At 68.5% G+C, this 55,551-nt stretch carries 56 protein-coding genes and 2 pseudogenes (1 of these 58 only partly in view); 36 read left to right on the forward strand and 22 right to left on the reverse strand.

Translation table 11 applies throughout. The features are described from left to right. Window positions 1–10 precede the first annotated feature (10 nt). The 5 genes from SPR02S_RS05110 to trhA all read right to left on the reverse strand — a co-directional run bounded on the left by SPR02S_RS05110 (window position 11) and on the right by trhA (window position 3,643). Window positions 11–289 (reverse strand): type II toxin-antitoxin system RelE family toxin, encoded by a 279-nt coding sequence (locus SPR02S_RS05110; RefSeq protein ID WP_019055855.1) that lies wholly within the window; start codon window positions 287–289, stop codon window positions 11–13. Window positions 290–295: 6 nt separating this feature from the next. After that, window positions 296–577 carry a type II toxin-antitoxin system Phd/YefM family antitoxin gene (locus SPR02S_RS05115; RefSeq protein ID WP_245607498.1) on the reverse strand — a complete coding sequence of 94 codons (282 nt, stop codon included), beginning with the start codon at window positions 575–577 and terminating at the stop codon, window positions 296–298. 30 nt (window positions 578–607) lie between these two features. Next, a complete protein-coding gene (locus SPR02S_RS05120; RefSeq protein ID WP_019055857.1) occupies window positions 608–1,240 on the reverse strand; it encodes a TetR/AcrR family transcriptional regulator in 633 nt (210 codons plus the stop codon). Continuing rightward, window positions 1,237–2,817, reverse strand: a complete 1,581-nt coding sequence (locus SPR02S_RS05125) for a DHA2 family efflux MFS transporter permease subunit (protein WP_043258082.1) — start codon at window positions 2,815–2,817, stop codon at window positions 1,237–1,239. Before SPR02S_RS05125 ends, SPR02S_RS05120 begins: the two co-directional genes overlap by 4 nt. A 112-nt stretch (window positions 2,818–2,929) precedes the next feature. Next, complete coding sequence (gene trhA / locus SPR02S_RS05130; RefSeq protein WP_019055859.1) at window positions 2,930–3,643, reverse strand: PAQR family membrane homeostasis protein TrhA; 714 nt, start codon at window positions 3,641–3,643, stop codon at window positions 2,930–2,932. Window positions 3,644–3,972: 329 nt separating this feature from the next. On the opposite strand from trhA, the gene SPR02S_RS05135 reads away from it, so the two are divergent. The 7 genes from SPR02S_RS05135 (at window position 3,973) to SPR02S_RS05165 (ending at window position 11,509) form a co-directional block, all read left to right on the forward strand. Beyond that, window positions 3,973–5,796 carry a phosphoenolpyruvate carboxykinase (GTP) gene (locus SPR02S_RS05135; protein ID WP_019055860.1) on the forward strand — a complete coding sequence of 608 codons (1,824 nt, stop codon included), beginning with the start codon at window positions 3,973–3,975 and terminating at the stop codon, window positions 5,794–5,796. 483 nt (window positions 5,797–6,279) lie between these two features. Beyond that, window positions 6,280–7,263 carry a serine/threonine-protein kinase gene (locus tag SPR02S_RS05140; RefSeq protein ID WP_026150234.1) on the forward strand — a complete coding sequence of 328 codons (984 nt, stop codon included), beginning with the start codon at window positions 6,280–6,282 and terminating at the stop codon, window positions 7,261–7,263. Further along, on the forward strand, window positions 7,250–7,711 hold the full coding sequence (locus tag SPR02S_RS05145; RefSeq protein ID WP_019055861.1) for a hypothetical protein: 462 nt from the start codon (window positions 7,250–7,252) through the stop codon (window positions 7,709–7,711). Before SPR02S_RS05140 ends, SPR02S_RS05145 begins: the two co-directional genes overlap by 14 nt. Window positions 7,712–7,791: 80 nt before the next feature. Next, window positions 7,792–8,712 carry a hypothetical protein gene (locus SPR02S_RS05150; RefSeq protein WP_245607499.1) on the forward strand — a complete coding sequence of 307 codons (921 nt, stop codon included), beginning with the start codon at window positions 7,792–7,794 and terminating at the stop codon, window positions 8,710–8,712. Window positions 8,713–8,795: 83 nt separating this feature from the next. Continuing rightward, the gene (locus SPR02S_RS05155; RefSeq protein WP_019055863.1) at window positions 8,796–9,557 is read left to right on the forward strand and encodes a vWA domain-containing protein; all 762 of its coding nucleotides are present in this window, start codon (window positions 8,796–8,798) and stop codon (window positions 9,555–9,557) included. A 3-nt stretch (window positions 9,558–9,560) separates the two neighbouring features. Further along, window positions 9,561–10,352: a PP2C family serine/threonine-protein phosphatase gene (locus SPR02S_RS05160; protein WP_019055864.1), complete on the forward strand. Its 792-nt coding sequence runs from the start codon at window positions 9,561–9,563 to the stop codon at window positions 10,350–10,352. Next, window positions 10,349–11,509 (forward strand): hypothetical protein, encoded by a 1,161-nt coding sequence (locus SPR02S_RS05165; protein ID WP_026150235.1) that lies wholly within the window; start codon window positions 10,349–10,351, stop codon window positions 11,507–11,509. Before SPR02S_RS05160 ends, SPR02S_RS05165 begins: the two co-directional genes overlap by 4 nt. On the opposite strand, the gene SPR02S_RS05170 is transcribed toward SPR02S_RS05165, so the two are convergent. From SPR02S_RS05170 to SPR02S_RS05200, 7 genes are all read right to left on the reverse strand, one after another. Continuing rightward, complete coding sequence (locus tag SPR02S_RS05170) at window positions 11,497–12,108, reverse strand: hypothetical protein (RefSeq protein ID WP_026150236.1); 612 nt, start codon at window positions 12,106–12,108, stop codon at window positions 11,497–11,499. The genes SPR02S_RS05165 and SPR02S_RS05170 overlap by 13 nt on opposite strands. Then, entirely contained in the window at window positions 12,095–13,636 is a 1,542-nt protein-coding gene (locus SPR02S_RS05175; protein ID WP_019055866.1) for a vWA domain-containing protein, read from the reverse strand. The genes SPR02S_RS05170 and SPR02S_RS05175 overlap by 14 nt, the downstream gene beginning before the upstream one ends. After that, a complete protein-coding gene (locus SPR02S_RS05180) occupies window positions 13,633–14,850 on the reverse strand; it encodes a toxic anion resistance protein (RefSeq protein WP_019055867.1) in 1,218 nt (405 codons plus the stop codon). Before SPR02S_RS05180 ends, SPR02S_RS05175 begins: the two co-directional genes overlap by 4 nt. 18 nt (window positions 14,851–14,868) lie before the next feature. After that, complete coding sequence (locus tag SPR02S_RS05185; protein ID WP_026150237.1) at window positions 14,869–15,948, reverse strand: substrate-binding domain-containing protein; 1,080 nt, start codon at window positions 15,946–15,948, stop codon at window positions 14,869–14,871. Window positions 15,949–16,220: 272 nt separating this feature from the next. After that, window positions 16,221–16,622 carry an SCO4983 family protein gene (locus SPR02S_RS05190; protein ID WP_019055869.1) on the reverse strand — a complete coding sequence of 134 codons (402 nt, stop codon included), beginning with the start codon at window positions 16,620–16,622 and terminating at the stop codon, window positions 16,221–16,223. Between the two features lie 132 nt (window positions 16,623–16,754). After that, the gene (locus SPR02S_RS05195) at window positions 16,755–17,966 is read right to left on the reverse strand and encodes a pyridoxal phosphate-dependent aminotransferase (protein ID WP_019055870.1); all 1,212 of its coding nucleotides are present in this window, start codon (window positions 17,964–17,966) and stop codon (window positions 16,755–16,757) included. A gap of 74 nt (window positions 17,967–18,040) precedes the next feature. Then, window positions 18,041–18,568, reverse strand: a complete 528-nt coding sequence (locus SPR02S_RS05200) for a WapI family immunity protein (RefSeq protein ID WP_052346919.1) — start codon at window positions 18,566–18,568, stop codon at window positions 18,041–18,043. A gap of 307 nt (window positions 18,569–18,875) precedes the next feature. Between SPR02S_RS05200 and SPR02S_RS05210 the strand changes: the two genes are divergently transcribed. Next, window positions 18,876–19,712, forward strand: coding sequence for a trypsin-like serine peptidase (locus SPR02S_RS05210; protein ID WP_019055873.1), 837 nt, complete (start codon window positions 18,876–18,878; stop codon window positions 19,710–19,712). A 26-nt stretch (window positions 19,713–19,738) separates the two neighbouring features. Here SPR02S_RS05210 and SPR02S_RS05215 read toward each other — a convergent pair whose 3' ends face one another. Together SPR02S_RS05215 and SPR02S_RS05220 are read right to left on the reverse strand one after the other, a co-directional pair. Next, window positions 19,739–21,346: an N-acyl-D-amino-acid deacylase family protein gene (locus tag SPR02S_RS05215; RefSeq protein ID WP_019055874.1), complete on the reverse strand. Its 1,608-nt coding sequence runs from the start codon at window positions 21,344–21,346 to the stop codon at window positions 19,739–19,741. A 43-nt stretch (window positions 21,347–21,389) separates the two neighbouring features. Beyond that, window positions 21,390–22,673 (reverse strand): amino acid deaminase, encoded by a 1,284-nt coding sequence (locus tag SPR02S_RS05220; RefSeq protein WP_019055875.1) that lies wholly within the window; start codon window positions 22,671–22,673, stop codon window positions 21,390–21,392. A 138-nt stretch (window positions 22,674–22,811) separates the two neighbouring features. Between SPR02S_RS05220 and SPR02S_RS05225 the strand changes: the two genes are divergently transcribed. The 5 genes from SPR02S_RS05225 to SPR02S_RS05245 all read left to right on the forward strand — a co-directional run bounded on the left by SPR02S_RS05225 (window position 22,812) and on the right by SPR02S_RS05245 (window position 27,441). Beyond that, window positions 22,812–23,858: a sugar kinase gene (locus tag SPR02S_RS05225; protein WP_019055876.1), complete on the forward strand. Its 1,047-nt coding sequence runs from the start codon at window positions 22,812–22,814 to the stop codon at window positions 23,856–23,858. Further along, window positions 23,855–24,625, forward strand: a complete 771-nt coding sequence (locus tag SPR02S_RS05230; protein WP_026150238.1) for an IclR family transcriptional regulator — start codon at window positions 23,855–23,857, stop codon at window positions 24,623–24,625. Before SPR02S_RS05225 ends, SPR02S_RS05230 begins: the two co-directional genes overlap by 4 nt. 24 nt (window positions 24,626–24,649) lie before the next feature. After that, complete coding sequence (locus SPR02S_RS05235; protein WP_019055878.1) at window positions 24,650–25,054, forward strand: RidA family protein; 405 nt, start codon at window positions 24,650–24,652, stop codon at window positions 25,052–25,054. Window positions 25,055–25,218: 164 nt separating this feature from the next. Further along, window positions 25,219–26,694 (forward strand): GntP family permease, encoded by a 1,476-nt coding sequence (locus SPR02S_RS05240; protein ID WP_019055879.1) that lies wholly within the window; start codon window positions 25,219–25,221, stop codon window positions 26,692–26,694. Window positions 26,695–26,769: 75 nt separating this feature from the next. Then, entirely contained in the window at window positions 26,770–27,441 is a 672-nt protein-coding gene (locus SPR02S_RS05245; protein ID WP_026150239.1) for a hypothetical protein, read from the forward strand. 64 nt (window positions 27,442–27,505) lie between these two features. Here SPR02S_RS05245 and SPR02S_RS05250 read toward each other — a convergent pair whose 3' ends face one another. The 3 genes from SPR02S_RS05250 to SPR02S_RS05260 form a co-directional block, all read right to left on the reverse strand. Further along, window positions 27,506–28,867 (reverse strand): M14 family metallopeptidase, encoded by a 1,362-nt coding sequence (locus tag SPR02S_RS05250; RefSeq protein WP_019055881.1) that lies wholly within the window; start codon window positions 28,865–28,867, stop codon window positions 27,506–27,508. Window positions 28,868–29,044: 177 nt separating this feature from the next. Continuing rightward, window positions 29,045–30,310, reverse strand: coding sequence for a hypothetical protein (locus SPR02S_RS05255; protein ID WP_019055882.1), 1,266 nt, complete (start codon window positions 30,308–30,310; stop codon window positions 29,045–29,047). A 70-nt stretch (window positions 30,311–30,380) separates the two neighbouring features. Further along, window positions 30,381–30,899 carry a SigE family RNA polymerase sigma factor gene (locus SPR02S_RS05260; RefSeq protein WP_019055883.1) on the reverse strand — a complete coding sequence of 173 codons (519 nt, stop codon included), beginning with the start codon at window positions 30,897–30,899 and terminating at the stop codon, window positions 30,381–30,383. Between the two features lie 296 nt (window positions 30,900–31,195). On the opposite strand from SPR02S_RS05260, the gene SPR02S_RS65645 reads away from it, so the two are divergent. Beyond that, window positions 31,196–31,318, forward strand: a complete 123-nt coding sequence (locus SPR02S_RS65645) for a hypothetical protein (RefSeq protein WP_020684159.1) — start codon at window positions 31,196–31,198, stop codon at window positions 31,316–31,318. A gap of 130 nt (window positions 31,319–31,448) precedes the next feature. After that, the gene (locus SPR02S_RS65955) at window positions 31,449–31,577 is read left to right on the forward strand and encodes a hypothetical protein (protein WP_019055885.1); all 129 of its coding nucleotides are present in this window, start codon (window positions 31,449–31,451) and stop codon (window positions 31,575–31,577) included. Window positions 31,578–31,595: 18 nt separating this feature from the next. On the opposite strand, the gene SPR02S_RS05275 is transcribed toward SPR02S_RS65955, so the two are convergent. Together SPR02S_RS05275 and SPR02S_RS05280 are read right to left on the reverse strand one after the other, a co-directional pair. Further along, on the reverse strand, window positions 31,596–31,787 hold the full coding sequence (locus SPR02S_RS05275; protein WP_019055886.1) for a hypothetical protein: 192 nt from the start codon (window positions 31,785–31,787) through the stop codon (window positions 31,596–31,598). A gap of 11 nt (window positions 31,788–31,798) precedes the next feature. Next, the gene (locus SPR02S_RS05280) at window positions 31,799–32,650 is read right to left on the reverse strand and encodes a helix-turn-helix domain-containing protein (RefSeq protein ID WP_019055887.1); all 852 of its coding nucleotides are present in this window, start codon (window positions 32,648–32,650) and stop codon (window positions 31,799–31,801) included. A gap of 278 nt (window positions 32,651–32,928) precedes the next feature. Here SPR02S_RS05280 and SPR02S_RS55145 point away from each other — a divergent pair. From SPR02S_RS55145 to SPR02S_RS05305, 6 genes and pseudogenes are all read left to right on the forward strand, one after another. Continuing rightward, window positions 32,929–33,420, forward strand: a pseudogene (locus SPR02S_RS55145) (ATP-binding protein); the annotation flags it as partial. A gap of 142 nt (window positions 33,421–33,562) precedes the next feature. After that, the gene (locus tag SPR02S_RS05290) at window positions 33,563–34,093 is read left to right on the forward strand and encodes a hypothetical protein (RefSeq protein WP_020684160.1); all 531 of its coding nucleotides are present in this window, start codon (window positions 33,563–33,565) and stop codon (window positions 34,091–34,093) included. Then, window positions 34,090–34,797, forward strand: coding sequence for a hypothetical protein (locus tag SPR02S_RS65650; RefSeq protein WP_019055890.1), 708 nt, complete (start codon window positions 34,090–34,092; stop codon window positions 34,795–34,797). The genes SPR02S_RS05290 and SPR02S_RS65650 overlap by 4 nt, the downstream gene beginning before the upstream one ends. Then, window positions 34,797–36,209: pseudogene (locus tag SPR02S_RS66085) on the forward strand (putative T7SS-secreted protein); the annotation flags it as partial. The gene SPR02S_RS65650 and the pseudogene SPR02S_RS66085, both read left to right, overlap by 1 nt. 344 nt (window positions 36,210–36,553) lie before the next feature. Next, window positions 36,554–39,544: a putative adhesin gene (locus SPR02S_RS66090; protein ID WP_373283276.1), complete on the forward strand. Its 2,991-nt coding sequence runs from the start codon at window positions 36,554–36,556 to the stop codon at window positions 39,542–39,544. 10 nt (window positions 39,545–39,554) lie between these two features. Beyond that, window positions 39,555–39,974 (forward strand): DUF7919 family protein, encoded by a 420-nt coding sequence (locus tag SPR02S_RS05305; RefSeq protein ID WP_019055891.1) that lies wholly within the window; start codon window positions 39,555–39,557, stop codon window positions 39,972–39,974. A 47-nt stretch (window positions 39,975–40,021) separates the two neighbouring features. On the opposite strand, the gene SPR02S_RS05310 is transcribed toward SPR02S_RS05305, so the two are convergent. Further along, entirely contained in the window at window positions 40,022–41,710 is a 1,689-nt protein-coding gene (locus tag SPR02S_RS05310) for a chitinase (protein WP_174447522.1), read from the reverse strand. Window positions 41,711–42,118: 408 nt separating this feature from the next. On the opposite strand from SPR02S_RS05310, the gene SPR02S_RS05315 reads away from it, so the two are divergent. The 14 genes from SPR02S_RS05315 (at window position 42,119) to SPR02S_RS05380 (ending at window position 53,934) form a co-directional block, all read left to right on the forward strand. Then, on the forward strand, window positions 42,119–42,928 hold the full coding sequence (locus SPR02S_RS05315; protein ID WP_304951741.1) for a hypothetical protein: 810 nt from the start codon (window positions 42,119–42,121) through the stop codon (window positions 42,926–42,928). 122 nt (window positions 42,929–43,050) lie between these two features. Then, entirely contained in the window at window positions 43,051–43,764 is a 714-nt protein-coding gene (cpaB, locus tag SPR02S_RS05320; protein WP_019055894.1) for a Flp pilus assembly protein CpaB, read from the forward strand. A 9-nt stretch (window positions 43,765–43,773) separates the two neighbouring features. Continuing rightward, window positions 43,774–45,024, forward strand: a complete 1,251-nt coding sequence (locus tag SPR02S_RS05325) for a CpaE/TadZ family protein (RefSeq protein ID WP_019055895.1) — start codon at window positions 43,774–43,776, stop codon at window positions 45,022–45,024. Between the two features lie 151 nt (window positions 45,025–45,175). Beyond that, window positions 45,176–45,502: a pilus assembly protein gene (locus SPR02S_RS55155; RefSeq protein ID WP_245607500.1), complete on the forward strand. Its 327-nt coding sequence runs from the start codon at window positions 45,176–45,178 to the stop codon at window positions 45,500–45,502. Window position 45,503: 1 nt separating this feature from the next. Continuing rightward, a complete protein-coding gene (locus tag SPR02S_RS05335; RefSeq protein WP_019055897.1) occupies window positions 45,504–45,875 on the forward strand; it encodes a TadE/TadG family type IV pilus assembly protein in 372 nt (123 codons plus the stop codon). Window positions 45,876–45,900: 25 nt separating this feature from the next. Continuing rightward, window positions 45,901–47,241, forward strand: coding sequence for a TadA family conjugal transfer-associated ATPase (locus tag SPR02S_RS05340; RefSeq protein WP_019055898.1), 1,341 nt, complete (start codon window positions 45,901–45,903; stop codon window positions 47,239–47,241). Between the two features lie 11 nt (window positions 47,242–47,252). Continuing rightward, on the forward strand, window positions 47,253–48,194 hold the full coding sequence (locus SPR02S_RS05345; RefSeq protein WP_019055899.1) for a type II secretion system F family protein: 942 nt from the start codon (window positions 47,253–47,255) through the stop codon (window positions 48,192–48,194). A gap of 16 nt (window positions 48,195–48,210) precedes the next feature. Continuing rightward, entirely contained in the window at window positions 48,211–49,101 is an 891-nt protein-coding gene (locus SPR02S_RS05350; protein WP_019055900.1) for a DUF5936 domain-containing protein, read from the forward strand. Between the two features lie 24 nt (window positions 49,102–49,125). Then, window positions 49,126–50,664, forward strand: coding sequence for a DUF8745 domain-containing protein (locus SPR02S_RS05355; protein ID WP_026150242.1), 1,539 nt, complete (start codon window positions 49,126–49,128; stop codon window positions 50,662–50,664). A gap of 79 nt (window positions 50,665–50,743) precedes the next feature. Next, window positions 50,744–51,619 (forward strand): response regulator transcription factor, encoded by an 876-nt coding sequence (locus SPR02S_RS05360; RefSeq protein WP_019055902.1) that lies wholly within the window; start codon window positions 50,744–50,746, stop codon window positions 51,617–51,619. Between the two features lie 211 nt (window positions 51,620–51,830). Beyond that, a complete protein-coding gene (locus tag SPR02S_RS05365) occupies window positions 51,831–52,067 on the forward strand; it encodes a hypothetical protein (RefSeq protein WP_019055903.1) in 237 nt (78 codons plus the stop codon). Continuing rightward, window positions 52,067–52,678 (forward strand): pilus assembly protein TadG-related protein, encoded by a 612-nt coding sequence (locus tag SPR02S_RS05370; RefSeq protein ID WP_019055904.1) that lies wholly within the window; start codon window positions 52,067–52,069, stop codon window positions 52,676–52,678. The genes SPR02S_RS05365 and SPR02S_RS05370 overlap by 1 nt, the downstream gene beginning before the upstream one ends. Window positions 52,679–52,712: 34 nt before the next feature. Next, on the forward strand, window positions 52,713–53,291 hold the full coding sequence (locus SPR02S_RS05375) for a hypothetical protein (protein ID WP_019055905.1): 579 nt from the start codon (window positions 52,713–52,715) through the stop codon (window positions 53,289–53,291). A 55-nt stretch (window positions 53,292–53,346) separates the two neighbouring features. Further along, window positions 53,347–53,934 carry an OmpA family protein gene (locus tag SPR02S_RS05380; protein ID WP_373283279.1) on the forward strand — a complete coding sequence of 196 codons (588 nt, stop codon included), beginning with the start codon at window positions 53,347–53,349 and terminating at the stop codon, window positions 53,932–53,934. Window positions 53,935–53,941: 7 nt separating this feature from the next. Here SPR02S_RS05380 and SPR02S_RS05385 read toward each other — a convergent pair whose 3' ends face one another. Beyond that, a complete protein-coding gene (locus tag SPR02S_RS05385) occupies window positions 53,942–54,139 on the reverse strand; it encodes a hypothetical protein (protein WP_019055907.1) in 198 nt (65 codons plus the stop codon). Window positions 54,140–54,148: 9 nt separating this feature from the next. Beyond that, window positions 54,149–55,000 (reverse strand): helix-turn-helix domain-containing protein, encoded by an 852-nt coding sequence (locus SPR02S_RS05390; protein WP_026150243.1) that lies wholly within the window; start codon window positions 54,998–55,000, stop codon window positions 54,149–54,151. Window positions 55,001–55,268: 268 nt separating this feature from the next. On the opposite strand from SPR02S_RS05390, the gene SPR02S_RS05395 reads away from it, so the two are divergent. Continuing rightward, on the forward strand, window positions 55,269–55,551 hold the 5' portion of the coding sequence (locus SPR02S_RS05395) for an ATP-binding protein (protein WP_019055909.1). 206 nt of this gene lie beyond the right edge of the window; the window shows 283 of its 489 coding nt (coding positions 1–283); it begins with the start codon at window positions 55,269–55,271; the stop codon falls past the right edge of the window.

A 55,551-nucleotide genomic window follows, 5' to 3' on the forward strand; every position in this document is an offset into this window, starting at 1 on the left:
TACGCCTGGCTCAGAGGATTCGATAGACGTCGCGGCGATGACCGGCGGACAGCACCCACACGACCAGTTGGCGGTCCTCGACTGTGTACACGACGCGAAAGTCTCCTATGCGCAGGCGCCAGCGGGCGTTGTGCCCCTGGAGAGCCTTGATGTCGAGGGCCGAGGTGTCGTTCGCGTCGAGGGCCCTCTGCAACTCCGTGAGCCGGTGGAGGATGCGCAGGGCGTCGGGCCGGGGAATCTTGAGCAGGTCCCGTTGGGCGGGCGGCGTGAATCGGGTGACGTATCCCATCGGAAATCAGGCGTGGTGGGAGCGGAGCAGTGCGGCCATCTCCTCAAGGGAGACAGAGCCGTCGCGCCCCTCGGCCTCGGCTTCGTCCGCCAGGCGGTTCAGCCAGGAATCCTCGGCCTGCTCTTCGAGTTCGCGCAGGCGCCGGTACTCGTCGATGTCGATGACCACCGCCTCTTGCTTGCCGCGTCGCGTGATGATCGTTGGCGTCTCATCGCGGTGGGCGCGGTCGATGACGTCCGCCAAGTGCTTGCGGACGTCGGCCATGGGTTCAATCACCGGCTCGCTCATGTCACGAATGTATCAGATGTACATCTCGCTTCACTCGGAAAGCCCGTGCTCCAGTACGTCCATCGCCCGCTCCACCAGGTCCGAGAACTCCCCCTGGTGGCCGCTCTCCGCCCAGTACAGGCTCGCCTCCATCAGGCCGCCGATGAGGGACATGGCGTAGACCCGTACCTCCAGGCTCTCCGGGTCCCGGCCGGTGCGTTCGGCGATGGCCTGGCAGAGCATGTTGCCGGTGACCGACATGCTCTCCATCATCCGTGAGCGCACCGCCGGGACCTGGACCATGAGGTGGGAGCGGAGGCGGGACGTCTCCTCGTCCTCCTTGAGGCCGAACTGGATGGCCTTGCGCATCACATACCTGAGCGTGACCATCCATGGTTCGTCGGCGGGCCGGGCCCGCAGCTCATCCAGGATGATCGGGTCGAACTCGTCCGTGATGACGATGTCTTCCTTGGTGGGGAAGTAGCGGAAGACCGTCGACGGCGACACCTCGGCGCGCTCGGCGATCTGCTCGATCGTGGTCGCGTCGTACCCCTGTTCCTTGACCAGTGCGTACGTCGCGGTGCGGATCGCCTCGCGGGTCTTGATCTTCTTGCGTTCGCGGAGGCCCAGTTGGGGGCGGTCGGCGGGGCTGAAGGGGGAGGGTGTTGCCGTCATGGTGTTCATTGTCCGGCATCCGCCAGAGCGATGGCCCCGGCGGTGGCCGGGTCTTCCTCGGCCTCCTCCTGCTTGGTGGGCGCGGCCGGTGTGTTCGGCAGGAACGCCGCCGACAGCAGGGCGGTGACGAGGGCCGCGACGCCGCACACCAGCAGGACCAGGCCCATGCCGTGGACGTAGGCGCTGTTCGCGGAGGAGATGAGGCCCGTCGAGCCCGCCTTCTGCGCGACCATGTGTGCCGCTACGACGGACTCCCCGGCCGTGTCGGCCGCCTTCGCGGGCAGGCCGGTGACGTCGAGGCGGTCGCGGAAGGTGCTCGCGAGCAGGCTGCCCAGCAGGGCGATGCCGATCGCGGCGCCGACCTGGCGCATGGTCATCAGGAGCCCGGCGCCGCTGCCGGCCCGGTCGCGGGGCAGCGCACCCAGCGCGCCGTCCATCGCGGGGACGATCGAGAAGCCGAAGCCGAACCCGGTGATGGACAGCCACAGCGCGGTGAAGCCGTAGCCGGAGTCCACCGTCGTACGGCTGCCGAGCAGCGCGGCGAAGGCCAGCACCACCAGGCCCGCGCAGACCACGGCACGGGAGCCGAACTTGTTGACGAGCGGCTGTGCGGCCCGGGCCGCGATGATCAGGCCGCCCATCATGGGCAGCAGCCGGACACCGGTGCCGAGCGCGTCGTTGCCGAGCACCGCCTGAAGGTACTGCGGCAGCACGAACAGCAGGCCGGACAGGACGAACATCACCAGGGTCGCCGCGATCGAGCTGAACAGGAAGCCGCGGTGGCTGAGCAGGGTCATGTCGAGCATGGGGCGTTCCATGCGCCGCTCGCGCAGCACCAGCGCGGTCAGCAGAAGCGCGGATCCGATGAGCATGCCCACGATCAGCGGGTCGCCCCAACCGCGGCTGGGCGCCTCGATGATCGCGTAGATGAGGGCGCCGAGGCCGGCCGCCGTGAACGCCGTAGAAAGGGTGTCGACCCTGGGGGAGGCGGGGTCCTTGGTCTCGGGCAGCAGGAAGACACAGGCCGCTATGCCGATCGCGGCCATCGGGATGTTGACCAGGAAGACCGAGCCCCACCAGAAGTGGTTGAGCAGCCAGCCGCCGATGATCGGGCCGAGCGGCAGCCCGAGCGAGGAGGCCGCGGAGATGACGCCCACGGCTTTGGTGCGCTCGTCGGGGCCGAAGAGGGAGGGCAGCACGGACAGGGCGAGCGGGGTGACCAGGGCCGCGCCGACGCCCATCACCGTGCGGGCCGCGATGACCCAGTTCACGTCACCGGCCAGGGAGCCCGCCACGGAACCGGCGAGGAATATGCCGAGCCCCGCGATCAGCATGCGGCGCCGTCCGAAGCGGTCGCCGAGCAGGCCCGCCGGGAGCATCAGGGCCGCGAAGACGATGACGTACGAGTCCGCCATCCACTGCTGCTGACCGGTGGTCGCGCCCAGCTCACCGGCCATCGTGGGCAGGGCCACGTTGAGGATCGTCGTGTCGAAGCCGAGCGTGAGCATGCTCGCGACCAGGGCCCCGAGGGCCCACCAGCGGCGCGGGTCGCGTCGCACGTCGTTGGATTGAGTGACAGTAGCCATGAAATGAGAGTAGCTCTCAAAAGATGGTTGCTGTCAACCGAGATCTAATGTCAGAAACGAAAAATGGCCACGGCTCGAAAGCCGTGGCCATGAGGAGAAGGTGTCTCAGGTGCTATCCGTGCTGGTACGCCACCAGTGAGATCCCCACGTAGTGCACCAGGAACGCCGCCACCGTGAGGGAGTGGAAGACCTCGTGGAAACCGAACCAGCGCGGTGACGGATTTGGCCGCTTGATGCCGTAGATCACACCGCCCGCGCTGTAGAGCAGTCCGCCGACGACCACCAGGACCAGGACGGCGATGCCGCCCGCGCGCATGAAGTCGGGCAGGAAGAAGACGGCCGCCCAGCCCATCGCGATGTAGCAGGGGGTGTAGAGCCAGCGCGGTGCGCCGACCCAGAAGACACGGAAGGCGATGCCGGCCGCGGCCGCGGCCCAGATGCTCCACAGCAGCCATTCGCCCTTGGCGCCCGGCAGCAACAGCATCGTCAGGGGCGTGTACGTGCCCGCGATGATCAGGAAGATGTTGGCGTGGTCGAGTCTGCGCAGGACGCCGTCCATGCGCGGGCTCCAGTCGCCCCGGTGGTACAGCGCGCTGACTCCGAAGAGCAGGCAGGCCGTCAGGGCGAAGATCCCGCAGGCGATGCGGGCCCGGGGAGTCTCGGCGAGAGCGGTGAGCACCAGGCCCGAGATGAGGACGGCCGGGAACATGCCGAGGTGCAGCCAGCCGCGCAGCTTCGGTTTCACATGGTCGGGAATCGAGAGCGCGGAGGGACCGTGGCCGTCTGTCGGCGTGTCCGTGGGCGCGTCGGGGACGGACGCAGTCATGCGCTCAATCGTACCTACGGAACCGTAAGTTACGTGTCAGTGCGGCGAGATGAGGGGTCAGAAGTGGCCACTCTCTCATGCGTTGCCGACGCCCGGGTACCCGGGGTGAAGCGGTGGTGACGCACGGAAAACATGTCGGCGAGTTCCAGATGAGTGGCGATCCTCACGTCGCTCGTATGTGAGGCCCTCTGGACATATGGGCGGACCCGTCGGATGATCAAATGAGTGCGGTCGGCACCGGATGAGCGCCAAGATCGACCATCGTGAAGCATCCGGGTCGCGGCCCCCACGGGGCAACAAGGACAAAATCCCTCACCATAGGAGCAATCGTGGCGCGCGACATCGCGGCTCCCCCCGTCATTCCAACCGAGCACAAAGAACTGGTCTCGTGGGTGAACGAGATCGCAGAACTGACCCAGCCGGACAGCGTGGTCTGGTGTGACGGATCAGAAGCGGAGTACGAGCGGCTCAGCGAGGAGCTCGTCCAAAAGGGCACCTTCAAGAAGCTCGACCCGATCAAGCGCCCGAACTCGTACTACGCCGCCTCCGACCCGACCGATGTCGCCCGGGTCGAGGACAGGACGTTCATCTGCTCCGAGCAGGAGCAGGACGCGGGACCGACCAACCACTGGAAGGCTCCTGCTGAGATGCGGGACATCTTCGCGGGAGAAAAGGGCATCTTCCGCGGCTCCATGAAGGGCCGGACGATGTACGTCGTCCCGTTCTGCATGGGCCCCCTCGGTTCGGACCTCTCCGCGATCGGCGTCGAGATCACCGACTCCGCCTATGTCGCCGTCTCCATGCGCACCATGACCCGCATGGGACAGCCCGTCCTCGACGAACTCGGTACCGACGGATTCTTCGTGCGTGCTGTGCACACGCTCGGAGCGCCGCTGGCCGAGGGCGAGGCGGACGTGCCGTGGCCGTGCAACTCCACCAAGTACATCTCGCACTTCCCCGAGAGCCGCGAGATCTGGTCCTACGGCTCCGGCTACGGCGGCAACGCGCTGCTCGGCAAGAAGTGCTACGCCCTGCGCATCGCCTCCGTGATGGCGCGGGACGAGGGCTGGCTCGCCGAGCACATGCTCATCCTGAAGCTGACCCCGCCGCAGGGAGAGTCCAAGTACGTGGCGGCGGCCTTCCCTTCGGCCTGCGGCAAGACCAACCTCGCCATGCTGGAGCCCACCATCTCCGGCTGGACCGTCGAGACCATCGGTGACGACATCGCCTGGATGCGGTTCGGGGAGGACGGCCGGCTCTACGCGATCAACCCCGAGGCCGGTTTCTTCGGCGTCGCGCCCGGCACCGGGGAGCACACCAACGCCAACGCGATGAAGACGCTGTGGGGCAACTCCGTCTTCACCAACGTGGCGTTGACCGACGACAACGACATCTGGTGGGAGGGCATGACGGAGGAGACTCCGGCCCACCTCACGGACTGGAAGGGCAACTCCTGGACGCCTGAGTCGGATTCGCCCGCCGCGCACCCCAACGCCCGCTTCACCGTGCCCGCTTCGCAGTGCCCGATCATCGCGCCCGAGTGGGAGGACCCCAAGGGCGTGCCGATCTCGGCGATCCTGTTCGGCGGCCGGCGCGCCTCGGCCGTACCGCTGGTGACGGAGTCCTTCGACTGGAACCACGGTGTCTTCCTCGGCGCCAACGTGGCCTCCGAGAAGACCGCCGCCGCCGAGGGCAAGGTCGGCGAGCTGCGCCGCGACCCCTTCGCCATGCTGCCGTTCTGCGGCTACAACATGGGTGACTACATGGGCCATTGGGTCGATGTGGCCAAGGGCCGGGACCAGGCGACGCTCCCGAAGATCTACTACGTGAACTGGTTCCGCAAGAACGACGCGGGCAAGTTCGTGTGGCCTGGCTTCGGCGAGAACAGCCGGGTCCTGAAGTGGATCGTGGAACGCCTCGACGGCAAGGCCGAGGGTGTCGAGACCCCGATCGGCGTGCTGCCGGCCAAGGGCGCTCTCGACACCAAGGGGCTCCAACTCTCCGAGTCCGACCTGGACTTCCTGCTCACCGTCGACAAGGACGTGTGGCGCGAGGAGGCAGCCCTGGTCCCCGACCACCTCAACACCTTCGGCGACCACACGCCGAAGGAGCTGTGGGACGAGTACCGCGCGCTGGTGGAGCGCCTCGGCTAGAACCACCGAGAACTCCGCGGCCGGCCGCCGATTGTGCCCTGACCAGCAATGTCGTCACAGGCCGGCCGCGGTGGCAGTACAACGGGCAGGTCCCCGCACAACGGCGTGCGGGGACCTGCCCGTTGCTCTAGGCCCTGTCGTCACATTCCCGTCTGCCTCGCGACGCCATGCACGCTCCCCCACTGCCTTAAGGGCGTGGGAGGTGCTCCCACTCGCCGCACCGGGCGCAGACCCAAGTACGTCCAGTACGAGGGTCTACGCCCGGCACTCCCCCAGCCTCCGGCCGGGGGACCCCCAGAGCACGCACCTGACGCCGCGAGGCCGCCCTCCGGGCGACGACGGGAATGTGACGACAGGACCTAGCACCACCGGCGCGCCACGGCGTGGTCATGCTTCCCATTTCACGCATCTCCCCCGCCCGAGAAGGGATTTCGGGGGACACTCGGGACAACCTGTAACGAACCCCGAAGTGAGGTGAGCGGGGTGCGCACACCGGTCAGCGATCCCCTGAGCGTGGGGCCGTACCGGATCACCGGGCGGCTCGGCTCCGGCGGGATGGGCTGGGTGTATCTCGGCCGTTCACCGGCCGGCCGTGAGGTGGCGGTGAAGGTCGTACGGCCCGAACTGGCCGCGGAGTCCGAGTTCCGCGAGCGCTTCGCCCGCGAGGTCGCCGCCGCCCGGCTGGTCAGCGGCGCCTATACGGCGGCCGTGGTCGACGCCGACACCGAGGCCGAACTCCCTTGGCTGGCAACGATGTACGTGCCCGGGCCCTCCCTCGCCGAGGCCGTCGGATCGGACGGCCCGCTGCCCGAGGCGCAGGTGCGCAGGCTCGGCGCGTTCCTGGTCGAGGCATTGCAGGCGATCCACGCGGCCAACCTGGTCCACCGCGACCTCAAACCGGCCAACGTGCTGCTCGCCTCCGACGGCCCCCGCGTCATCGACTTCGGCATCTCCCGTGTGGAGGGCGCCCCGAGCCTCACCCAGGCCGGGATCGTGGTCGGCACCCCGCCCTTCATGTCCCCGGAGCAGATGACGGCAGGTCAGATCGGCCCGCCCAGCGATGTGTTCTCCCTCGGCGGTGTCCTGGTGTACGCGCTGACCGGCCGCCCGCCGTTCGGCGCGGGGGAGGCGGTGAGCCTGCGGGTCGTGCACCGCCCACCCGAACTCGACGGCGTACCAGCGGGTCTACGGCCGCTGCTCGCGCGCTGTCTGGCGAAGCGACCCGAGGACCGGCCCCAACTGGATCTGCTGCTCGGTGAGTTGCTCGCGCAGCCGCGTGCCGGGGTGTGGCCGCCGCCCGCCGTGGCCCGCACGATCGAGGTCCGCCGCAGTGAACTGGCGGCCCGGCGTGGGGGCGGCACCAGCCTGCCGGTGCCGTCCTGTCTGCTGCTGCACGCGCAGGCGCTGCTGGACGCGGGCCTCACCGACGACATGGTCACGCGGGCGGTGGTCCGTGGCGACGCCTGAGGCCTCCCTCCCGCCCGGCCGGGACTACGACATCGGCTCGTCCTGGCGGCAGTTGACGCACACCTGGGGCGCCCGCCGGAATTACCACGTCGAGAGCGAGGTCGATTCCCTCTCCCTGCAATTCGATCTAGAGGCGTCCGGGCGTACGCTCACCGTGCGTTTCATGACCACGAAAAGACTCCTTGTCGCCTTTGTCACCGACGGTCATTCTCTGCGCAAGGATCAATTGGCGATCGCCGCCGCCGCGTCGAACGCGTGGAACACCGAACAGCTGAATCCCATGCTCTCGGTGTGGGACGTACGCGGACCGAGACCGTGTCTCGCCGGGGTCTGCGACCTCCCGCTGACCTGCAGGATCTCCCAGGCCGACTTCGATGTTCTGGCCAGTGATTGGGTGGAACGGGCGCGACAGATGTTCACCCGTTGCCATCAGGTTTTCCAGCTGTAGAAATGAATTGAGCATTCTCAGTCAACCCCTTTCGGCCGCCCGCCTGTTGGCTCCACTATGGGCGCCAACGGGGGGTCGTCATGAGACATACGTTGTTCACTGCCCTGCTGTTCGGCTTGTTGATCGCGGTGATTCCGGCGGGGCCGGTGGCCGCGGCGCGCGCGGACTGCGGCAAGAACTTTCCGACGCGGCTGGGCTGTTGGCAGGACGCGCTGGACGACGGGGCCGTGGTCACGGTCTCGCTGAACAAGCCCCTGGGCTTCGACGCCGGCCAGAAGGGCGGCCGGGCCGCCGTCCGCCGGGACCTCAAGAACCTTCGGGTCCAGGTGCCGGCCGGTGTCCACACCGGGCAGGGCGGCAGCGCGCTGCTGATCCTGGCCGGCCACGCACTCGTCGACCGGGACGCCCGGATCGACCGGCTGGACGACAAGACACTGGCCGAACTCCCCACTTGCGTCGGCGACTTGTGCAAGGCGCTCAAGAAGTCCTCGCTCACCGGCGGCCAACTGATCGACAAGAAGGTGGGCGTCGCCGAACTCGGCGGACACAAGTCCACGGACCACACGCGAGTCCTGCAACTCGCCCTGACCGGCGTACTCCTCCTCCTGCTCCTGGCCCTCCTCCTCGCCGTCCGCCGCTCCCGCACCCCGGCGACGGAGATCTCCGCCGAGGAGACCAGCGCCGAGACCAGCGCCGAGACCAGCGCCGAGACCACCGCCCGACTACGGCCCGTCCCTCCCGCACCGGTCCCCGTCTCCTACGGCCGCCAGGTCGGCCCCCGCCCCGGCCCGTCCCGAACGGCCGTCGTCCGTACGGCACTTCACCCGCAGGGCTACGTCGAACTCGACCACGTCCTGTACCGCGCGGTATGGGCCGAACCGGACCGGACGCCGCCCGTGCCCGGCGCGTACGTCGAGGTCACCGACGCCCACGAACCCGACTCCGACGTCCTGTACGCCTTCCCGCCCGCCGCCCGGCATCACGCCCGCGGCAGCTCGTGACCTCCGTACCACCCGTAGTCCCGTACTACCCGTAGTCCCGCACCACCCGTACTCCCGTACCGCTCGGTCGACCAGGAGACGCCATGCACAGCGAATATCCGCCCACGATGCCGGCGGAGTACGCCGACATCGAGTTCGAGAACAACGCGCAACGGCTGCCGCTCGTGCTGTGCCTCGACACATCGAGTTCCATGGCGGGCGCGCCCATTCAGTCGCTGAACGACGCGCTCGCCGAGTGGACCCGCGAACTCCACGACGACGTCTCCCTCAGCTACAGCGTCGAGGTCGCCGTGATCACCTTCGGCGGCCGGGCCGTCGGCGCCTGGCGCGGACCCCAACTCCTCGACCCGCGCGCCCCGTTGAACCCCTTCGTGCCCGCGCACGCCTTCCAGGCACCCCGGTTCACCGCGTCCGGCGTGACCCTGATGACGGAGGCGCTGGAACTGGCCATGCATGTCGTCGCGGCCCGCAAGGCGGAGCTGCGCGCCTCCGGACTCCAGTACTACCGCCCGCAGATCTGCCTGGTCACCGACGGCCTCCCCACCGACGCCACCGGCCATATGACCGACTCCTGGCACCGGTTGCTGCCCGTCCTCGCGGAGGAGCAACAGGCCCGCCGCTTCCGGCTGTACGCGATCGGCGTCGGCGGCATCACGGACCGCGGCGAGCAGGTGCTCCAGGCCTTCGCGCCGAAGTTCAACGCGCGCATCCAGGGCTTCCCGTTCCGCGAGCTGCTCCAGATGATGTCGGCCAGCGCGAACGCCGAGCAGAAGGGGGCGGGCGACGAGGTCTTCGAGAAGATCTTCAGCCAGTTCAAAACGCAGCGCCCGGCCTGGGAGAGCTGAGCGGTGGCCGACTCGCCCTGGCGCATCCACGGCCTGAGCGTCGAGGGCTACCGGCACCGCCGTACCGGCACGCCCTGCCAGGACGCCTGCACCTACACGGCCTCGGCATCCGTGTCGGTCCTCGCGGTCGCGGACGGCGCGGGCAGCCGCCCGCACTCCGACCAAGGGGCCCTGCACGCCGTCGAGTTGGCGGCCGAGCACTTCCGGCGCCGGGCCGCCGCCGCGTCCGGCTGCCCGCCGGGCGAGGAGGTCCACGAGCTGCTCGCGGACGCCTTCGACGACGTCAGCAAGATCTTCCTGGACACCTACGGCAGCACGGCCCCCGACTACGCGACGACCCTCACCGTCGTGGTCCTCACGCCCGGCTGGCTCGGCCATCTCAGCGTCGGCGACGGCTTCGTCGTGGTCCGCGCCGGAACGGAGGACGGGGAACGGCAGTTCCACCTGCTCCCGCAGCCGCCCGCCGTCAGCGAGTACAGCAACGAGACCGTCTTCCTCACCTCGCCCGACGCACCCCGCCGACTGCGCACCGACTGCGTGGCGGACCCGCGCGTCGACGGCGTCCTGCTGTCCACCGACGGCCTCGCGCAGGCCGCCCTGTCCGTCTCCGGCGGCGGCCCGCCCCAGCCCAACACCTCTTTCGTGGAAGCGGTGTTGGGCTCCCTCGACACCCCGGGCCCGGTGACCGACAAAGCGCACGAGAGCCTCGCCGCCCTCCTCAGGTCGGACCGGCTCACCAGCCTCAACGCCGACGACAAGACCCTCCTGCGGGCCGTGCGCGCGGTGACGCCATGACCGGCCGCACCGTCCACCTGGACGGCAAGCCCGTCACCCTCGCCGAACTCCCGCTCAAGGGCGGCGGACAGGCGGCCGTCTTCCCCGTCGAGGGCGACGACACGATCGTCGTCAAGCTCTACCGAGACCGCCCAGGACCGGACTTGGAACGCCGCCTGGCCCGCATGCTCACGATGTCCCCGCTGACGGCCCGCCCCACCGACGCCAACCAGCCCCCCGAACTCGCCTGGCCCACCGCCATGGCCCGCAGCCCCGAGGGCGAGTTCCTCGGCTACGCCATGCGCCGCTTCGGCGAACCCCAACACGTCCAGCTGGTAGGCCTGTTCACCCGCGCCCAGCGCCTCCGCCTCTTCAACGACCGCGCGGACTGGCGCTTCCTGCTCGGCGTCGCCTGGAACCTCGCCTTCATGACGGCCCGCATGCACTACGACCACCTCGTCATCGGCGACTTCTCGTCGAGCAACGTCGTCGTGGACGCCAACGGCTTCGTCACGTTCCTCGACTGCGACTCCATCGCCTTCACCGACCCGGTCACCGGCGAGCCCTTCCCGTGCCTGATGCACACCACCGACTACTCCTCACCGGAACGCCAGTCGGGCGCCGCGGCCACCGAGGAGAGCGACAACTTCGCGCTGGCGGTGCTGATCTACCAGCTCCTCACGGCAGGCAACCACCCCTTCGGTGGCGTCCCGCACGACAGCACCCCCGAGTCGACGGTCAAGGACAACATCGCCGCGAGCGTCTCCTACGTCGTCCGCCCCGAGGCGGTCGTCATCCCACGCGGCACCGTCGACCCCTCGGTCCTCCCGCCGGGCCTCCTCACCCTGGCCCACACGGCGTTCGGCGCGGGCGTCCACGCACCGTCCGCCCGCCCCACCCCGGAGGTCTGGCTACGCGCCCTCGACCAGGAGCGTTCCAGGGTCCAGCTCTGCCGGACCCGCCCCCTGCACGCCTACGGTTCCCACCTCCCGACCTGCCCGTGGTGCACGCGGGCGGCGGTGACGGGACACGACGCGTTCAACCTGCCGGTACGGCCGACGATCCCGGCGCCTTCCGCAACCCCACAGGCGCAGGAGCACCGCTTCGGCCTCCTGAAAGTGCTCGGCGTACTGCTCCTGGTCGTCCTGGTCCTGATCGTGCTGGGTCACCTGTCCTGAGAACGCCCGCGCTCCTCCAGGAACCGGGTGTGCGTCTCCTGCCGCCGCTCCTCGGCCTCGCGAAGTCCTCTCGCCAACCCCCGCGCCTCCTCCTGAAGCACCGTCAACTGCCGTTCCAGGTGCCGCTCAGGGGGTTCGGCACCGGGCGCCAGCCGCGTCCACCACCGCGTCCGTACGAACGTGTCCACCGCCTCCGGTACGTCCTGCCGGACCGCCCGCGACAGGATGTGCACGCCCTCCGGGTCCTGCGCGAGATCGTGCGTGACCTGCGGATCGAGGAGCCCGGCGAGGAGTTGGGTCAGCTCGGTGAGCCGACCGGCGGCGGCAGGCGGCAGCTCGACGTCCGCCAGATAGCCGCCGAGCTTCTCGAAGTCGTCGCGCAGTTCCTCCAGTTGGGCGGAGGGGTCCGGGAAGTCGGGCAGCGCCGGCCGCTCCGGCGGGGCGATCAGCGCACCCGCGCCGTACAGCCCCACGACCACGACCGGCCAGTACGGCCCCGCCACCCCCACGAACGTCAGCACCAGCCCGACGAGTCCGCACGCGCTGCCGGTGAGATTCTTGCGGGACTCCAAGTAACCCAGAAACCTACTGGTAGCCACGGATCTCCTCGAAGGCGCCGTCCAGCGAGCCCTGTTGGGCGTCGAAGAGCCGGCCGCCGGTCAGCTCGGCGATGTGCTGGAGCTCCGCCTTGTCCGAATCGCCGAAGAGAATGGGGAAGACGGGTATCTCCCGCTGCGTGGCGGGGAGTTGCCGGTAGAAGCCGTCGAACTCCTCCGCCTTGGCGCCGGTCGTGTTCTCGCCGTCGGTCATCAGCACGATCGAGGTGAACGTGTCGCGGCCGGTGCCGAGATGCTCGTACGCCTTCTCCAGGGAGGCGTAGATGGCGGTGTCCCCGTCGGCGCTGAGTGCCTTGGTGTCCGCGCGGATGGCATCGAGCCCGGCCTGCGGGTTACTCGGACTCACCACATGCGTCTTCACGCTCTTCACCCCCGACCCGAACGGCATCAGCGTGACCTCCTCGCGCTGCCGGAAGTCGCCGGTCAGATCGGTGAGGGCCTTCTTCAGCCGGGACAGCCGGTCGCCGTCCATCGAGCCCGAGGTGTCGAGGACGTATACCGTCCGCGACGGCCGGCGCAGCTTGTTCTCGTACGAGTCGAGGAGCCCGTCGGCGACGGACTGGCTGCCGGGGAACGGGAGTTCACGCCGTCGGCTGGTGTCCAGGCCGGACGCGGGCGGCACGGAGGGGACGACCGGGCGGCGGTGCGTGCGGGTGGTGATGAGCCGCTGGACGGCGTCCGTGCGCAGGTCCGCCGTCACGCGCCGGACGTTCTCGCGGGTCGTGGCGTCCGTCGAGGCGAGGGAGGTCAAGGGGTAGTCGGCGGTGACGACTCCGTCGCTCGGGCGGATCACGGTCAGGCCCGGGATGCCCTTGAGGACGGACTCGTAGTTGAGCAACGCGTCGACGTTTCCCCGGCGTTGATAGGCGGTCGCCAGCCAGCCCGAGGAACCCGAGGTCAGCTTCTGCCCCTTGAAGAACTCCTTCAGTCGGGGAGTCGCCTTGGTGACATCCGCGTCGGTGAGCGCCGACTGGGCGCCGGAGAGGGCGGAGGCGACCGAGATGAGGGTCGAGAAACCGGAGTTGGAGCGGGCCGGGTCCGTCATGCCGTAGGTCAACTTGCCGTCCTGGACGGCCTGTTCGATCTGCGACCAGGTCACCTCGTCGGGCGTCCAGCCCAGTGCCGTGACGGTGGCCGTCTTCACACCGATCGCGACCGGGCTGGACATGATCGGGGTCTCGGACACGACCTTCTTCGCCGCGTCGGGCCGTAGCCGCAGATAGTCGTTCGACGACAGCCACAGCGCGTCGTACTGCCCGTCGACCTTGCCCTTCGCCAACAGGTCCACGGCATCCAGGGTGCCCATGTAGGTGGGGCGGATGGTGATGCCGGTGTCCTTGCGGACCTGCTCGAACACCGGGGTCATGTCGCTGAGTTCGCTGGAGGCGAGGACGCGGAGGGTTCCGGGACGGGGCGCGTTGTCGGTTTCGGCCTTCGTGTCATGTGCCGCCGACGTGCACGCGGTCAACAGGGCGGCGGTACCGAGCGCGAGGGCGAGAAGGCGTCTCATCCGAGGCCACCCTCCAGCGCACTCTGCGACCGGCTGCGCTCCAAGTACGTGCCGGCGTTCTGGAGTTCGGAGGTCAGGGACTCGACGGTCGCGGCCATCACCTCGGTCGCCTGGACCTTGTAGGTGTCGATGGCGTCGAGGGTGCGGTAGATCTGCTGGAAGGCGGTGCGGAGGGTCTCCGCGCCCACCGCCGGGTCGGCCGCGATGCGTTGGATCTCGCCGCTCTGGGTGGAGAGCATCTCGGCGTTGCCCCGGATGAGGTCCTCGGTCGTACCGCGCAGGGCGTTGACCTGGTCGACGACCTTGCGCTGGTTGTCGAGCGCGGAGGCGAGCATGACCGAGATCCGGAGGGCGGAGACGGTGGTCGTGGCCGCCCGATCCACCCCCTTGATCAACTCGTCGTTGTTGCGCCGTACGACATCCATCGCCAAGTAGCCCTGCGCGCACACCGCGAGCTGGGTCAGCAGGTCCTGGTGCTTCTGCCGGACCGGGAAGAGGACGTCCGCGCGCAGGGTGTCGGCCTGGCTCGGGTCGGAGGCCTCGACGCCGGTGATGTGCTGCTCGACGGCCGTGTCGAGGGCCTGGGTGAGGACGACGTACTCCTGCAACTTGCCCATGGTCTCCCAGAGGCGGACCCGCTCGGTCTGCAACGCGGCGTTGTCGCGCCGGAGTTCGTCCTGGCCGCCGCGCAGCGAGCCCACGATCTTGTTGAGAGTCCCCTGCGCGGAGGCGTACTTGGCGACGTGGTCGCGCAGCTTGTTGCCGCCCGGGAGCCGGGACAGGAACTTCCGCCCCTTGGAGGCGGACAGATCACGCGGGTCCAAGTCCTCGACCACGCGCCGGAGTTCGACGAGCGACCCGGCGACCTGCGCCTGTGCGTCCCCGCCCTTGGACGGCAGACTCCGCACCGTCCGCTCCAGCATCCGGTTGGACTGCGCGGTGGCGGTACGCATCTCACCGGCGCCGAGCGCACTGATCTCCCCGACCTTGCCCGCGAATTCGGGCGACCGGGCATCGAGGGAGGCAAGCCCTTCGACGTAGGCGGCGGCCTTGCGATCCATGTCCGTACGGACGTTGTCGTCGACGGGCACGAGCCCGCCGGCCTTCTCCCTCGGAACGGGCTTCACGGCCTCCGGCGGGGTGAGGGTGAAGACGTCGTCCCCGCTGAGGGTGTGCTCACTGCTGTTCTGACTGGTATTGAAGCTGCTGCTCATATTGGTTGGTCCCCCCGTTCAACCGCGCGCCCGGCGCGCCATGTCGTGCAGCACCTTCGAGGTGGGCACGGGCGCCTGCCGGACGCCGGTCAGCGTCTGGTTGAGATAGCTGGAGTGGGCGGCGGTGGCCGCGACGAACTCGGCGGTGTCCCCCTGCGGCCGGAACCCGTGCCGTACTGCGAGCTTGCGCAACGCCGGGTCACTGCTGAGGAGTTGACCGAGTTCACGGCCCTCCGGAGTGAGCGGTACGACGGTGTGGTCGCTGTTGGCCGTGGTGTCCGGGTAGAGCACGACGAGGTCGCCGACCGGCTGCTTGTCGAGGAGCAGCGAGGCCACCTGGGACTCGTAGACGAGGACCAGCGGATTGCCGGCGCCGCTGATGAAATCCCTGAACGGCGCGTCGGAGCTGGACTGTTGGGCGCCCTGCACGCTGATCAGCTTGTGCATCAGGGGCGCGGTGCGGTCGACGTCGGCGCTACTGGCCGCCACCCGCCCGCCGTTGGCGACGTAGGAGGCGGCGGCGAGGTACAAGGCCCCCGAGTTGGAGGTCTCGGGGTCGGTGGTGGCGATGTAGAGGGTGCCGGTCAACTCCCCATGTTTCGAGGCCCCCTTGAGCTGCTGCCACGTCCGATCGTCCTTGGCCGCATCGAGATAGGCGCCCATCTTCAGCGTGCCGCGGTCCTGGCTCTTGTCCAGCGTGGCGAGCCCGTTGTCCGCGAGGACCTGGGCGGCGCTGCGGTGGGCCACGACGACGAGGGGCGAGTAGAAGGGCCGCGGCAAGGGCTGTTGGACCTTGTACTTGGCGGCGAGCGCGTCGGCCGGCGCCTGACTGGAGGGAAAGGCGAAGTCGTACCCCTTGAGGTCCAGCCCCTCCATGGCCCAGGACCCGGAGGTCTCCGTCTTCACGGTGAAGCCCTTGGCGGCGAGGGCCTTCACCACATCGGGATCGGCGAAGAAGTCCGCCTTCTCCGAACCGATCACACCACGCACGGTCTTCGTTGCCGTGCCCTTGTCCCCGTTGTCCCGGCCCGCTACGACGGCTGCCACCACTCCGCCGATCAGCAACACCGCGAGGACGATTCCCGCGATACGTCTCACGAGAGGCAGCGTGCTCGCGGAACCCAACATTCCCCGAGGAAAGGGATGAACGGAGGGTGTCGGAGCGGTCCCGGATCAACACGGGTCGACTGCAATGCCCCTTCTTTTAGGGGCGCGGGGCTGTATCGATATGCGGCTCCGCCGCGTGGGCGCGACCAGCCATAGCGGACGCGCACCCGTGGCTTTTAGGGGCGCGGGGAACTGCGCGACCAGCCACAGCGGGCGCGCACTCGCAAGACAATAGAACCCCTACGGCGATAAGGCGCGACAGCTCAGGCGACCACAGTCACCGCATGCGCATCCATCCGCTCGGCAGACAAAATCGCCGCCGCAGTATCCGCACGCGACGCCGCAACAACCAACGCCCGCCCGGCAAGCGCGTGCGCCTTCAGGTGCAGGGCATCCAAACGCGCCGTAGAAGAGGCGGTAGCCGCACGGCTGGGCGAGGCACCCCCACGCAACCGCGTGAGCTGCCCGGCAAGCCTCTCCGCAGCCACATCCAGCTCGTCGGAAGGCTCCAGTGCCCGCAGTTCATCGGTCACCGCAAGCAGCGCAGCGAGATGCCCCGCAAGCTGAATATCCAGTTCCTCCTCACGCGACCGATGAGGAAAGTCGGAGGATGACGTGCGGGCCACCGTGCTGTGGACCGACTTGCTGCGGATCGGTTCGTACATGGCATGGTCTCCTGTGCTCAGACAGGAAACCATCCTAGCTTAGATCTCGTCTAAAGTTGTGCTGGCCGAAAATTTGGCCGGAAGAACCCCAAGAAATCTGCCCCGCGAGGTTTACGGCGGCTCCAGCACCGTTTACGGCTGGCTGTACCCGTCCAGGAAGTTCCCGATCCGCGTCACCGCGTCCCGCAGATCCCCGACCGAGGGCAGCGTCACGACCCGGAAGTGATCGGGCTCGGACCAGTTGAACCCGGTGCCGTGGACGACCATGATCTTCTCCTGGCGCAGCAGATCGAGGACCAGCTGGCGGTCGTCCTTGACCTTGAAGACCTGCGGATCCAGCCGCGGGAACAGATACAGCGCCCCCTTCGGCTTCACGCAGGTCACGCCCGGGATCTGGGTCAGCAGCTCGTACGCGACATCCCGCTGCTCCTTGAGCCGCCCACCCGGAAGTACCAGGTCGTTGATGGTCTGCCGCCCGCTGAGCGCGGCGACGACCCCGTGCTGCCCGGGCATGTTGGCGCAGAGCCGCATATTGGCCAGGATCGTCAGACCCTCGATATAGGAGTCGGCGTGCGCGCGCGGCCCGGAGATCGACATCCAGCCCACCCGGTATCCGGCCACCCGGTACGCCTTCGACATGCCGTTGAAGGTGAGGGTGAGCAGGTCCGGGGCGACCTTCGCGGTCGGGGTGTGCGTGGCGCCGTCGTAGAGGATCTTGTCGTAGATCTCGTCGGAGCAGACGAGGAGGTTGTGACGGCGGGCGATGTCGGTGAGGCCCTTGATCATCGCCTCGTCGTACACCGCGCCGGTCGGGTTGTTCGGGTTGATGACGACGATCGCCTTGGTGCGGTCGGAGACCTTGCGCTCCACGTCGGCGAGGTCGGGCATCCAGTCGGACTGCTCGTCGCAGCGGTAGTGGACGGCGGTGCCGCCGGAGAGGGAGACGGCGGCGGTCCACAGCGGGTAGTCCGGCGACGGTACGAGGACCTCGTCGCCGTCGTCGAGCAGGCCCTGCATCGCCATGACGATCAGCTCGGAGACGCCGTTGCCGATGAAGACGTGTTCCACGTCCGTCTCGATGCCCAGGGTCTGGTTGTGCATGACGACCGCGCGCCGGGCGGCCAGCAGCCCCTTGGCGTCGCCGTACCCGTGCGCCGACGACACGTTCCGGAGGATGTCCTCCAGGATCTCGGGCGGACACTCGAACCCGAACGCGGCCGGGTTGCCCGTGTTGAGCTTCAGGATGCGGTGGCCTGCCGCCTCCAGACGCATCGCCTCTTCGAGAACCGGGCCCCGGATCTCGTAACAGACATTGGAGAGCTTGGTCGACTGGATCACCTGCATGTCGGTGAGCTTACGGCGGGGTAACGAGACTTGGCTCGTGCTTTCCGCCACATGAGACGCGCCGGTTTCGACTGCTATCGCCGGTTGTCGTTCGGGAGCCCGGGTGGGACTGACGTCGATCCGCGGGTGGGGGAGGAGGCCAGGGCGAGATCCCACTGGTCGGCTGCGTGGAGAAGCGCGGCTGTGTCCACGCGCAGATTCACGAAGTACTGGTAGATGTCCACTCGGTGATCTCCCTGCCGCCAGGGGGGAGCCGCCTCCATGGAGAGGTGCACGCGGATCACTGCCCCGGCCTTGCTCCGGTCGGCGAGGCTGAAGGCCAGGACCGGCTCGTTGAACCACGTGTCCGGGGACATATAGCCCTCGGCGTCGGGTCGGGTGACGGCCACTGTCCCCTGGGCCACTCCCCGTAGCCAGCCGATGATCTCGCGGGCCTCGTGGGCCAGCAGAGCCGGGTCGGCGAAGGGCCATCCGCCCTCGGACGTGGTCACCTTGCCGCCAATGACGAGCCAGTTGTCGTCGTAGCGGTTGCCTCGGGTCCCGGCGAACTGATAGCGCAGGGGGCGGAGTTCGACGCTCTTTACGTGATCGATCAAAAGCACCGCGCCAGGATGTCACGACCTTCGACGTGTTCTACGGTGCGCGGGTGATCAGGGTGCCGCCGCGGCTCAAGGACGGCGACGCTCACCGTGATCGCCTCCCCGTTCGGGATGACCGGGCTGGTCGACCGGCTCTGGCATGAGCTGTCCCTCGATCCCGGGGCCCGCGCCAGGGCATGCGTGGAAATCCGCCAACCCCCGTCCTGAAACCGCTCCTTGCCCCCACCCCCCTCAACGATCACAATGCCCATGACAAAAAGACGGCGGCCGGAAGATCTCCGGTCGCCTCGTCATAAGAGGGGACCCCCACATGAACAAGCCTCTCCTTGCCGCGCTCTCCACCCTGGCGATAGCCGGGGCGGGCGTGGCACCCGCGGTCGCGGCGCCCCAAGCCGCTCCCCAGGCGGCGGCCGTGACCGTCGACTTCGCCGGCATCGTCTCGCTCAGCAACTGCTCCGGCTCGGTCATCCGCTTCCCGAACTCGACCGACACCGCTCCGGCGCTGGTCATGACCAACGGCCACTGCCTGGAGACCGGATTCCCGGAGCCCGGTGAGGTCATCACCGGTCAGTCCTCCAGCCGTACCTTCGGGCTGCTGAACTCGGCCGGCACCAAGGTCGCCACGCTCCGCGCCAACCAGGTCGTCTACTCGACGATGACCGACACGGACGTGACGATCTACCGCACCACCACCACGTACGCGGCGATCAAGAGCGCGTACGGCATCAGCCCGCTCACCGTGAGCGCCACGCACCCGACCGCCGGCACCGCCATCAAAGTCGTCTCCGGCTACTGGAAGACGATCTACAGCTGCAGCATCGACGGGTTCGTGTACCGGCTGAAGGAGGGTGACTGGACCTGGAAGGACTCGGTCCGTTACACCTCCGCCTGCAACACCATCGGCGGCACCTCCGGCTCCCCGGTCATCGACACCAGCACCGGCCAGGTCGTCGCCGTGAACAACACGGGCAACGAGGACGGCGAGACCTGCACCGAGAACAACCCGTGCGAGGTCTCCGAGAACGGCACGGTGACCGTCCGCGAGGGCATCAACTACGCCGAGGAGACCTACAACATCCCGGCCTGCTTCACCTCGGCCAACGTGCTCGCCCTCAGTGCGTCCACCTGCACGCTGCCCAAGCCGTAAGGCCGAGGCTTTTCCCAGGTCGTAAGTCAGGCAGGGGAGTTGGCGTTCCGTCGCACGGGACTGCGACGGACCGACCGCCCCGCCAGTACGTCCGTGCGCCGGCCGTCCTCGATCACGAAACGGCCGTCGATCAGCACGTGCGGGATGCCGGTCGGGAGCGTTCGCGGCTCCTCGAACGTCGAACCCGCCGCCACCGTCGCGGGGTTGAACAACACCAGGTCCGCGCGGTAGCCCTCCTTGACCAGGCCCCGGTCGGGCAGGCGCAGCCGTGCCGCCGGGCGGGAGGTGAGATGCGCTACGCACTCCTCCAGGGGCAGGATTCCCAACTCCCGTACGTAGTGGCCGAGATAGCGCGGGAACGTGCCGTACGCCCGCGGATGCGGCTTCGCGCCCTGGAGGATGCCGTCCGAGCCGCCGGTGTGGACGCGGTGCCGCATGATCTGCCGGACGTTCTCCTCATGGCCCACGTGCTGGAGGATCGACGGGGCGAGCCGGTCGGCGAGGAGCAGGTGACGGGCCGTTGTCCAGCTGTCGAGGCGGTGGCCTACGTACCCCGCCAGCGCCGGATCCGTGACCCCCGAGATCTCGATCGTGTCCCACTCCATCGGCACCCCGTGGCAGCCGTCCGAGCCGATCACCTCGAGGTGGTGGCGGATACGGTCGGCGGTCTCGTCGTCCGCCAGCCGCCGCAGGATCTCGTCCGGGCCGCCCTCGCTCGCCCAACTCGGCAGCATCGCCACGAGAGTTGTGCAGCCGGGCGTGTAGGGATAAGTGTCCAGGCTGATGTCCGCGCCGGCCGTCAGCGCCTCGTCCAGGAGCGTCAGCAACTCCGGCGCCCGGCCCTCGTTCACGCCGAAGTTCATGGTGGCGTGGGCGAGGTGGAGGGAGCAGCCTGCTTCCCTCGTCAGTTCCACCATCTCCGCGTAGGCCTCCAGCGCGCCCGCGCCGTACGAACGGTGGTGCGGGCAGTAGTAGCCGCCGTACGACGCCACCACCCGGCAGAGTTCGGTGAGTTCGGCGTCCTTGGCGTACATGCCGGGCGTGTAGGTGAGCCCGGACGACATGCCGACCGCGCCCTGTTCCATGCCCTCGGCGACCAACTGCCGCATCCGGTCCAGCTCTTGGGGCGTCGCCTCCCGGTCCTCCCAGCCGACGACGAGCATCCGGACCGTGCCCTGCGGGATCAAGTAGGCCGCGTTGACGGCCACTCCACGATCCAGCCGGTCCAAGTACTCGCCCACCGACCGCCAGTCGAAGTCGATGTCGTCGCCGTACCCGTTCCACCCGGTGATCGTCGACCGCACCTCGGCGAGTGTGCGGTCGTCGACGGGGGCGTACGACAGCCCGTCCTGGCCGATGACTTCGAGGGTCACCCCCTGCGCGGCCTTGGCGCTGTGGTCCGGGTCGCGGAGCAGCGCCAGGTCGCTGTGGGCGTGCATGTCGATGAAGCCGGGGGAGAGGACCAGGCCCTCCGCGTTCAACTCCCGGCGCGCCTTGGGGCGTTGACAGCCCGCCGCCGCGGCCTCCTGCACGATTGAGACGATCCGGCCGCCGTCCACGACCACGTCGGCGCGGTACGAGGGGCCGCCGCTGCCGTCGACGACGTCCGCGTCCCGGATGACCAGCTCTTCCATGCCCATGCCTCCAGCGGGGTCCGATACGGCCTCTGTACGGCCTTTAGAAGAACGTGCGGATGTAGTCGACGACCGTCCCGTCCGCCTCCGCCACCGGGATCAACTGCCACTTGTCGAAGGACGTGCAGGGGTGGGACAGGCCCATCCCGATCCAGTCACCCACCTCCAGGTCCGCCTCGGGCGTCGTCCGCAGCCAGGCGTGCTGGTCGGAAAGGCCCGTGACCTCGACGCCGGTCGCCGGGCGCTCGGTGCCGTCGCGGCGGACCACCTGGGCGAAGGGGAGGTCGAGGTCGTAGGCCGCGTCCCGCTTGCCCGCGTTGGCGAAGGCCTGCTCGGGGGAGGGGCGGGAGGCGACCTGCGCCCAGAGCCGGAACGCGGGCTCCAGGGCGCCCTCTTCGGGGATGCGGGTGAAGGGGGTGATCTCGCGGTAGTGGCCGTCGTCGTGCGAGACGTAGGCGCCCGAGCGCAGCAACTTCAGTGCGGGGAGGGAGAGTTCGGGCAGCTCGGCGAAGACATCGGCCACCGCGTCGAACCACGCGCTGCCCCCCGCGCTGACCACGATCTCGTCGAGCCCGGATCCCGAGAAGCGCCCGTCCTTGTCGAACTCCACGGCGAGCGCGGTCAGTCGGCGCAACCACGCGTGCACCCGCTCCGGATCCGCCTCCGGCACCTCCCCCTCGTACCCGGCGACCCCCACCAACCGCAGCGTCCCTACGGCGGCCACCGCGTCCGCGACCGCCGCGCACTCCGCCTCCGTGCGCACGCCGGTGCGGGCGCCCTCGCCGGCGGCCAGTTCGACGACGACGTCCAGCGGGCGGGCGGCGTCGCGCAGGGCCGCGTCCATCAACTCGACCCCGCGCACGGAGTCGACGTAGCAGATGAAGCGGAAGGCGGGGTCGGTGTCCAGCTCCGACGAGATCCACTTCAGGGCGGACGGGTCGACCACTTCGTTCGCGAGGAAGATGCGGTCGATGCCGAACTGCCTTGCCACGCGCATCTGGTGGGGGACCGCGAGGGTGATGCCCCAGGCGCCGTGGGCGAGTTGGCGGTGGAAGAGCTGGGGGGCCATGGAGGTCTTGCCGTGTGGGGCGAAGGCGAGGCCGTGGCGGGTCGCGTAGGTCTCCATGAGGCGGAGGTTGTGGTCCAGGCGCTCGGCGGAGAGGGCGAGGACGGGGGTGGTGAAGCCGTCGGTGAAGAGGTTGCGGCGCTGGGCCGACAACTCGGCGACCGTGAGGCCGTCCGCGTCCGGGGGGAGGCCCTTGAAACGGTGGTCGACGCGTTCCCCGGCGAGCCGGGCGAGCGCTTCGGTACCGGTGTCGCGGACCATGGGGCCTCCCTGAGCTGGAGTGTTGCAATCTCTGCAACCTTCATTGCGTATATCGCTTACCGCTGTCTAACATCTCGCCCAACACCGGGTCAACGGAGCCGCCATCACCCGGCGCACCGACGAGGAGCCATCACCATCGTGACCGCCGACGGACAGTCCACCGCCGCCCGTGACGTCGTGGACGTCGTAGCGCTGGGCGAGTCCATGGTCACGTTCCTACCCGGCCGGGCGGGCCGCCTCGCCGACGTGCCGTCCTTCGATCGCGCCATCGGCGGCGCCGAGTCGAATGTCGCGTGCGTGCTGGCCGCCGCCGGGCACACCGTCCGGTGGGTCAGCCGGGTGGGGGCGGACGGCTTCGGCGATCATCTCGTCGAGACCATCGGTGGGTACGGGGTGGATGTGTCCGCCGTACGACGTGATCCCGCGCGGCCGACCGGCATCTACTTCCGCACCGCCGGGGACCGGGCCACCGACGCGCACGAAGTGGCGTACTACCGGGCCGGGTCCGCCGCCTCCGCGATGGCCGTCGACACCGTGGACCTGGCCGCCGTACGGGCCGGGCGGGTGCTGCACCTGTCGGGGATCACCCCGATGCTGTCCGCGGACTGTCTCGGGCTGGTGCGTGAGCTGACCGCGATCCGTGCGCACCGCCCGCTGATCTCCTTCGACGTCAACCACCGCCCGGCGCTGGGGCGTTCGGCCGACGGGCCGAGCGTGCTGCTGGAGCTGGCGCGCGACGCCGACCTCGTGTTCGTCGGTGAGGACGAGGCCGCCGAGGTCTGGGGGCTCGTCGGGGCCGATGCCGTACGGGACGCGTTCCCCGACCCCGAGACGCTCGTCGTCAAGCAGGGCGGACGCGGGGCCACCGTCTACCACCGGGGCGACGCCACCTTCGTGGCCGCGCCGCACGTCGACGTCGTCGCCGAGGTGGGTGCCGGGGACGCCTTCGCCGCCGGGTTCCTCTCCGCGACCCTGCGGGGACTTCCCGTACGGGACCGGCTGCGGCACGGGCATCTCACGGCCGCCGCCGCCCTCACCGTCCCCGGCGACCTCGCCGCGCCCCCGGCCCGCGAGCACGCCGACCGGCTGGTCGCCCTGGACGACGAGGCGTGGGGGAGACTTCGACTCGGCCCCGGCTGGACCGACGCCGCCGACTGGGCCGACGAGGAGGTATGTACGCCATGAGTCAGACCGTCGACCGCGCGCTCAGTATCCTGCCGCTGCTCGCCGAGGGCCCCGCCGACCTCGGCCAGGTCGCCGAGCGCCTCGACGTCCACAAGTCGACGGCCCTGCGCCTCCTGCGCACCCTGCACGAACACGGCCTGGTCTACCGCCAGTCCGACCAGCGCTACCGGCTCGGCGCCCGCCTGATCGCCCTCGCCCAGGAGGCGATGGAGAACCTCGACATCCGCGAGATCGCCCACCCCCATCTCGCACGGCTGAACGAGCAGTGCGGTCATACCGTCCACCTCGCGGTGTACGAGGAGAACGAGGTCCTCTACATCGACAAGGTGGAGAGCCGCTACCCGGTGCGGATGTACTCGCGGATCGGGAAGCCTGTCGCCATCACCGTCGCGGGCGTGGCCAAGCTGCTGCTGGCCGACCTGCCGGAGGGCGAGCGCCGGGTACTCGCCGACAAGCTCGAATACCCCATGTACACCGCCCGCTCCACCCCCAACGCCCCTGCTTTCCTAAGGGAGTTGGAGAAGGTGCGGGAACAGGGCTGGGCCACCGACCTCGGCGGCCACGAAGAGTCCATCAACTGCGTCGCCGCGCCGATCCGGGGCGCCGACGGACGGGTGGCCGCCGCGATGTCGGTCTCCGCGCCCAATGTCGTCGTCACCGCCGACGAACTCCTCACCCTGCTTCCACTGGTCCGTCGCACGGCGGATGCCATCAGTGGCGAGTACTCGGGCAGGACTCCAGCAACCCCTGCAAACGACTCCGCATGAGGGACCACGTATGAAGGATTTCGTATGACCGACAAGATCGCGCTCACCCCCAAGACCCACACCACCCCGCCCGCGAAGTTCTCGCACGGCGTCCGCAAGGGGAACCTCCTCCAGGTCGCCGGCCAGGTCGGCTTCCTCCCCGCCGAGGAGGGCAGGCCGCCGACACCGGCCGGCCCGACCTTGCGCGAGCAGACCCTCCAGACCCTCGCCAACGTCCAGGCGATCCTGGAGGAGGGCGGCGCGAGCTGGGAGGACGCGATGATGATCCGCGTCTATCTGACGGACGTGGACCACTTCGCCGAGATGAACGCGATCTACAACGAGTACTTCGAGAGCCGCGTCGAGATCCCCGCCGCGCGCACGACGGTCTACGTCGGCCTGCCCGCCGGGCTGCTCATCGAGATCGACGCGCTGGCCGTCCTGAGCTGACCAGCCCTTTGAGCTGACACCGCCCCAACTCCCGCACACCGTACGACGGTTCGGCGCCCTTCGGGGTGCCGCGCCGCGATCCCCCCTGCCCGGCTGTGCCCTCTGGGGGACATCCCCCAGACCCCCGGACCCATGTTCTTACGACGACAACGAGGACCCCCACCATGTCCCTACCGCTCGCCGCCACCGCCCCCGCGACACCACCCCACACCGGAGGCCTGCTTCTCCTACTGGACGGCACAGCAGGCCTGTTGACGGTCGCCGCCCTCGGGATCGCGCTGCTTCTCTTCCTGATCATCAAGGTCAGACTCCAGCCTTTCGTGGCCCTCCTCGCCGTCTCCATAACCGTCGGCCTGCTGTCCGGTCTGTCGGTCACCGAACTTTTCGGCACGGTTCAGCGTTCGGACGCCGTCTCCACCATCGAGTCCGGCATGGGCGGCATCCTCGGCCATGTCGCGATCATCATCGGCCTGGGCACGATGCTCGGCGCGATCCTCGAAGTCAGCGGCGGGGCCGAGGTGTTGGCGTCCAGGCTGCTGAACCTCTTCGGCGAGAAGCGAGCGCCCCTCGCCATGGGCCTGACCGGCCTGATCTTCGGCATCCCGGTCTTCTTCGACGTCGGCATCTTCGTCCTCGCGCCGATCGTGTACGCCGCCGCCAAGCGCGGCGGCAAGTCGATCCTGCTGTACTGCCTGCCGCTGCTCGCGGGCCTGTCGATGACCCACGCGTTCCTGCCGCCGCACCCCGGCCCGGTGGCCGCGGCCGGCCTGCTCCACGTCCAGCTCGGCTGGGTCATCCTCATGGGCATCGTCTGCGGCATCCCGGCCGTACTCGCCGCGTGGGCCTACGCCGCCTGGATCGGCAAGCGGATCTTCGTCGCCGTACCGCAGGACATGGTCGAGGCGGCGGCCGAGGCGAAGCAGGCGGTCATCGACGAACAGCGTGAGTCCGGCGTCGTACCGCAGGAGAAGCCGGTGTCGCTGGGCACGGTCCTCGCGATCATCGGTACGCCCCTCGTCCTGATCCTGGCGGCCACCTTCTCGTCGATCGCCTTCGACCCGTCGACCGGCCGCTCGGTCGTGGAGTTCTTCGGCAGCCCCTTCGTCGCCCTGACGATCGCTCTCCTCCTCGCGTACTACCTCCTGGGTCTGAGGCGCGGCTGGTCCCGTAAGTCCCTGGAGACCGTCTCCACCGCGTCCCTCAAGCCGGTCGGCAACATCATCCTCGTCGTCGGCGCGGGCGGGGTCTTCGGCGCCGTACTGAAGGCGAGCGGGGTCGCGCAGGCCCTCTCGGACACCTTCCACGACGTGGGCCTGCCGGTGCTCGTGCTGTCGTACCTGATCTCGCTGGTACTACGGGTCGCACAGGGTTCGGCGACGGTGGCGATCGTGACGACGGCGGGCATCGTGGCCCCGCTGCTCGCGGAGGGCGACCACTCGCAGGCCTTCGTCGCGCTGGTCATCATGGCCATCTCGGCGGGCTCGATCTTCGCCTCGCACGTCAACGACGGGGGCTTCTGGATGGTCGCGAAGTACTTCGGGATCAGCGAGCGGGACACGCTGAAGACGTGGACCGTGCTGGAGTCGGTGCTGTCGGTGGCGGGGTTCGCGGTGGCCGCCGTGCTCAGTGTGTTCGTGTAAGCCGCTTGTAGGCGTCTGATAACAAAATTGGGGCTGGCTGTGCCCGACACAGGATCGTCGACCATACTTCGCGCTGTGGAGCAGCGCATAGGTTCGAGCAGCCAGCCCCTGGAGGGCGAGCCCGTGAAGGGTGCCGGTTTCGACCCGGCCTTCATCCCGGGGCTCACCGCACCCGCCGTGTCCTCCGGTAAGCCGGAGGACAAGAAGCCGCGGGGCGCGGAGCCCGAGGACGCGAAGGCCGAGGAGCCGGCTACACCGGAGGAGCCGGAGGGGTCCGAGGGCGGGAAGCCGTCGGTCCAGAAGGCCGAGGCGGAGGCCGAGAAGGCCGTTGCCGAGGACACCGATGACGAGTCCGAGGCCGATGACGAGGCCGACGAGGATGCGTCCGACGGGCCGGTCTTCGAGGCGTCCGACCGTCGTGCGGAGATCGTCGCGGACGAGAAGGGCGTACGACTGCGCCTGGACGACCAGGCGTGCGAGTTCCGCTGGGACGAGATCGGTGCCGTGGAGACCGAGACGCCGCGCTTCGGCAAGCGGTTCACCATCACGGTGCACACTCCTGACCGCCGTTGGTTCCCGATCGAGATCGAGGCGGCGGCCAGGAGCCGGTTCACCGAGTGGGAGACGCAGTTGGACGCGGTCCTCGACGCGTACTTCGACGACGGCGCCGAGGACGAGGACGACGAGTCCGCCGAGGTGGACGAGGCGGCGCTCGCCGCGGCGGAGGCAGAGGTCCGCGAGGACTAGCCAGTCGTAGGACAAGGGCTGACCAGCCGCAGTACAAGGCTGGTCAGCCGCAGCGCAAGGCTGGTCAGCCGCAGTACTGGGCCTCTTTGCCGATGGACCGGTACATGCAGTCGGCGTTCTCCAGCAGTTGGAACACCGCGTCCCGGTTCCGGGAGGTCTCCCGCTCGATCACCTCGTCGGGCGGGTAGAACCCACCCCCGGAACTGGACGTCGGATACATCTCGAAGGTGTAGTCGAAGATCTTCTGACTGCCCCATAGGTAGTCGTCGATCGAACCGTCCGTGATGTACAGGTCGCTGGACTGCTCGGCCGTGTACCCGTTGCTCGCGCCCATCTTCTGCCCGACCGCCTTGAACGCGGCGGCGTCGTCCGCGGTCATCCCGGTCGCCGTGTCGGAGTACGTGTACCCGAAGGGCCAGAGCACCAGTTCGCTGTACGTGTGGAAGTCGATCCCCGCGGTGATCTGCTGCTTCCCGCCGACGACCCGGCTGCGTACGAAGTCCGCGACCACCTTCACCTCGGGTGCCGACTCGGCGGACGCGCCCCGGTAGGTCTCGGACGAGGTCGAGCCCGAAGAGCCGCCGCAGCAGCCCCACTTGTAGTTCCAGTTCCGGTTGAGGTCCGTACCGACGTAACTGGAACCGGAGTTGGGCTGGCGGTTCTTGCGCCAGGACCGGTAGGCGCCGGTCGCTATGTCGTACTCGCCGCCGTCCGGGTTGAGGTCCGGCACGATCCAGATCTCGCGGTTGTTCACGATGTTCGTGACGCGGGAGTCGGTGCCGTAGCCCGCGCCCAACTCGCGCAGCAGGTACAGCGCCATCTCCACCGTGAGGTGCTCGCGGGCGTGCTGGTGGAACGTGAAGATGACCTCGGGTTCGCTCTCGTCGGTGGCCACGTTGTCGCTGACCTTGATGGCGACGATGTCCCGGCCCTGGTACGACTTGCCGATGACTTTCTTGCTCATGATGCCGGGGTAGGCGGCGAGCCGCTGGTCGATCTCCGTGTTCGCCTCGGCGTAGTTGTGGTACTTCGCGTCGGCCGAGGGGAAGTCGAGGAGCCGTGCGGTGTCCGCGGCCGAGGAACGGTCCGGGGCGGAGCCCAACAGCGAGACGGCGTAGCCCTGTTGACGCAGTTTCTCGATCTGGGCCGCGCGGCCGGAGACGACCACGGTCTCCTCGTCGGCCTCGTCCACGGTGACGCCGGCCGCCGCGATGGCCGTCCGCGTGACCGGGGTGTTGTGGTCGACGTGGATCTCGTACTGGCGGATGTCGTCCGCGGCCGGAGCGGCCTGGTGCGTGCTGTCGGCGGTGGCCTTGGACGCGGTGGCCGCCGTGACGGGGGCGACGAGGGCGAGGGCCATCAGAGCGGCGAGCGCGGCGGTGCGTCTGCCGCTACGGGGGCCTGAGCCGCGTATTCGGAGTCGCATGAAATCTCCTTGCTGGAGGTGGGGGGTGTTTCAGTGCGACGTGCGTGAAGTACGGCGTGCGGGTGGGGTGTTCGCGTGAGGTGCTCGGGTGGGGTGTTCGCGTGAGCATTCCTGTGTGCCGCCTATGTTGATGTGTTGGCATGGTCAGGTCAATGGCGTTCAAAGTCGCTGGCTGGATTACCGCCACTTCGGGCTCAGAGCGATCTCCCGGAGCTGCTTCATGGTCAGGGCCGGGGACTTGCGGGTCGCGGCGGTGTCCTGGGCGCCGGAGTTGAAGGCGCTGATGACGACCCGGCTTCCGTCGGGCCGCATGGTGTCGACGGTCCACATCACGACACCCGTGCCGCCCTTCTCGCCCGGTCCCTGGTGTGTGGCGACCTTCGTGCCGTCGGCCAGGACCTCGGCGTCGGAGCCGAACAGCTCGCCCTCGACATCCGCCATGTCCGCCTGGACGTTGACCTGTACGAGGGTCTTGCCCTTGCCGTCGTCGACGACGAGATAGCCGAACCCGGTGTCGCCGGGGTCGCCGGCCTCGGACACCGCGAGGCCCTTCGGCACCAGGGTCCGCAGCGTGGAGGTGACGGACACGGCGGCGCCCGTGCTCGAACTCGACGGTGTGGTCGGTGAGTTCGAGTTCACCGGCATGGCATCGATCGCGTCCCGCCAGATCTTCGAGGCGGCCACCTTCCTCAACTGGGCCGCGGAAAACGGCGGTTGGGGCCTGGTGATCGGCGAGTCCTTCTCGGCGGCGGCGTTCCACTCGTTCAGGCTCACGTGCTGCCCCTGCGGGGTGACGAGTTCGGCGTTCCACCACTTGGTGTCCACCCGGCGGTCCGGATACTCGTACCCCTGAAGGACCATGACCACAGACCCGTCCGCCAACCGGCTCGTGCCGCACGCGTCGTAGTGCGTGAACGCCTTCCCCGGGCACGTGGTGATCTGCCGCGCGTCGTCGCTCCCCGGCTGGATCCGGTCCATGGTGACGCTGACGGCCGCCGCGCCCTTGCCGTCGTTGAAGACGAGTCGGACGTACGGCGACAGTCCCTCGTCCGTGCCACGGGCCTCGATCTTGGTGAACTCGCCGTAGGTGCCGCCCCTGCCGACGACGAGCTGGTGTTCGAGCGTACGGGTCAGGGTGTCGGCGGAGACGGGGGTGGGGGCGGAGGCGGAGGCGAGGGTGGAAGTGGCCGCGGATCCCCGTCCCTTGGCGGGGTCTCCGCTCGGCAGGAGCAGCGCGCCGCCGACGCCGACGAGGGCGATACCGGCGGCGCCGCTCATGACGGCGGCGTTCCGGCGGCGTAGCAGGCGCCGTCGTCCCTTGAGGGCGCCGGCGGTGACGAGTGCGGCGCGGTCGGTCTCGAAGGCGTTGCCCGCGTCGTGCAGGCCGGCGGTGAGCCGTTCCTCGAACGGGTCGAGGAGGTCGCTGTGTTGGGCGTCGGACATGGCGGACCACCGTTTCGCGTAAGGGAGTTGGCAGAAGGGGCGACTGGGGGGTGAAGGCGGGGCGGGGTGTTCAGGGGCGGGCGTATTCGTCGAGGTTCTCGCCGAGCAGCTCCCGCAGCCGGCCGAGTGCGCGGACGCACCGGGTGCGTACGGCGGCCGAACTGACCTGCATGACATCGGCGGTCTCCTCCACGGACCGGTCCTCCCAGTACCGCAGGACGACCACGGCCCGGTCCTTGGCGGGCAGCCGGGAGAGGGCCTGGAGCAGGGTCAGCCGCAACGGCGTGTCCGCGCCCGAGGCGCCGGGGTCGGGCAGGTCGGGCAGCAGGTCGGTGGCGCGCTCGGTGCTGCTGCGGCGCCGCTGATGGGCGAGGTAGGTACGGGTGAGGACGGTCTGGGCGTACCCGGCGGGGTTGCCGACCCGGGAGAGCCGTCCCCAGCCGACGTACAGCTTGCCGAGGGTCTCCTGCACCAGATCCTCGGCGAGATGCGTGTCCCCGGCGGTCAGCAGACAGGCGGACCGGTAGAGATGCCCGGCACGCGCGGCGGCGAACTCCTCGTACGCGTCGGCACGTTCCTGTCGTCTCATGCCTGATCCCCCTGCCCCCCGAGGGCTGTTGTCGGTGCCGCCCTCACTTCTATTGATGCGGTGGGCCCACAGAAATGTTTCAGGTTGGGCTGATCGGCTGGACAGGTACGGTGCTTCATCGGCTGTTTGATCATCGCCGGAGGCTTCGTTGACCACGCAGTTCCCCGCAGGCTCGTACGCGCCGTCTCCGTCCTACGGATGGCAGGGTCCCGCGCCCGTCCCGGTGTGCCAGGTGTGCGGAGCGGCTCCGGCCGCGCTGGTGAGCGTCCGCAAGACGGTGTCTTGCGGATCGTCCGATGCCCAATACCGTGTCACGGGACCCTGGGGTGGAGGGCTGCCCGACGGGGGAGATGCTCGCGGACCAGGAGTACAGCGAGGTCGGCACGACGAACCTGTGCCTGCACTCCCTCGACCGCTGATGCAGCAGCCACAGGGCTTCGGTCCGCCGCCCCCGCCGTCGCCTTCGAGGACCACGACCGGACCGCAGACTTCATCTGGCCCGAGATCCGCAGCGTCTACGACAAGGCAAGCCCGAGCGGGAAGGCGCTCATGGTCGCGGTGGTCTACGTCGACGGCGGGGTGTACGAGTGCGTGGTGGACGCGAAGCCGCGGGAGATCTTGCGCGGGTGGTTCTGGCAGTTGGCCCAGGTGCTGGGCCACCACCGCCCGATGGGCTGACCGGAAGGACTGACCGTCTCAGAGGAGGTGGTCGGCCTTGCCCGCCTTGATGTCGAGGATGAGGGTACGGAGGGCTTCGCGGGAGTCGGTCAGGTAGCGGTCCTCCTGACCGGCTACGGCTATGTAGGCGTGGCCTTGGGGGTCGGTGCCGAGGCGGAAGCAGGAGTTTCCCTCACCGCAGAACGGCTCTTCCCACCTGATGTCGTCCATCGGGCCTCTCCTCACAGGTCGTTGGCGATGCTGCGGATGAAGTCGCGTGACGCCGTTGGCGACAGAGCCATGCGCTCCATCCAGTCCAAGTGGGCACGGTACTTCGCCAACTGACCGTCCGCGTGAAGGAAATCGGGCCCATGCGAGTTGTCGGTCTGGACGGTGTCGAGCTCGGGGACCGGACCTTCGGCATACAGGACGGTCAGCCCTGCTCCGGGGAACGTTCCTGCCTCGAACGTGATGACCTTGAGCGTCACGTTGCTCTGCTCGGACTTCTTCAGGAGATGTTCAAGCTGGGTCCGGACGACCTCTCGTCCACCGAACCGCATCCGGAGCGCGGCCTCATGGACGATGCCCACGAACGCGGGCGTATTGTCGCCGTCCAGCACCTGCTGACGTTCCGCGCGGTGAGCCAGGCGCAGGGCGACCTCGTGCTCAGGGAGCGGCGGGAGCACGGCCCGGAAGACGGTCAGGGCGTGGTCGGACGTTTGCAGCAGACCTGGGATGTGCACCGTGTACGCCGCCCGCATCCCTACGGCGTGTGCCTCCAACTCGGCGATGTCCAGGAGCCCTTGGGGGAGTGTCCCACGGTATTTGTCCCACCACCCCCGTCGGCCGGGGCGGGCCATGTCCGCCAGCGCATCGACATACCGCTCGTCCCGGCAGCCGCAGTTGCATGCGAGGGTACGCAATCGCTCAGGGCTGATGGCCCGCACACCGGACTCGATGTGCGAGATCTTGCCCCGGTCAACGCCGAGCAGGGCGGCGGCGCTCTCCGCGGACATGCCTGCCGACGTGCGCATCTTCCGGACCTCGGCACCCAGTCGCTTCTGACGCTCCGTCGGCGACGTCCTCGCTGCCATGCCGTTCCCTCCGCGTGCGGTCATGTGCAGTCTGCCGCTTACGCGTACGACCGAGCCACGCGGGGGGCGTAAATTTCACTAACCAGGGCCAAATTAGGCCCGCTAATCTGCACTTTGAGTAGTGCGCAAGCTGCATACGGCTGCCGGAAGTGCATCGCGCGAGCCTGCCCGCAACCTCCTTCCCCGGGAGGGGCGGGTTCGCGTCAGGGAGACAGGCCACTGGCGGCCGCCACAGGAATCCGCACTCAGATCTCTGCACAAGGAGCCACGCCCATGCCCGCTGCCCCCTCGCTCCCCTCTACACGGCCGACCCCACCACCCCAACCCCTGAAACCCTCGCCTACAGCTTCACGCTCCCCGCGGCCTTGGCCAGTCCGGCCCTGGCGAAGGCGGCAATGCGTGAGGTCCTGAAAGCACACGGCCTGCACGACATGCTGGACCCCGCACTCCAGGCGGTAAGCGAACTGACGGCAGTCGCAGCCCAGTTCACCGAGTCCCGGGACTTCTACCTCTCCCTCCGCTACCGCGCATCCACCCTCCGCCTGAGCGCCTATGACAGCCATCCCCGTCACACCCAGCCCCACCTTGCCGCCGCCTGCGACACCCGCCGCCGAGCCGCCCTCCGCGTCCTGGCCTGCGTCTGCCGTGCGTGCGGCGGCAGTTGGGGTTTCGGCGAGTCCCGCGAGCCGGGCGGCGGGACGCGGATGTGGGCGACGCTGCCGAGGGCCATGGCGGCGACGTATGGAGCGCAGCCGGTCATTGAGGCTTGACCGGAATGTCAAGCGTCCTTGCCCCCTACCTACCGAAACGGGGCAGCCGCAACGAACGAGACTCATTGCGTCCGCCAACGCGCCAATGGGATGATCGCGCTCATGTCTGAACACGGGGGAAGCGGTGGCGAGGCCGGGGGGCATGCGAAGGTCCCGCCTGTCGGATTACGCGGAGATGAGCGGCCCGGAGGCGGTGGGCGAGGGCCTCTCCGGGGAGGAGAATCCTCGGCTGCCTCCCGCCGTGGTCGAGGAATCCGAGCCGTTGTACGGCGTGTACAGCAGTGATGTGGTCCACAGGCGGCGTGAGTTCCGGGTGTTGCTGGGTGAGTTCCGTCGTAGGGCCGTGCTCGTACCGCTCGATGAGGACGACGCACCGCTGGTCGGCGATTTCGGTGGGATCCGGTGGATCTACGCGTTTTCGAACGAGTCGGCGTTGGCGAGGTTCGCGATCGCGAGGGGTGAAGGCGGGCGGAAGTGGCCGTATCAACGGCTGCTGGGAGCCCGGTTGTTGGACGTGACGGTGTCGGCTGTGAGCGCTGTGGGTGCGCCGTGCGGAGTCGCGCTGGATGTGGGCACCGAGGGCGAAGGGGCGCTGTTTCCGCCGGTGACGGGGATCGTGCCGGAGTCGGCGGCGCTGGACGCGGACGCGGGCGCGGAGGGGATACGGGGATGAGCGGGGACAGCGGCGGGAGCAACGGGAGCAGCGGCGAGGACATCAGGGCGGCCGGGCTCGACGAGATCGCGCAGGGGATCACCCTGGTGCTGGGCGAGTTGAAGGACCTGGGCATCGACAGCCTGGCCGGAGCGGGCCGCGGATTCTCGGAACTCGCCCTCTCCGGGCTGGAGTTGGGCAACGAGGAGTTGCTGTCGGGATTCACGTCGTTCTGCGAACGCTGGGAGTGGGGCGTGCGCGCGCTGGTGAACGAGGGCAACAGCTTCGCGACGGGCGTGGGTCTTTCGGCGGGCACCCTCTACGAGACGGACCAGTACGTCGAGGGCACGATGAAGATCGTGGTGAACGCGGGGATGGGCAACCCGTACGCGTCGGAGGACGACGTGACCCAGCAGAGCTGGGGCGACCTGGTGCGCGACAACGAGTACACGGGCGGCGTGGACTACAGCGCCGCGTCGATGGACAAGGCGCTGGACAACAGCGGGCAGGCCTACAAGGACGCGGCGCGGGACGTGATGACCTCGCACACGGTCGGCCTGTTGGGCCCGGGCCTCAACCCGGCGAACGCGGCGATGGCGGCGGGGCTGAGCGGGGACGAGTACAACGAGTTCCTGGACGGCGGGTTGGGCCCGTCGCCGGAGGAGCGGGCGAAGGCGGCGGAGGCCGCGCAGGAGCAGGCTCAGCAGGGCGGGGACGCGGGCTGATGGGCATCGGTGATCTGGTCAACTCCGGGCTGGGCGAGGTCGGCGAGGTGGTCGACGGAGGCAGGAAGCTCGCCGGCGAGTTCGTCAAGGCGAACACCGATGCCGCCGGACAGGTGCTGGACACGGTCGGGGCAAACGGCCTGGCGGACAAGGTCGAGGACTACGGCGACCGTATCGCCTCGGAGCTGGGCGCGACCCCGGGCGAGCGGCAGCTCGGCGACAGCGATGAGCCCAAGGATCTGGTCCACGGTGACGCGAAGGCGATCCGGGCGGCGGCGAAGCACCTGACCGACTTCTTCACGGCGTTCGACAAGGTCGGCGACGGCATGCGCAGGCTCAACTCCTCGTCCTGGCAGGGCGAGGCGGCCGAGGCGTTCCGCAGGAAATTCGCGATGCATCCCACGAAGTGGCTCCAGGCGGCGGACGCGTGCGACGCGGCGGGCAAGGCGCTGTCGTCGTACGCGGACACGGTGGAGTGGGCGCAGGGGCAGGCGCGGGACGCGATCGATCTGTATCAGAGAGGCGCGAAGGCTTCCGAGCAGGCAGCGGGGGCGTACAACAAGAAGGTCGACGCCTACAACGCGGCGATCAAGGCGGACCAGGACCCCGGACCGCCGCTGGAGCAGTTCAAGGATCCGGGCCGCAGCGATACCGCGCGCGCCCACGAGGTCCTCGACGAGGCGCGTCGCCAGCGCGACGACGCGGGCAGCGCCGCCGCGAGCGCGGTCCGCGAGGCCCTGGCCCACGCCCCCGCCGAGCCACCTCCACTCACCCGGCTGAAGGCGGACGCGGCGGACGGCTTCCAGGCCGTCAACACGGAGATCCTGCACTTCGACGCCGGCGTGGTGAAGGGCACGGCGGGCATCCTGAACTTCGCCCGCGGCCTCAACCCCATGGACCCGTACAACATCACGCACCCGGCGGCGTACGTCCAGAACGTCAACATGACGCTGGCGGGCCTGGTTTCGACGGCCGCGCACCCCGAGCGCGCCGCGAAGACGATGCTGGACGACTTCATGAAGGACCCCTCGGAGGGGACGGGACGACTGTTTCCGAACCTGATCGGGGACGGGGCGGGGCTGGAAGCAGGACTGGCCCGGCTCACGGCTAAGGAAGGCCTGGAGAGCGCGGCGGAACAGACGGTTCTCAAGCAAGGGACGGACGTCGCCGAGAAGTCCGCTGCGGACACGGCCAAAAGCAACCCGGAGAAGTACGACACCCCCAATCCCAGCGAAAAGGTCAAGGAGGACCCCTCTGACCCCATCGACCTCAGCACTGGCCGGATGTACCTGCCGCAGACAGACTTGACGCTGCCGGGCGTGCTCCCCCTCGTCTTCAAACGGCGGGTGGAGTCGGGCTACCGCTTCGGCCGCTGGTTCGGCCCGTCCTGGTCCTCCACCCTCGACCAGCGCCTGGAGATCGACTCGGAAGGTGTCGTCCTCGTCTCGGAGGACGGCCTCCTGCTGGCGTATCCGCATCCGGCCCGGGCCTGCCGACGCTTCCCAGCCATGGCCCGCGCTGGCCACTGGACCGCAAAGAGGGCGGCTACACCGTCACCGACCCGCACGTCGGCCGTGTTTGGCATTTCGCCGACCACGGCGACGACCTGGCGGTCCTGGAACAGATCGACGACCGCAACGGCAACTGGATCACCTTCGAGTACGACGCAGACGGAACCCCTCTCGGGATTGTCTCCAGTTCCGGCTACGACGTCCGTATTGCCACGGAGGCGGGCAGAGTCACAGCCCTCAGTCTGTTGGCAGCTGAACAGGTGCTGGTGCGTTACGGCTACACCGATGGTCAGCTGGCAGAGGTCGTCAACTCGTCGGGCTTGCCGCTGCGTTTCACCTACGACGAAGCTGGCCGTGTCACCTCGTGGACGGATACCAACAACCGTGGCTACACCTACGAGTACGACGACCAGGACCGCTGCATCGCCCAGGGCGGCACACAGGGGCACATGACCCTGCGCCTGTCCTACGACGAGACGGACCCGGAAACCGGCCTGCGTATGACCACGGCGACCACTGGCGAGGGTCACATCCGTCGTTACGTCGTCAACAAGGCATGTCAGATCGTCGCCGAAATCGATCCACTCGGCGCGGTCACCCGCTTCCAACGCGACCGTTATCATCGGCTCCTCTCCCAGTCCGACCCACTCGGCCACCGGACCACGTTCCGTTATGACGAGACCGGCAACCTGCTCGCCCTGACCCGTCCCGACGGTCGCGAGGCCAGAGCCGAATACAACGAACTCGGTCTGCCGATCAAGGTGGTGAATCCGGACGGCACGGTCGTCCGACAGTCATACGACGCGCGCGGCAACCGCACATCGGTCACCACACCGTCAGGTCAGACCACCCGATTCACCTACAACGATGCGGGCCACCTGGCCTCAGTGACCGACCCGCTCGGCCACACGACAACGGTCGTATGCGATCGCGCGGGCCTCCCGCTGGAGATCACGGACCCGCTCGGCTCGCTCATACGCTATGAACGGGACGCCTTCGGTCGCCCCGTTGCCATCACCGATCCCGCAGGCTCCACAACACATCTGGAGTGGACGGTCGAGGGCCATCTCGACCGCCGTACGGCAGCGGACGGCGCGACGGAGTCGTGGACGTACGACGGTGAGGGCAACTGCACCAGCCACACCGACCCCATGGGTGGCATCTCCCGCTTCGAGTACACCCACTTCGACCTGCTCACGGCCCGCACCAGCCCGGACGGAGTGCGCTACGAGTTCGCCCACGACAAGGAACTGCGGCTGACCAGGGTGACCAGCCCGCAGGGCCTGACGTGGAGCTACGAGTACGACGCGGCCGGACGGCTGGTCACGGAGACGGACTTCGACGACCGCACGCTCACGTACGCGTACGACACGGCGAACCGTGTGGTGTCCCGTGCGAACGCGCTCGGCGAGGTCGTGACCTTCGAGCGAGATGAGTTGGGCCGCGTCGTTCGTAAAGACGCGGCTGGCCTGGTCACAACGTATGCCTACGACTTGACCGACCAACTAGCCCGGTCCACGGGCTCCGACGGCTCGGTGTTGACGCTGTTGCGGGACCGATTCGGCCGGGTGCGGTCGGAGACGATCGACGGGCGGACGCTGACCTACACGTACGACCAGTCGGGCCGTCGAAATGGCCGTACGACCCCAACCGGAGCAACGACGACGTGGGCGTACGACGCTGCCGGGCGCCGCACCGGGATGGTGGCTTCGGGTCGGGCCATCGACTTCACCTACGACATGGCGGGCCGCGAAATTTCGCGCCGTATCGACGAGATGGTGACTCTGGAGCACGGGTTTGACGCGCTCGGCCGTCTGACGGCGCAGGGGGTGACGGGTGCGCGGGGCCGCACCGTCCAGTCCCGCACGTACACCTACCGCTCTGACGGCAACCTGATCAGCATTGATGACCAGCTGTCCGGCTCCCGACGCTTCGACCTGGACGCGGCAGGCCGAGTGACGGCCGTCCGCGCCGCGAACTGGACCGAGGAATACGCATACGACGCCGCGGGAAACCAGACCCAGGCATCCTGGCCGTCCAGCCATCCCGGTGGAGAGGCAGTCGGCGCACGCGAATACACAGGCACGCGCATCACCCGCGCGGGCAAGGTCCGCTACGAGCACGATGCCCTCGGCCGCATCACCCGGCGCCAGAAGACCCGACTGTCGCGCAAACCGGACACCTGGTGTTACGAATGGGACGCCGAAGACCGCCTCACCCAGGTCACGACCCCGGATGGCACCCGTTGGCGCTACACCTACGATCCGCTCGGCCGCCGGGCAGCCAAAGTGCGCCCGGCCTCCGACGGTGAAACGATCGTCGAACGGGTCGACTTCACCTGGGACGGCACCACTCTTTGCGAACAGACCACAACGTCCCTGGACCTGCCCAACGCGCTCACACTCACCTGGGACCACCAGGGTCTGCGCCCTATAGCGCAGACCGAACGCATCGGGTCGGCCGACGCCCCGCAAGAGGAAATCGACTCCCGCTTCTTTGCGATCGTCACTGACCTCGTCGGCACTCCGAGCGAGCTCATCGATGAGCAGGGTGAGATTGCTTGGCGCGCACGAAGCACTCTGTGGGGCACCACTGCCTGGGCAGCCAACAGCACCACCTATACTCCTCTGCGCTTTCCCGGCCAGTACTTCGACCCCGAAACCGGTCTCCACTACAACTACTTCCGTCACTACGATCCCGAAACTGCGCGATACATCAGCCCCGACCCCCTCGGCCTGCCAGCCGCTCCGAATCCAGATACATACGTTCATAATCCGACCATCTGGATCGACCCTCTGGGGCTGGCCCCGAAAAAGCCTGCCACAGGAATTGCCCCGAGCTTTGTCGCAGGGAACGACGGAATCATCGATGTGCGTGAAATAGGGAGGCCAGACAACGAGTTGGTCCTCAGCGGGCACGGTGGAATACGTGAAGGCGATGGATCGATCGTCACTGTTCCAGAGGGAACTCGCCTCCACATGTACAGTAATCACGGAGAAACGATATCCGACGCTCTCGGAAACAAGATTGAAACGAGTGATCCGACGGCGCTCAAGGTGTACGGCCCCGGAGAAAAACTACCCAACTACTCACTGTTCCCGGGAGACGGCCTGAATATCCTGGGCAAGCCGCGCAATGTAACCGTGTCAGCGGAGACTCTCCTTTCTGACCTGCTCCGCCCCAACATGGGCTCGGTACACTGGGCGGCCTGTAGATCCATCATCCCGATCGGCTAGGAAATCCAATATGACCTATTATGAAGATCTGTCTCCGTACGAATACGTCAAGGAGTCGATCCCGGCAGGAGTGAGCGCCGTCAATGTGGGATGGCTGGAGCCGGGTGAGGAATACACGCAAGGTGAAGTTCCCGAGGGCTTTACCGACGCACTGGCCGTGATGGTGAGGGACAGTCGCCGAATGAAGATGCGGGGATGGCACAGCTGTCGGCTCGCTCACGTCGGTTACACAGAGCCCTACCCGACCACTGTCGACGTAGGTGGGCAGAAACTTTCCCTCGGCGGGGCCGAGATTCGAGTGGTCGCCGAGTCCGGAGAATGGTTGATCGCGCCAGACCTGGTCCTCCACTATGTGTCGAACCACTCCTACAAGCCGCCAACGGATTTCATCGAGGCCGTAATGGATCGGCGCATCGCCCCTGGCGAGTGACGGCGCCGCCCGCAGCGGTGCCGTCCTCACCTCATGCCGGTGCGCTTCTACGGCAACGCGTGCACATGCGCCCCCACCGAGTTCGACCACGAACTCCCCGCGGCCGCGTCCCAGTTCGTCGACCATGTCATCGCGCCCCGGAGGTCGGGGTACGTCTTCGACGGCTTGAAGGTGCCGCAGTTGGTGCCGGCGGTCAGGCAGTCGAGGGCGTTGTTCACGATGGTGGGGGAGACGTAGCCGCTGCCGGCCGCGCTGGTCGAGGCCGGGAGGCCCAGGCCCACCTGGGAGGGGGAGAGGCCGCCCTGGAGTTGGATGCAGGCGAGGGCTGTCAGGAAGTCGACTGTGCCCTGGCCGTAGACCTTGCCGTCGCAGCCCAGCATCGTGCCGCTGTTGTAGTACTGCATGTTGACGACCGTGAGGATGTCCTTGATGTTCAGGGCCGTCTGGAAGTACGCGTTCGACGTCGACTGCATGTCGATCGTCTGCGGGGCCATCGTGATGATGAGGGACGAGCCCGCCTTCGAGGAGAGGGACCTCAACGCCTGTGTCATGTAGGTCGCGTTGATGCCGTTCTCCAGGTCGATGTCGACGCCGTCGAAGCCGTACGTCTGCATCAGGGAGTAGACCGAGTTGGCGAAGTTCGTCGCGGACGTCGAGTCGCTCACCGAGATCGTGCCGTTCTGGCCGCCGATCGAGATGATGACCTTCTTGCCGGCCGCGTGCTTGGCCGCGATGTCCGCCTTGAACTGGTCGACCGTGTAGCCGCCGAGGCCGGCCGAGTCGAGCGTGAAGGAGACCGCGCCCGGCGTCGAGGTCGCGTCCGCGAAGGCCACCGCGATGATGTCGTACTGGGAGGAGACGGCCGAGAGCTTCTGGACGGTCGCGCCGTTGTTGAAGTTCTGCCAGTAGCCGGTCACCGCGTGCTTTGGCAGCCCCGTACCGCCGTTGCCGCCCGTCGCCGTCGTCGTGCCCGTCACCGCCGTCGACTTGCCCGACTCACCGGCCGAGTTGGTCGCCGTGATCTGGAAGGAGTACGACGTGGAGGCCGCAAGTCCCGTGATCGTGGCGGACGTTCCGGTCACCGCCGTGATCTTCGTGCCGCTGCGGTAGACGTTGTAGCCCGTCGCTCCCGACACCGCGCTCCACGCGAGGGAGACCGAGGAAGAGGTCGTCGAGGGGACCGTCACCCCCGTCGGTGTCGCCGGGACCGTCGGGGCCGGGTCGCTGCCACCGCCGCCGTCCGGGCCGTAGACCGAGATGTCGTCCGCGTAGTACGCGGCCTGGCCGTACCAGCCGTGCGTGTACACCGAGACGGACGTGGTCGAGGCGCCCGTCGTGAACGTCGTCGACAGCTGCTTCCAGGCTGATGTGTCGGGGGTCCACGTCGAGACGTCCGTCGTGCCCGTGCCGGTCACGCCCAGGTAGGAGTAGCCGCCCTGCACCCACGCGCTCAGCGTGTACGTCGAGTTGGGCTTCACCGCGACCGACTCGCTGCACTGGGCGTTGTCCTGGCCGGCCGGGGTGGCCTTCAGCGCGGAGGCGCCGCTGTGGACCGGGGACGAGACGGTCGTGCCGCTGCCCGCCGTACAGGTCCAGTTGGTCAGGCCCGACTCGAAGCCGGCGTTCTTGGCGTTGTTGATGTCGGCGGCGGACGCCTGGCCGGTGCCCGCGAAGGAGAGGGCGAGGGCGGCCATGGCGACCCCGGCCCACAGACGTCTTTTCCTGAGGACGGGCATGCCTGGTGCGCGGTCCACTGATGCCTCCGGTGGGGGAGTTGGAGGGGGCTGTGACTGTGACTGTGCCGACGGTGGCCACCGACTGGACTCCAGAGTTGGTCCAGACCAATCTCACTGTCAAGAGGTCCAGACCAACTTCCCGGTCGGTCGGACGTGCGCCCGTGCTCGGTCCAACCCGGGCCGACGCCCTGCCAGTTGCTCGACCTGTCCCGTTTTGGCGCGTTGTGTGCGATGACAGTTGCCGCACAGCTACAGAAACGCTGTTCTCCGGTCACAGGGGCGTGGTTACAGTGCTGAGGTAGTCACGCAATGAAGTCAACTCGGTGTGCCGGAGTAATGCCGGCGGGCCGACAGGCGTGAGACGGGGAGCTGCGCGTGCCAACTGCCATTGTCGTGACCAGCGCCGACATGGCGCTGCCAGCACAGGACGAACGGACCCTGCCCGCCGTCGTCCTGCGGGACCTCGATCAACGACCGCTGGACCAGGCGCTGTCGGAGATGCAGGCCCTGATCGACCAGCACGGGCATGTCGTCGTCGTGTCCTCGCAGGCCGTGTCCGAGGGTGTGGACCGACGGCTGCACACGATCCGGTCCATCCTGGAGAGCGACCGGATCGCCCTGTTCCGTCCGAATCTGCCCCCGCTCGGACTCGCCGTCCTGGCCCGCCAGTTGAGGCAGCTCGCGACCTGCGACCTGAGTCCCGGCGTGCTCGCCTCGGCCGGCCGGCTGCTCACCCACTACATCCACGCCGGCGCGGTCCTCGGCTCGGTCACCAAACTCGACCGGGTCCCCGTCGGCCTCAAGTCGCACGCCAAGTCCTGGGTGCCCGGCAGTCAGTTCGCGGTGATCGCCCACCCCGAGCCGCAGTTGGTCCGGATCGCCCCCGGAGTCGCCCTGGAGGGGCCGGAGTTCGCCACCTGGATGCTGGTCGCCAAAGGGCAGCTGCAGTCCGACTGGATCGGCACCACCCTCGCCCCGGCGTGGAACGCGATGGGGCTGCGCGAGGCCACTCTGCCCGCCGAATCGGTGAGTTGGTGGGGTACGAGCAAGTTGATCGAGTTCTGTACCTATCTGCCCGACCTATCGGTGCTGTACCAACTGGTCACCTCTGTACGGCAGTCCGTGTGCCACTGGTGCGGCATCGACGTCATCGGCGACCGTTGTGTCTTCTGCTCCGCCACACCGCCCGTTCACGAGAACCAAACATCGAGCGGATAAGTCCTCAACACACAGGACACGCTTACAGCACACGATCCGCCAGACCCGGTTCCCTCTCGCTCGATCCGCTCGATCCGCTCGTCTCCGCTTGACCGACATCCCCCAATGAGGTCGTACGGTTCATGAACTCCCGTCAGCGCCGCGGCGTGATACTCCTGCTCCTGTCGGTGATCTGCGCCCTCGGCGCGTTCGCCGGCGTCCTCTCCGTCATCCGTGACGTGAAGTCCAAGGTCGGTCCCGAGGTCGCGGCGTACCAGGTCAAGGACAACGTGGCGCCGTACACGGCCCTCACCGCCGCCCAGTTTAAGAAGATCGAGATGCCCAAGCGGTGGCTCTCGGACAACGCCGTGACCGATCTGCGGCAGATCTCGGGCAAGATCGCCGTGACCACGCTGCGCGCGGGCTCCCTGCTCCAGACCGACATGATCGTGGACCAGCCGGCCCTGCAGCCCGGGCAGCAGGAGGTCGCCATCATGATCGACGCGGCGACCGGCGTCGCCGGCAAGATCACCCCGGGCTCGACGGTCAACGTCTACGCCACCTTCGAGGGCGCGAAGGAAGGCGACCCCGACCAGTCGAAGATCATCGTGACCAACGCGAGGGTCATCGACGTCGGCCACATCACCGCCCTCGACCCCGGCAGCAACAGCGACAAGAACCAGCGGACGTCCACCGACGGCGTACCGATCACCTTCGCGCTCTCCACGCTCGACGCCCAACGCATCACCTACGCCGAGTCGTTCGCCGAGCGGGTGCGGCTCGCGCTGGTGGCGCCCGGCGGTGCCACGACCGTGCCCGAGCAGGACCGGACGTACGAACTCGCGAAGGACAAGTGAGAGGCCCGCATGCCCACCAGGATTCTTCCGGCGGTCGGAGACGCGGACGCCATCCGCGCCATCACGACCCTGCTCAGTCAGCTCCCGGACGCCGACCCGGTGGCCCCGGTGGCCGACTCGACGCAGCTCATCGACACCCTGGCCCGGCTCGCCGCCGAGTCCGTCGACGAGCTGCCCGAGGTCGTGGTGGTGCATGAACGCATCGGTCCCGTCCCGGCGTTGGAGCTGGTCCGCGAGGTCGCGCTGCGCTTCCCCGCGGTCGGCGTCATCCTCGTCACCACCGACGCCAGCCCCGGCCTCTTCCAGGCCGCCATGGACTCCGGCGCCCGCGGCCTGATCGCCCTGCCGCTGAGCTACGAGGAGTTGGCCAACCGCGTCCAGGCCGTCGCCGCCTGGTCGGTGGGCGTACGGCGCCATCTGGGCCACGGCGGCGACGTGTTCACCGGCGTCGGCGGCACCGTCGTCACGGTCAGCGGCGCCAAGGGCGGGGTCGGCGCGACCCTCGCCGCGATCCAACTCGCCCTCGCCGCGCAGGCGTCGGGCCGTAGCGCCGCGCTCGTCGACATGGATCTCCAGACCGGGGACATCGCCTCCTACCTGGACGTCCAGTTCCGCCGCTCGGTCGTCGACCTCGCCGCGATCACCGACATCTCACCCCGGGTGCTGGCCGACGCCGTGTTCCGGCACGACACCGGGATGGCGCTGCTGCTGGCCCCCGGCGAGGGCGAGCGCGGCGAGGAGGTCACCGACCGGGCCGCCCGGCAGATCGTCAGCGCGCTGCGCTCCCGCTACGAGGTCGTCGTCATCGACTGCGGCGCCCAGATGAGCGGCGCGAGCGCGGCGGCCGTCGAAATGGCCGACACGGCACTGCTGTTCACCACCCCGGACGTGGTCGCCGTACGCGCCGCGAAGCGCACCGTCCGCATGTGGGACCGGTTGCAGATCCGCAAGGCCGAGGAGACGACCATCGTCGTCAACCGGTACACGCGCGGTACGGAGATCCAGCCCGCCCTCATCCAGCGGATCACCGGCACGGCGGTCGCCGCCACCGCGATCCCCGCCAACTTCAAGGAACTCCAGGGCGCGGTGGACGCCGGCCGCCTCCACGAACTCGACAACAAGAGCGTGGTGAAACAGGCCCTTTGGGGTCTCGCGGGCGAACTCGGACTGGTCAAGGTCTCCGAAGTCGCCCAGAAGAGCGGGCGGTTGCGGGGCGGCGGCGATCGCGGCTCGGTGAGCTTCCGGCGCCGGAGAGAGTGAACGGGGGATGCGTATGCGTATGTCTTCGATGCCTGCCGTGCTGTCGACGGCTTCGCGTGAGCGGGACCGGGACCCGGACCGGAACCGAGACCCGGACCGGAGCCGGCACCGGAACCGGGACCGGGGCCAAGTCACCATCGAGTTCCTCGGCATGACCCCGCTGATCATCCTGACGCTGGTGCTGATGTGGCAGTTCGTGCTGCTGGGGTACACCTTCACGCTCGCGGGGAATGCTGCGGACGAGGCGGTGCGGGCGGGGACGGCCGCGGCCCCGGGGGAGCGGCAGGCCGCCTGCGAACAGGCAGGCCTCGACAAGCTGGACGGCCCGTGGAAGGGGGACGCCACGGTGACCTGCGGAGGCACGGGTTTCGTCACGGCCGACGTCGACCTCAAGGTGCCCGTCCTCTTCCCGGGCTCGATCGGCTTCCCCTTCACGGTGCACGGCCACGCGGGCGCCGTAGAGGAGGCGAAGGACTGACATGGCCCACGACCTCCGAGCGCGCGATCGGCGCCGAAGGGTGCGCGACCGCGGTCAAGTCGCCATCGAATACCTCGGGTTCATCCCGGTCCTGCTCCTCGTCACGCTGGCGGCGGTGCAGCTCGGGCTGGTCGCGTACACCGCGGAGCAGGCGGGGACGGCGGCCCGGGCCGGAGCGCGCAGCGCCTCGCTGAGGCAGGGTGCCCAGCCGGCGTGCAGCGAGGCCGTCAGCGACTGGCTCTCGGTCAGCTGCCCGGAGTCGTTCGGCGGCGACGCGGTCACGGTCACCGCCACCATCCACATCCCCTCCGTCATCCCTGGCTACGACTTCGGAGACGCCAGCAAGACCGCCACCATGCCGCTCGACCACTGAACGCGGAGCAAGGAGCACAGCACTCATGGGCCTGCGGGAACGAGTCAACCATCCCGAGGAGAACGGCCATCGGGGCGAGGACGGCCACATGGTCGCCACGTACCGCGCCAAACTCCTGGAGGAGATCGACCTCGCGGAGATGAGCGCGCTGGCCGCCGCCGAGCGACGGGCCCGGTTGGAGCGGGTACTCGGGCACATCATCAGCCGTGAGGGACCGGTCCTCTCGACCGTCGAGCGCTCGCAGTTGATCCGCCGGGTCGTCGACGAGGCGCTGGGCCTCGGCATACTCGAACCGCTCCTCGAAGACGCGTCGATCACCGAGATCATGGTCAACGGCCCGGACGCGATCTTCGTCGAACGCGGCGGCCGGGTCGAGCAGTTGCCGCTCCGCTTCCCCTCGCACGACCAGCTGATGCAGACCATCGAGCGGATCGTGTCGACGGTCAACCGCCGCGTGGACGAGTCGAATCCGATGGTCGACGCGCGACTGCCGTCCGGCGAGCGCGTCAACGTGATCATCCCGCCGCTCTCGCTGACCGGCGCGACGCTCACCATCCGCCGCTTCCCGCGCTCCTTCACGCTCCAGGAGATGGTCGGCTTCGGCTCGCTGGACGAGCACATGCTGTATCTCCTCGCGGGCCTGGTGCACGCGAAGTTCAACATCATCGTGTCGGGCGCGACGGGCACCGGAAAGACGACCCTCCTCAACGCGCTCTCCGGCCTGATCCCGGAGACCGAGCGCATCATCACCATCGAGGACTCCGCCGAACTCCAGCTCCAGCAGTCGCACGTGATCCGCCTGGAGGCCCGCCCGCCGAACGTGGAGGGCAAGGGCCAGGTCACCATCCGCGACCTCGTCCGCAACTCCCTCCGCATGCGCCCCGACCGGATCGTGGTCGGTGAGGTCCGAGGCGGCGAGTCCCTCGACATGCTCCAGGCGATGTCGACGGGTCACGACGGCTCGCTCGCGACGGTCCACGCGAACAGCGCGGAGGACGCGCTGATGCGCCTGAAGACCCTGGCGTCCATGTCCGAGGTCGAGGTCCCCTTCGAAGCCCTCCACGACCAGATCAACAGCGCCATCGACGTCATCATCCAGCTCACCCGCTTCGCCGACGGCGCCCGCCGCATCACCGAGATCGCCCTCCTCGACAGCCACGGCAGCGAGCCGTACCGGCTGGCGACGGTGGCCCGCTTCAGCCCACAGCCCATCTCCGCCGACGGCCGGGTCTACGGCACCTTCGAGTACTTCCCGCTCTCCCGCCGCACCGCCGACCGGCTCTACATGGCGAGCCAGCCGCTGCCGCAGGCCTTCGGCGTCGCCCACACCGCGGAACAGCTCGCCCTCAGAGAAGCCAGTAGGTAGGGACCGACCCCATGGATCTCCAGACGATCGTCACGCTCACCACCGGCATCACCCTGCTGACCTGCGTCCTGGGTGTCGCCGGCGTGCACGCCTACGCCACGGGCAGGGCGCAGCGCGCGGCTCTGGTCGACCGCCTCTCCTCGACCGGCCAGATCCAGGTGGGCCGCGTCCGCCGCTTCCGCGACCTGGACCGCAGACTGCGCCGTACGCGGCTCGGCAGGCAGCTCGAACTCCGGCTTGCGGCAACGGGGTTGGACATGACGCCGGGCGAGTTCTTCGTCTACATGCTGGGCACGGTGGCGGCGCTCTGGCTCATCGGCCAGGCGTCCCTGGCCCCCTTCTTCGGGCCGATAGCAGGCCTGTTGGGCGTCGGGGTGGCGTTCCAGTTCCTCAACTGGCAACGCCAGAAGCGCATCGAGAAGTTCATCAACCAACTCCCCGAACTGGCCCGCATCATGGCCAACGCGACCCACGCGGGCCTGGCACTGCGCACCTCGATCAGCATGGCGGCGGAGGAGCTGGAGGCACCGGCCGGCGAGGAACTCGCCAAGGTGGCCAACCAGTTGGCGGTAGGCGCCTCGATGGACGACGCGCTGAGCGAACTGGCGGACCGCCTACCGTCCCGCGAACTGGTCGTCCTGGTAACGACGTTGGTGCTCTCGAACCGGGCGGGCGGCCAGGTGGTGAGCGCCCTGCGCAACCTCACGGAGACCCTGGAGGAACGCAAGGAGACCCGCCGCGAGGTCCGCACCCAGCTCTCCCAGGTCAACATGACGGCGTACGCCGTTCCGGTGATGGGCGTGGGCGCCCTCTTCCTGATGGACGGCGTCAAACCCGGCGCCCTGGAACGGATGACGGGCTCCCCGATCGGCCAGGCCTGCGTGATCATCGCGTTCGGGCTGTACGCGGTCGGCTTCATCCTCATCCGCCGACTGTCCCGCATCGACGTCTGAGGGGAGGAGAGCAGACATGGTGGCACTGGCACTCGGCCTGGTGATGGGCCTCAGCGTGTGGGGCGTCTTCGCGGGCATCCGCATGTACCGGGCGGACGCGAAACTCCCCAGCGACCTCGTCCTGGCCCTGGAGGTCGGCGCGACCCGCACCGGCGCGGTCGACTCCCTCATCGACCGCATGGGCATGCGCTACGCCCCGATGGTCCTACGCCTGATGGGCCCCAGGCTGGTCGCCAAGTACCGCCGCAAGATAGACCTCGCGGGCAACCCCGGCGGTCTGACCATCGACCGCTACGCGGCCCGCCGGGCGGTCTACGGCTTCCTCGGCGGCTTCGGCGGCCTGCTGATGCTGCTCGAAGGGCACTACATCGTCGCCCTCATCCTGTTCGCCTTCGGCGCGTTCTGGACGGAGGTCGGCATCTGGTCGGCGATCCGCATCCGCAAGGACGTGATCGAACGGACCCTGCCGGACTTCCTCGACGTCCTCGCGGTCGTGGTGAGCGCGGGCCTGGGCTTCCGCCAGGCCCTGGACCGCGTCGCCTCGAAATACGAAGGGCCGTGGGCGGACGAACTCCGCATCACCCTCCGCCAGATGGACCTCGGCATGAGCCGCCGCGCCGCCTTCGCCGAGCTCCGGCGCCGGAACGACAGCGAGCAAGTGGCCATGTTCGTCACGGCGTTGCAGCAGGGGGAGGAGCTGGGGGCGCCGATCGTGGACACGTTGGTGTCGCTGGCGAAGGACATGCGCCGCACGGACGCGCAGAACGCCCGTCGTAAGGCGGCCCGTGCGGTCCCCAAGGCCACCATGATGATCACCACGTTCATGGTCCCGGCCACGCTGCTGCTGCTGGGCGCGGGGCTGTTGCTCGGCTCCGGCACGGACTTCAGCACGCTCACGGGCAAGTAGACGGGGACGGGGGCGACTTGACCGATGGCGACCACGGACGAACGTGCACGTACGGGACTGCTGCGCCGCCGCCCCAAACCGCCGGAGATCACGACACCGCCGGCGGGGACGGTGCTGCCGGAGCATGTGCGGTCGGGGGCGACGGACATTCCGGTGACTTCGGTGACGCCGGCGCGGGCGAGGCTGTCGGGGGTACCGAGGCCGCCGGCACAGCCGGGCATGGAACGGCTGGCCGCCGACGGTGGGGGAGCCCCACAGGGGCCACCCGCACCCGACCACGAAGGCGAAACGGGTGGTGCGGGTGGGAACACGATCCCGGCCGAAGGCCGGGGAGCTCCCCAACCCGCCCTCCCCATCCAGATCAGCGCGCTACAAGCAATGTGCAGGCAGGTCTTCGGCTTCCGCCTCGCGATGATCGCCCTGGCCGCCCCCTCCGCCCTCCTCAACGCCACCCCCGGCGTAGCAACCCGCCTGGTAGGCGCAGCAGTAGTGGTCACCTTCATGGCCTCCTACACCCTGTTCCGAGACTGGGAACGCTTCGGCCCCCTCCTCCTACGCCACCCCTCCCTCCTGGCCGTAGACACCCTCTTCGGCTCCCTGCTCCTGATCTCGGCAGGGCCCACCAGCACGCTCGCCTACGTCAGCGTCTGCACCCCCCTCCTCGCCGGCATCGTCTACGGCTGGCGAGGCGCCGCCGCCTTCGCGAGCCTCCAGGCGTTGATCCTGGCGCTGGCACAGACCGCCGCGGCGGACGCGCACAAGGGCGTGGCGCAGTTCTTCCTGCTCCCCGGCCTGTGTGTGATCGCCGGCGCGGTGGGGGTAACCCTGCGCAAGCTGATGCTCCGCTTCGGCGAAGCCACGACGGCCTTGACGACGGTCCAAGCCCGTCTCGCCGTAACGGAAGCAGTCGGGGCCGAACGAGCCCGCCTGGCAAGGGAGTTGCACGACTCGGTGGCGAAGACCCTGCACGGCGTGGCACTCGCGGCGGACGGACTGGCCGGTTCGGCGGGCGCGGACCACATGAACCCGACCCTGATCAGGCAACAGGCGGAACTGGTGGCCCGCTCGGCGCGCAGGGCGGCGGCGGAATCCCGCGAACTCCTTGCGGACCTACGGCGCGAGGCCGACCCGGACGAGGGCACGGACGTACTGGTCGAACTGGCCGCCCGCACAAGGGACTTCAGCACCAGGACCGGCCTGCCCACGACCTACCGCCCGACCGGCGAACACGGCGTGCCGCCGGTCCCGCCCGCCGTGGCCCGCCAACTCCTCACCATCGCGACGGAAGCGATGGAGAACGCCCACCGCCACGCGACCCCCACCAAGGTCGACGTGGAGGCCGGGGTCCACGACAACCTCCTCCGCATCAGCGTCTACGACGACGGCCGCGGCCTGCCTGCCGGCACCACCCTGGAACAGCTGCGCAGGGCAGGCCACTTCGGCCTGGTCGGCATGGTCGAACGGGCGGCGTCGGTCGGCGCCCGCATCCGCATCGGCAAGGGCGGCCACGACGCGGGCACGGAGGTCCGCCTGGAACTCCCGCTGGGAGCCCTGGCGAGGTAAGCGACACACAGCCGTACTCACCCTCCACACACACAAACGACCTGAGAGACCTGAGAGTTCTGAGAGGAGGCAGCCAGCCATGCCGGACCACACGACGCCCCACCCCGGCGCTCCCCAGCCGCCACCGAACCCCTTCGGCAACTTCCCGCGACCGGACCCGAGTTCACCCCTCCGGGTCGTCGTGGCCGACGACAACCCGGTGGTCCGCGCCGGCCTGACGGCCCTGTTGTCGGGCCGCGCGGACATCACGGTCGTAGCGGAGGCGACGGACGGCAGAGAGGCCTACGAGGCGGCCCACTTCCACCGCCCCGACGTGGTCCTGCTGGACGTCCGCATGCCGGGCGTGGACGGCATCTCGGCGCTGCCGTACCTGGTGCGGATCGCCCCGGTCGTGATGCTCACGTACAGCAGGGAGTCGGAGATCGTCCGGGAGGCGTTGCGGCGCGGGGCGGGCGGTTATCTGGTCCACGGCGAGTTCACGGCGGACGAACTGGTCGCCGCCGTAAGGGACATCAGGCAGGGCAGGGCCCATTTCACGCCATCCGCGGCGGGCGCCCTGCTGGCACAGCTACGACAGGAACGAACCGGCCCGCCACTGCCCGAGGGCCTGGGCTCCTACGAGTCTCAACTAGGTGCACCTGCAAACGGAACAACTTCTTTGGGGCCGCACCACGGCTCGAATTCACCAGAACCCCTTTCGCGATTGCAATTACCTGTGAGACAGTCATCCTTGGACAGGTCACGGTTCCAACTGAGCGCGAGGGAGGCGGAGATCATGGACCACATCGCGTCCGGCATGACCAACCAGCAGATCGCCGCCACCTGCTTCATCTCCGAGAAGACCGTCAAGAACCACATCAACCGCATCTTCGCCAAGCTCCACAGCACCAGCCGCTCCGAGGCCGCCGCCAAGTGGCTTGGTACGGCGCCGGGTTCGGCCCGAGGGCTGGGGTGACGCGTGACACCGCGACGGGGCACCCAACTGCCGGGCCCGCGGTCCCGGTTCGGCGACGGACGGGCCAAGAGCGAAGGGTGGCACTCCGATTGGGCCCGATTTTGGGCCCTGGGACCCTCTGACGCGCCGCTGTTTCGGGCATACCGTTCTCATGTCGAAAGCGGCACCGGCGACGAGGAAGCCGGTAACGCGTCACTCGGAGGGGAACACCATGAGCGACCTGATGCTGAAGACCGCCGTTGCGACCAAGGCGCGCGTGAACAGCTGGAAGAACACGACCGTCGCGGCCCTTCAGCGGCGAGCCGGCGACAAGGGCCAGACAGCGGTGGAGTACCTGGGCATCATCGCGGTGGTGGTGGCGATCGTGCTGGCGATCACGGGTACGTCCATCGGGCAGACGATTCTCGACGCGATCAACAACAAGATCTCCGAGGTCACCGGCGGCTGATGACGCCCCGTAGGTACAGCGACGCAGGGCAGGCCTTCCCCATCTACATCACGGTGGTGGCGGGTCTGCTCTTCCTCGCGTTCGCCTACGTCGCGGTCGGCCAGGCCGCGGTGAACCGGGGCGGCGCCCAGACGGCCGCCGACGCGGCGGCGCTCGCGGCGGCCCAGGACACCCGGGACCAACTCGCGGGCAAGTGGGTGGAGGATGTACTCGATCCGACCAAGTGGCAGGAGATCTTCGACGGCGACGTGGCGGGACTCGTCGATTCGTGCGGGCGGGCCGGCCAACTCGCGGCCCAGAACGAGGCCCACATGACCGGGGCCGGGTGCCAGTGGCAACCAGGGCTCCCCCCGGGCTACGAGGTCGCCGTCGAAAGTGACAAGCCGGTCGGAGACTCGATCGTCCCCGGCACGGAGGACCAGCACTCGACAGCCCGTGCCACAGCCGTGATCGAGTCGCTCTGCACGTTCCCTCCCCTCGGCGCGGACGCCGGGGACGACGTGCTGCCGAAGCTCACCTGCAAGAACGGCGACGAGTGGGACCTGGACCCGCTCCACCTCACCGATCTACCGGGACCCGAGGACCTCTTCGACGTCCATCTGGCCGACTGACAAGCGAACGACGAGTGATGAGGGAAGCAGAGTCATGAGCATTCGGTTCACTTCGACGGCCCGCAGGGGGACGGTCGCCCTGGCTGTCGCGGCCGGTCTGGCCCTCGGCGTGGCCGGCTGCGGGAGTGGCGACGACAACAAGAAGCCGGACACCCCGGCGTCGGCCTCCAAGACCAGCGGATCCGATCCGAGTGCTCAGGAGGGCCAGTCGGACGCGCCCTTGGCCGAGGTGAAGGGCTCGAACGGCCTTGCCCTGGACATCACTTCAGCCACACGGGACTCAGGCGGCTTCGTCACCGTGAACGGCAATCTGAAGAACGACGCGGACAAAAGTGTCGTGATTCCGGCCGCGTTGAGCGGCAACGAGACCGAGGTCATCAGGAACGGCCCGTCGCTAGGCGGCGCCACGCTCGTGGACTCGAAGGGCAAGAAGCGCTACTACGTGCTGCGCGACACGGACGGCCGCCCGCTGACGACAACGGGCATAACGACGATCAAGTCGGGCGACGAGCTGTCCGTCTTCATGCAGTTCCCGGCCCCCCCATCCACCACCACCGAAGTCTCCTTCGAACTACCGACGTTCTCCGTCGGCACGATCAAGATCTCCGGGTGACGCGACCGTGACCACCACTCCCCGTCTCGCCCTGGTCGTGACCGCCGCCACGATCATGGTCGCCGCGAACATCGTCGGCGCGGTGGCGGCGCACGCCGACGACACCCCGAGCCCGAGCGTCCCACCGGGCACCGAGGCCTCCGCCTCCGCCCCGGTGCAGGTCGACCCGAACGACCCGGACCTGAAACTCCCCGAAGGCGCGACGCTCGCCGCAGCCAAGGTTCTGGACATCAAGTCGGTCGTCGAGGACCAGGGCGGTGAGGAACGCCGTGAGGACACCAACTCGGACGTGACCTTCGCCCTCCAGGCCGAGGTCCTCTTCAGCAAGAACAGCGCCAAGCTGAGCGCCGAGGCGAAGTCCCGTATCGACACGATCGCCTCGGAGATCAAGAAGCAGAACGCGTCGACGGTCCGCGTCTTCGGCTTCACGGACAACCTCGGCTCGTCCGCACACGGCGACGTCCTGTCCAAGCAGCGGGCCGACGCCGTACAGGCGGTCCTGGACTCGGACTTGAACAACCCGGCCATCACCTTCGAGGTACGCGGCTACGGCGAGCAGTACCCGATCGCCGACAACTCGACGGAGGCCGGCCGCAAGAAGAACCGAAGGGTCGAGGTGACGTTCCCCCGCACGGAGAGCTGAACAGCGTTCAGCCTTGCAGGAGATGGTCGGCCTTGCCCGCCTTGATGTCCCGGATGAGCGTACGGAGGGCCTCGCGGCTGTCGGTGAGGTAGAGGTCCTCCTCTCCGGCGACGGCGATGTAGGCGTTGCCATCGTCGTCGGTGCCTATGCGGAAGCAGTTGGCGCCCTCGGCGCAGAAGGGCTCTTCCCAGGTGATCTCCGGCATGGTCGCTCCTCAGTGGTGGCGGGCAATTTCACGGATGAAGTCGCGGGACGCGCTGGGCGAGAGTGAGGCGGACTCCATCCAGTCCAAGTGGGCGCGGTACTTGTCGAGTTGTGACTGGCCATGGGTGAACTCGGGACCGTGCGCGGAGTCGAGTTCCACGGTGTCCAGTTGAGCAACGGGTCCTTCGGCGTATACGACCGCCTGGCCGGCTCCTGGGAGTGCCCCTGCGCTGAAGGGGATCACGCGTACGTGGATGTTGTCACGGTCCGAGACGTCGCACAGGTGCTCCAGTTGCACGCGCATCACCTTGGCTCCGCCGAACTCCACGTGCAGGGCGGCCTCGTGGACGTATCCGACGTATGTGATCGGTTGATCGCGGTACATCACCTGCTGACGTTGCAGGCGGAGGGCTACACGCAACTCGATCTCCGCCGGGGACAGAGGCGGAAGTGCGGCACCGAACAGGGTCCGGGCGTAGCCGTCGGTCTGAAGCAGGCCAGGCACGATCATGGTCAGACCTGCCCGTACGCTCTTGGCGAGCCACTCCAACTCTGCGATGTCGAGGAGTCCTGCGGGGAGTTGTCCCCGGTAGACCTCCCACCACCCGCGCGTGCGGTCGCTCGCCATGTCGGCCAGGGCTTCGACGTAAGCCTCGTCGCGACACGCGTAGTTGCAGGCAAGCGTGCGCAGGCGATCCGGGCTGATGGTGCGAACCCCGGCCTCGATGTTGGAGATCTTCGCCCTGTCGAGGCCCAGTAGCCCTGCGGCGTATTCCGTGGATACGTCTGCTGCGAGGCGCATCTTGCGCAGTTCGGCGCCCAGCCGTTTCTGGCGCTCGGTAGGTGTTGACCTTGGCGGCATGTGTCAGCTTCCTCCAGCGGTTGTGGCGCAAGTCTGCCCCCGAGCAGCCGGGTTGGTCCAACACGGCAGTGGTAATTCTGCAGATTGGGTGGCAATGAGCCACGCAATCCTCTACGTTCGGTGATGGGTCGACTACGCCCCCTCCGCCGAACCGGAAGCGCATCACGCGAGCCTGCCCGCATCTCCTCCCCTGGGAGGGGCGGGTCCGCGTCAGGGAGACAAGCCACCGTGCGGAGCCACAACACACCCTCTGGCCAAGGGAGTTGCCATGACCTGCTCGATCCCGACCGGAGTGGACCTGCCACCCGCACCACCGACCCCCGAAACCCTTGCCTACAGCCTCACCCTCCCCGCCGCCCCGCAGAGCCCGTCGATCGCCCGCGCGGCGACCCGTGTGGTGCTGCGGGCCCACGGCCTCCAGGACGTGACCGACGCGGCGGTACAAGTGGTGAGTGAACTGGCTGCGTATGCCTGCCGGTTCACGCCGACCGCCGAGGTATACGTATCCCTCCGCTATCGCGAAGGCGCCCTGCGCGTGAACATCTACGACG

This window comes from Streptomyces prunicolor NBRC 13075 (assembly GCF_000367365.1).
GTDB classification, from domain to species: Bacteria; Actinomycetota; Actinomycetes; order Streptomycetales; family Streptomycetaceae; genus Streptomyces; species Streptomyces prunicolor.

What these genes read in the sequence shown, in the direction of transcription:
- SPR02S_RS05385 (WP_019055907.1), bottom strand. Translation starts at nt 54,139, where the DNA reads ATGCCGGAGATCACCTGGGAAGAGCCCTTCTGCGCCGAGGGCGCCAAC.
- SPR02S_RS05315 (WP_304951741.1), top strand. Translation starts at nt 42,119, where the DNA reads ATGGCGCTGCCAGCACAGGACGAACGGACCCTGCCCGCCGTCGTCCTG.
- cpaB (WP_019055894.1), top strand. Translation starts at nt 43,051, where the DNA reads ATGAACTCCCGTCAGCGCCGCGGCGTGATACTCCTGCTCCTGTCGGTG.
- SPR02S_RS05260 (WP_019055883.1), bottom strand. Translation starts at nt 30,899, where the DNA reads ATGAGACGACAGGAACGTGCCGACGCGTACGAGGAGTTCGCCGCCGCG.
- SPR02S_RS05280 (WP_019055887.1), bottom strand. Translation starts at nt 32,650, where the DNA reads ATGGCAGCGAGGACGTCGCCGACGGAGCGTCAGAAGCGACTGGGTGCC.
- SPR02S_RS05305 (WP_019055891.1), top strand. Translation starts at nt 39,555, where the DNA reads ATGACCTATTATGAAGATCTGTCTCCGTACGAATACGTCAAGGAGTCG.
- SPR02S_RS05365 (WP_019055903.1), top strand. Translation starts at nt 51,831, where the DNA reads ATGAGCGACCTGATGCTGAAGACCGCCGTTGCGACCAAGGCGCGCGTG.
- SPR02S_RS05340 (WP_019055898.1), top strand. Translation starts at nt 45,901, where the DNA reads ATGGGCCTGCGGGAACGAGTCAACCATCCCGAGGAGAACGGCCATCGG.
- SPR02S_RS05230 (WP_026150238.1), top strand. Translation starts at nt 23,855, where the DNA reads ATGAGTCAGACCGTCGACCGCGCGCTCAGTATCCTGCCGCTGCTCGCC.
- SPR02S_RS05325 (WP_019055895.1), top strand. Translation starts at nt 43,774, where the DNA reads ATGCCCACCAGGATTCTTCCGGCGGTCGGAGACGCGGACGCCATCCGC.
- SPR02S_RS55155 (WP_245607500.1), top strand. Translation starts at nt 45,176, where the DNA reads ATGACCCCGCTGATCATCCTGACGCTGGTGCTGATGTGGCAGTTCGTG.
- SPR02S_RS05255 (WP_019055882.1), bottom strand. Translation starts at nt 30,310, where the DNA reads ATGTCCGACGCCCAACACAGCGACCTCCTCGACCCGTTCGAGGAACGG.
- SPR02S_RS05115 (WP_245607498.1), bottom strand. Translation starts at nt 577, where the DNA reads ATGAGCGAGCCGGTGATTGAACCCATGGCCGACGTCCGCAAGCACTTG.
- SPR02S_RS65645 (WP_020684159.1), top strand. Translation starts at nt 31,196, where the DNA reads ATGCCCAATACCGTGTCACGGGACCCTGGGGTGGAGGGCTGCCCGACG.
- SPR02S_RS05390 (WP_026150243.1), bottom strand. Translation starts at nt 55,000, where the DNA reads ATGCCGCCAAGGTCAACACCTACCGAGCGCCAGAAACGGCTGGGCGCC.
- SPR02S_RS05180 (WP_019055867.1), bottom strand. Translation starts at nt 14,850, where the DNA reads ATGAGCAGCAGCTTCAATACCAGTCAGAACAGCAGTGAGCACACCCTC.
- SPR02S_RS05235 (WP_019055878.1), top strand. Translation starts at nt 24,650, where the DNA reads ATGACCGACAAGATCGCGCTCACCCCCAAGACCCACACCACCCCGCCC.
- SPR02S_RS05290 (WP_020684160.1), top strand. Translation starts at nt 33,563, where the DNA reads ATGCGAAGGTCCCGCCTGTCGGATTACGCGGAGATGAGCGGCCCGGAG.
- SPR02S_RS05360 (WP_019055902.1), top strand. Translation starts at nt 50,744, where the DNA reads ATGCCGGACCACACGACGCCCCACCCCGGCGCTCCCCAGCCGCCACCG.
- SPR02S_RS05215 (WP_019055874.1), bottom strand. Translation starts at nt 21,346, where the DNA reads ATGGAAGAGCTGGTCATCCGGGACGCGGACGTCGTCGACGGCAGCGGC.
- SPR02S_RS05165 (WP_026150235.1), top strand. Translation starts at nt 10,349, where the DNA reads ATGACCGGCCGCACCGTCCACCTGGACGGCAAGCCCGTCACCCTCGCC.
- SPR02S_RS05110 (WP_019055855.1), bottom strand. Translation starts at nt 289, where the DNA reads ATGGGATACGTCACCCGATTCACGCCGCCCGCCCAACGGGACCTGCTC.
- SPR02S_RS05210 (WP_019055873.1), top strand. Translation starts at nt 18,876, where the DNA reads ATGAACAAGCCTCTCCTTGCCGCGCTCTCCACCCTGGCGATAGCCGGG.
- SPR02S_RS05350 (WP_019055900.1), top strand. Translation starts at nt 48,211, where the DNA reads ATGGTGGCACTGGCACTCGGCCTGGTGATGGGCCTCAGCGTGTGGGGC.
- SPR02S_RS05355 (WP_026150242.1), top strand. Translation starts at nt 49,126, where the DNA reads ATGGCGACCACGGACGAACGTGCACGTACGGGACTGCTGCGCCGCCGC.
- SPR02S_RS05175 (WP_019055866.1), bottom strand. Translation starts at nt 13,636, where the DNA reads ATGAGACGCCTTCTCGCCCTCGCGCTCGGTACCGCCGCCCTGTTGACC.
- SPR02S_RS05190 (WP_019055869.1), bottom strand. Translation starts at nt 16,622, where the DNA reads ATGTACGAACCGATCCGCAGCAAGTCGGTCCACAGCACGGTGGCCCGC.
- trhA (WP_019055859.1), bottom strand. Translation starts at nt 3,643, where the DNA reads ATGACTGCGTCCGTCCCCGACGCGCCCACGGACACGCCGACAGACGGC.
- SPR02S_RS05375 (WP_019055905.1), top strand. Translation starts at nt 52,713, where the DNA reads ATGAGCATTCGGTTCACTTCGACGGCCCGCAGGGGGACGGTCGCCCTG.
- SPR02S_RS05370 (WP_019055904.1), top strand. Translation starts at nt 52,067, where the DNA reads ATGACGCCCCGTAGGTACAGCGACGCAGGGCAGGCCTTCCCCATCTAC.
- SPR02S_RS05380 (WP_373283279.1), top strand. Translation starts at nt 53,347, where the DNA reads ATGGTCGCCGCGAACATCGTCGGCGCGGTGGCGGCGCACGCCGACGAC.
- SPR02S_RS05240 (WP_019055879.1), top strand. Translation starts at nt 25,219, where the DNA reads ATGTCCCTACCGCTCGCCGCCACCGCCCCCGCGACACCACCCCACACC.
- SPR02S_RS05120 (WP_019055857.1), bottom strand. Translation starts at nt 1,240, where the DNA reads ATGAACACCATGACGGCAACACCCTCCCCCTTCAGCCCCGCCGACCGC.
- SPR02S_RS05335 (WP_019055897.1), top strand. Translation starts at nt 45,504, where the DNA reads ATGGCCCACGACCTCCGAGCGCGCGATCGGCGCCGAAGGGTGCGCGAC.
- SPR02S_RS05250 (WP_019055881.1), bottom strand. Translation starts at nt 28,867, where the DNA reads ATGCGACTCCGAATACGCGGCTCAGGCCCCCGTAGCGGCAGACGCACC.
- SPR02S_RS05150 (WP_245607499.1), top strand. Translation starts at nt 7,792, where the DNA reads ATGAGACATACGTTGTTCACTGCCCTGCTGTTCGGCTTGTTGATCGCG.
- SPR02S_RS65650 (WP_019055890.1), top strand. Translation starts at nt 34,090, where the DNA reads ATGAGCGGGGACAGCGGCGGGAGCAACGGGAGCAGCGGCGAGGACATC.
- SPR02S_RS05310 (WP_174447522.1), bottom strand. Translation starts at nt 41,710, where the DNA reads ATGCCCGTCCTCAGGAAAAGACGTCTGTGGGCCGGGGTCGCCATGGCC.
- SPR02S_RS05275 (WP_019055886.1), bottom strand. Translation starts at nt 31,787, where the DNA reads ATGGACGACATCAGGTGGGAAGAGCCGTTCTGCGGTGAGGGAAACTCC.
- SPR02S_RS05155 (WP_019055863.1), top strand. Translation starts at nt 8,796, where the DNA reads ATGCACAGCGAATATCCGCCCACGATGCCGGCGGAGTACGCCGACATC.
- SPR02S_RS05195 (WP_019055870.1), bottom strand. Translation starts at nt 17,966, where the DNA reads ATGCAGGTGATCCAGTCGACCAAGCTCTCCAATGTCTGTTACGAGATC.
- SPR02S_RS05220 (WP_019055875.1), bottom strand. Translation starts at nt 22,673, where the DNA reads ATGGTCCGCGACACCGGTACCGAAGCGCTCGCCCGGCTCGCCGGGGAA.
- SPR02S_RS05345 (WP_019055899.1), top strand. Translation starts at nt 47,253, where the DNA reads ATGGATCTCCAGACGATCGTCACGCTCACCACCGGCATCACCCTGCTG.
- SPR02S_RS05125 (WP_043258082.1), bottom strand. Translation starts at nt 2,817, where the DNA reads ATGGCTACTGTCACTCAATCCAACGACGTGCGACGCGACCCGCGCCGC.
- SPR02S_RS65955 (WP_019055885.1), top strand. Translation starts at nt 31,449, where the DNA reads ATGGTCGCGGTGGTCTACGTCGACGGCGGGGTGTACGAGTGCGTGGTG.